General features: G+C 71.5%; 37 protein-coding genes (1 of these 37 running past the window's edge). 28 read left to right on the top strand and 9 right to left on the bottom strand.

The window, feature by feature from the left end; all coding sequences use genetic code 11:
• Positions 1-1,237 precede the first annotated feature (1,237 nt).
• Positions 1,238-2,317, bottom strand: coding sequence for a hypothetical protein (locus tag A3G1_RS0117675; RefSeq protein WP_018350806.1), 1,080 nt, complete (start codon positions 2,315-2,317; stop codon positions 1,238-1,240).
• 54 nt (positions 2,318-2,371) lie between these two features.
• Here A3G1_RS0117675 and A3G1_RS0117680 point away from each other — a divergent pair, with 54 nt between their 5' ends.
• The 6 genes from A3G1_RS0117680 (at position 2,372) to trpA (ending at position 7,247) form a co-directional block, all read left to right on the top strand.
• Complete coding sequence (locus A3G1_RS0117680; protein WP_018350807.1) at positions 2,372-3,115, top strand: hypothetical protein; 744 nt, start codon at positions 2,372-2,374, stop codon at positions 3,113-3,115.
• Position 3,116: 1 nt separating this feature from the next.
• The gene (hisI, locus tag A3G1_RS0117685; RefSeq protein ID WP_018350808.1) at positions 3,117-3,584 is read left to right on the top strand and encodes a phosphoribosyl-AMP cyclohydrolase; all 468 of its coding nucleotides are present in this window, start codon (positions 3,117-3,119) and stop codon (positions 3,582-3,584) included.
• Complete coding sequence (locus tag A3G1_RS35365) at positions 3,581-4,141, top strand: Trp biosynthesis-associated membrane protein (protein WP_018350809.1); 561 nt, start codon at positions 3,581-3,583, stop codon at positions 4,139-4,141. Before hisI ends, A3G1_RS35365 begins: the two co-directional genes overlap by 4 nt.
• A 187-nt stretch (positions 4,142-4,328) precedes the next feature.
• Positions 4,329-5,132: an indole-3-glycerol phosphate synthase TrpC gene (trpC, locus tag A3G1_RS0117695; RefSeq protein ID WP_026212240.1), complete on the top strand. Its 804-nt coding sequence runs from the start codon at positions 4,329-4,331 to the stop codon at positions 5,130-5,132.
• A 146-nt stretch (positions 5,133-5,278) separates the two neighbouring features.
• Positions 5,279-6,493 carry a tryptophan synthase subunit beta gene (trpB, locus tag A3G1_RS0117700; protein WP_026212241.1) on the top strand — a complete coding sequence of 405 codons (1,215 nt, stop codon included), beginning with the start codon at positions 5,279-5,281 and terminating at the stop codon, positions 6,491-6,493.
• Entirely contained in the window at positions 6,483-7,247 is a 765-nt protein-coding gene (gene trpA / locus A3G1_RS0117705; protein WP_018350812.1) for a tryptophan synthase subunit alpha, read from the top strand. Before trpB ends, trpA begins: the two co-directional genes overlap by 11 nt.
• Positions 7,248-7,265: 18 nt before the next feature.
• On the opposite strand, the gene A3G1_RS0117710 is transcribed toward trpA, so the two are convergent.
• Positions 7,266-8,063, bottom strand: coding sequence for a DUF4352 domain-containing protein (locus A3G1_RS0117710; RefSeq protein ID WP_018350813.1), 798 nt, complete (start codon positions 8,061-8,063; stop codon positions 7,266-7,268).
• A gap of 219 nt (positions 8,064-8,282) precedes the next feature.
• On the opposite strand from A3G1_RS0117710, the gene lgt reads away from it, so the two are divergent.
• Positions 8,283-9,236 carry a prolipoprotein diacylglyceryl transferase gene (gene lgt, locus A3G1_RS35370; protein WP_157641240.1) on the top strand — a complete coding sequence of 318 codons (954 nt, stop codon included), beginning with the start codon at positions 8,283-8,285 and terminating at the stop codon, positions 9,234-9,236.
• Positions 9,237-9,304: 68 nt separating this feature from the next.
• Here lgt and gmd read toward each other — a convergent pair whose 3' ends face one another.
• Entirely contained in the window at positions 9,305-10,327 is a 1,023-nt protein-coding gene (gene gmd, locus A3G1_RS0117720) for a GDP-mannose 4,6-dehydratase (protein ID WP_018350815.1), read from the bottom strand.
• A 66-nt stretch (positions 10,328-10,393) separates the two neighbouring features.
• Here gmd and A3G1_RS0117725 point away from each other — a divergent pair, with 66 nt between their 5' ends.
• Entirely contained in the window at positions 10,394-11,359 is a 966-nt protein-coding gene (locus A3G1_RS0117725) for a GDP-L-fucose synthase family protein (protein WP_018350816.1), read from the top strand.
• A gap of 4 nt (positions 11,360-11,363) precedes the next feature.
• On the opposite strand, the gene A3G1_RS0117730 is transcribed toward A3G1_RS0117725, so the two are convergent.
• The 4 genes from A3G1_RS0117730 to A3G1_RS35375 form a co-directional block, all read right to left on the bottom strand.
• A complete protein-coding gene (locus tag A3G1_RS0117730) occupies positions 11,364-11,807 on the bottom strand; it encodes a cytidine deaminase (RefSeq protein WP_026212244.1) in 444 nt (147 codons plus the stop codon).
• 49 nt (positions 11,808-11,856) lie between these two features.
• Positions 11,857-12,864 (bottom strand): glycosyltransferase family 2 protein, encoded by a 1,008-nt coding sequence (locus A3G1_RS0117735; RefSeq protein ID WP_018350818.1) that lies wholly within the window; start codon positions 12,862-12,864, stop codon positions 11,857-11,859.
• 49 nt (positions 12,865-12,913) lie between these two features.
• Positions 12,914-16,060, bottom strand: coding sequence for an arabinosyltransferase domain-containing protein (locus A3G1_RS0117740; RefSeq protein WP_169437586.1), 3,147 nt, complete (start codon positions 16,058-16,060; stop codon positions 12,914-12,916).
• Positions 16,061-16,223: 163 nt separating this feature from the next.
• Positions 16,224-16,979 carry a WecB/TagA/CpsF family glycosyltransferase gene (locus A3G1_RS35375; protein WP_040478788.1) on the bottom strand — a complete coding sequence of 252 codons (756 nt, stop codon included), beginning with the start codon at positions 16,977-16,979 and terminating at the stop codon, positions 16,224-16,226.
• 222 nt (positions 16,980-17,201) lie between these two features.
• On the opposite strand from A3G1_RS35375, the gene gltB reads away from it, so the two are divergent.
• The 9 genes from gltB to A3G1_RS0117790 all read left to right on the top strand — a co-directional run bounded on the left by gltB (position 17,202) and on the right by A3G1_RS0117790 (position 30,162).
• Entirely contained in the window at positions 17,202-21,590 is a 4,389-nt protein-coding gene (gltB, locus tag A3G1_RS35380; protein WP_018350821.1) for a glutamate synthase large subunit, read from the top strand.
• Positions 21,583-22,983, top strand: a complete 1,401-nt coding sequence (locus A3G1_RS0117755; RefSeq protein ID WP_018350822.1) for a glutamate synthase subunit beta — start codon at positions 21,583-21,585, stop codon at positions 22,981-22,983. The genes gltB and A3G1_RS0117755 overlap by 8 nt, the downstream gene beginning before the upstream one ends.
• 135 nt (positions 22,984-23,118) lie before the next feature.
• On the top strand, positions 23,119-24,099 hold the full coding sequence (locus tag A3G1_RS0117760; RefSeq protein ID WP_018350823.1) for an NAD-dependent epimerase/dehydratase family protein: 981 nt from the start codon (positions 23,119-23,121) through the stop codon (positions 24,097-24,099).
• A 65-nt stretch (positions 24,100-24,164) separates the two neighbouring features.
• A complete protein-coding gene (aroA, locus tag A3G1_RS0117765) occupies positions 24,165-25,394 on the top strand; it encodes a 3-phosphoshikimate 1-carboxyvinyltransferase (protein WP_026212245.1) in 1,230 nt (409 codons plus the stop codon).
• Positions 25,395-25,498: 104 nt separating this feature from the next.
• A complete protein-coding gene (locus A3G1_RS0117770) occupies positions 25,499-26,404 on the top strand; it encodes a hypothetical protein (RefSeq protein ID WP_018350825.1) in 906 nt (301 codons plus the stop codon).
• Positions 26,405-26,467: 63 nt separating this feature from the next.
• Positions 26,468-27,223, top strand: coding sequence for an alpha/beta hydrolase (locus tag A3G1_RS0117775; protein ID WP_018350826.1), 756 nt, complete (start codon positions 26,468-26,470; stop codon positions 27,221-27,223).
• Positions 27,224-27,397: 174 nt separating this feature from the next.
• Complete coding sequence (pyk, locus tag A3G1_RS0117780) at positions 27,398-28,825, top strand: pyruvate kinase (protein WP_018350827.1); 1,428 nt, start codon at positions 27,398-27,400, stop codon at positions 28,823-28,825.
• Complete coding sequence (locus tag A3G1_RS0117785) at positions 28,822-29,691, top strand: acyl-CoA thioesterase (protein WP_018350828.1); 870 nt, start codon at positions 28,822-28,824, stop codon at positions 29,689-29,691. Before pyk ends, A3G1_RS0117785 begins: the two co-directional genes overlap by 4 nt.
• A gap of 21 nt (positions 29,692-29,712) precedes the next feature.
• The gene (locus tag A3G1_RS0117790) at positions 29,713-30,162 is read left to right on the top strand and encodes an RrF2 family transcriptional regulator (RefSeq protein WP_026212247.1); all 450 of its coding nucleotides are present in this window, start codon (positions 29,713-29,715) and stop codon (positions 30,160-30,162) included.
• Positions 30,163-30,334: 172 nt separating this feature from the next.
• On the opposite strand, the gene A3G1_RS0117795 is transcribed toward A3G1_RS0117790, so the two are convergent.
• A complete protein-coding gene (locus A3G1_RS0117795; protein WP_026212248.1) occupies positions 30,335-30,730 on the bottom strand; it encodes a RidA family protein in 396 nt (131 codons plus the stop codon).
• Positions 30,731-31,423: 693 nt separating this feature from the next.
• On the opposite strand from A3G1_RS0117795, the gene A3G1_RS35385 reads away from it, so the two are divergent.
• From A3G1_RS35385 to fabG, 3 genes are read left to right on the top strand one after another with little or no spacing between them, the layout of a single operon-like run.
• Positions 31,424-36,613: a non-ribosomal peptide synthetase gene (locus A3G1_RS35385; protein WP_018350831.1), complete on the top strand. Its 5,190-nt coding sequence runs from the start codon at positions 31,424-31,426 to the stop codon at positions 36,611-36,613.
• Positions 36,610-37,053 (top strand): 3-hydroxyacyl-ACP dehydratase FabZ family protein, encoded by a 444-nt coding sequence (locus A3G1_RS0117805; protein WP_018350832.1) that lies wholly within the window; start codon positions 36,610-36,612, stop codon positions 37,051-37,053. Before A3G1_RS35385 ends, A3G1_RS0117805 begins: the two co-directional genes overlap by 4 nt.
• Positions 37,050-37,796 (top strand): 3-oxoacyl-ACP reductase FabG, encoded by a 747-nt coding sequence (gene fabG, locus A3G1_RS0117810; protein WP_018350833.1) that lies wholly within the window; start codon positions 37,050-37,052, stop codon positions 37,794-37,796. Before A3G1_RS0117805 ends, fabG begins: the two co-directional genes overlap by 4 nt.
• A gap of 86 nt (positions 37,797-37,882) precedes the next feature.
• Here fabG and A3G1_RS0117815 read toward each other — a convergent pair whose 3' ends face one another.
• Positions 37,883-38,233 carry a hypothetical protein gene (locus A3G1_RS0117815; RefSeq protein WP_018350834.1) on the bottom strand — a complete coding sequence of 117 codons (351 nt, stop codon included), beginning with the start codon at positions 38,231-38,233 and terminating at the stop codon, positions 37,883-37,885.
• Between the two features lie 250 nt (positions 38,234-38,483).
• On the opposite strand from A3G1_RS0117815, the gene A3G1_RS0117820 reads away from it, so the two are divergent.
• The 8 genes from A3G1_RS0117820 to A3G1_RS0117855 all read left to right on the top strand — a co-directional run.
• Positions 38,484-39,440, top strand: coding sequence for a beta-ketoacyl-ACP synthase III (locus tag A3G1_RS0117820; protein WP_018350835.1), 957 nt, complete (start codon positions 38,484-38,486; stop codon positions 39,438-39,440).
• Positions 39,441-39,464: 24 nt separating this feature from the next.
• Positions 39,465-39,710: an acyl carrier protein gene (locus tag A3G1_RS35390; protein WP_018350836.1), complete on the top strand. Its 246-nt coding sequence runs from the start codon at positions 39,465-39,467 to the stop codon at positions 39,708-39,710.
• A 4-nt stretch (positions 39,711-39,714) separates the two neighbouring features.
• Positions 39,715-41,073, top strand: coding sequence for a condensation domain-containing protein (locus tag A3G1_RS0117830; protein ID WP_018350837.1), 1,359 nt, complete (start codon positions 39,715-39,717; stop codon positions 41,071-41,073).
• A 99-nt stretch (positions 41,074-41,172) separates the two neighbouring features.
• Positions 41,173-42,138 (top strand): 2,3-diaminopropionate biosynthesis protein SbnA, encoded by a 966-nt coding sequence (sbnA, locus tag A3G1_RS0117835; protein ID WP_211216350.1) that lies wholly within the window; start codon positions 41,173-41,175, stop codon positions 42,136-42,138.
• Positions 42,138-43,145 carry a 2,3-diaminopropionate biosynthesis protein SbnB gene (sbnB, locus tag A3G1_RS0117840; protein WP_018350839.1) on the top strand — a complete coding sequence of 336 codons (1,008 nt, stop codon included), beginning with the start codon at positions 42,138-42,140 and terminating at the stop codon, positions 43,143-43,145. Before sbnA ends, sbnB begins: the two co-directional genes overlap by 1 nt.
• Before the next feature lie 17 nt (positions 43,146-43,162).
• Positions 43,163-43,369 carry an MbtH family protein gene (locus A3G1_RS0117845; RefSeq protein WP_018350840.1) on the top strand — a complete coding sequence of 69 codons (207 nt, stop codon included), beginning with the start codon at positions 43,163-43,165 and terminating at the stop codon, positions 43,367-43,369.
• 52 nt (positions 43,370-43,421) lie between these two features.
• A complete protein-coding gene (locus A3G1_RS42110; RefSeq protein ID WP_018350841.1) occupies positions 43,422-44,033 on the top strand; it encodes an AMP-binding protein in 612 nt (203 codons plus the stop codon).
• Positions 44,030-57,671, top strand: the 5' portion of a protein-coding gene (locus A3G1_RS0117855) for a non-ribosomal peptide synthetase (RefSeq protein WP_018350842.1). 3,005 nt of this gene lie beyond the right edge of the window; the window shows 13,642 of its 16,647 coding nt (coding positions 1-13,642); the start codon lies at positions 44,030-44,032; its stop codon lies off the right edge, out of view. The genes A3G1_RS42110 and A3G1_RS0117855 overlap by 4 nt, the downstream gene beginning before the upstream one ends.

Genomic DNA, 57,671 nt, shown 5'->3' on the forward strand with positions numbered 1-57,671 from the left:
ACTCGTCGCGGAAGAGGGCAGCGTGTACGCGAAGCTCTTCGCTTCCTGGCTGGAGCAGACGAGGTAGGCAGGCGGGGCGAGAGCGGCAGCGGGCTGGGCTTGGTGAAGATCAAGAGCTTTGGGTGTACTGGAGTCGTGGCCGGACTGGCCGGGTGCTGTCGTCCGGTGTGGACCGAGGCCGGCGTCAGAACGCGGCGCTGTGGCTGCGGGGTTGATGGTTCTGTGAGAGCGGGGTCCGGCCGCCTGCCGGCGGCTGGTGCCCTGCGGGCCGCCTGCCGGCGGTCCTCGGGGCACTCCCCCCCCTGCGGGGTTGATGGTTCTGTGAGAGCGGGGTCCGGCCGCCTGCCGGCGGCTGGTGCCCTGCGGGCCGCCTGCCGGCGGTCCTCGGGGCACTCCCCCGCCCTCCCGCCCCCAGCCCACCCCGCTGGCCTCCCAGCGGTGCTACCGCCCCGCCCGGCCAGCTCCCGCCATCCCGGCCACCGTCGGCACCGGCCCGGGTGCTGAATGTCCAACCCGGGCAACCGGCCCAGGGGCGCCTGGGCGTCCAGCGCCGGCGCCTCTCAGTGCCGTCCCGGGGCGTCCACCGCCGGCCAGCTGAGCCGCTGAGCCCAGCGGCCCGGGTGGGCCCGGCTTCACCGCGTGCGGTCCCGGCCTCACCGGCCCGTGTGGCCCGGCCCCCATGTGCCCCGTCCAAGCCCCTGCGGGCAACCGCCCCAGCCGCGGGACCTGGGCTGGGACGGTTGCCCTGCTGTGAGGGGTGGGTGGGAGGCGTACTGGCGGCTCCGGGCTCCGGGCTCCGGGCTCCGGCTAGGGCTCCGGTGGCGTGTCGTGCGGAAGGGGCTGGCTGCCGTCCTGCGGGGTGGGATCAGCTAGCCGGTGCGGGGACGGGATCGGCTCGCTGGTAGCGGGGAGCGGATCAGCTGGCTGGTGTGGGGAAGGGCCGGCCGGGCGGGGCGGTAGCACCGCTGGAGGGCGGGGCGTGGTGGTGGGGGCGGGCGGCGGGGGAAGTGCCCGGAGGACCGCCGGCAGGCGGCCCGCAGGGCACCAGCCGCCGGCAGGCGGCCGGACCCCGCTCTCACAGAACCATCAACCCCGCAGCCACAGCGCCGCGTTCTGACGCCGGCCTCGGTCCACACCGGACGACAGCACCCGGCCAGCCCAGCCACGACTCCAGTACAAAGAAAGCTCTTTCCTCACAAGACTGTCCCCGCGACGCGCACCCAGCCACCACACCCACTCACCGGACCTTCGCCAGCACCTCCAGCCCGAACCCCTGCACGTCCCGTACGACATCCTCCGGCGTTCCCGCCCGCTCGTAGCTGATCTCGATGACCACGTTCCGTTCCCGGATCAGCAGGTACGCGTACGCGGGCTGGTAGTTGTCCGCCCAGGCCCGCGAGATGCCCGAACTCTGCCAGGCTTCCTCCCCGAACCCGGGCACCTTCGTGAGCCCTTGCTGCGCCTCCGAGCCTTCCGGCCGGCCCTCCTGCGCGTTCCCGCCGGGCTCGGCCGTGCTGTCGAAGCGGAGTTCCTCGACGAGCTGTCTCGGCTGGACCATGCGTTCCCGGGCCGCGCGGATCCCGCTGCCGTGCAGGGTCCGGGGCTCCGCGTAGATCTTGATGTGCAGGGCGTACGCCTCCGGCAGGATCCCGCCCTGCCACAGGCACCAGGTCTGCGTCGTCCCGATTCCGTACTGGTGCCGGGTGCGTTCGCCGGGCGGCAGGCGACCGGCGTCCACCGAGTCGCAGGCATGGGGCCATGCCGCTGCCAGCTGCTCCCACGGCCGGCTGGTCGCGGCCTGGCTGCCGACCACCGCCAGTACCACGATCACAACGGCCATCACCTGAAGATCAAGCCGGGTAACGCCACCCGCACGCTCCGCCCCGGCCCTTCCGGAGCGCCCGTCCCTCCCTGCCGCAAGGTTCTGGAAAACCCCCACATCCACCACGCCAAACACCCCGACAGGCGCAGGCAGCCGCATCCGCCGCCCATCCACCGCCCGGACTTCCACCACCCGGAACGCCCCGAGCCAGCGCACCTGCGCCACCTCATCCACTTCGGACCAGGTCATGAACTTCCGCCCGGCCCGGACGCCGTCGTCCGTCACCACCGCGCTCCGTGCCGCCCAGGCAGCGATCGCCATCGACCCGGCCGCCAGCAGGACTCCGGCCACCGCTGTCACGCCCGACGCCCGCCAGCCCTCCGAGGGCCGCACAGCCGCCAGCCACAAGGCCGACAAACCGATCACCACGAGCAGGTACCCGGCCACGGCAGCGAGCAGCTCCTGCCAGCCCGGCCGGTACCGGAGGGGAATCATGGCCGTCACTATAGGCGGATCGGGCGGCCGGGGCGGCCAGTACGATCTGGGGTCATGGTCCTCTACCGGCTCGCGGGCACCGTGAGCTGCGTCGGCGCTGGTGCGCTGCTGGCCGCTCTATGCGCGGCGGGCACCAGGGGCGGCGTCCACGCGCTCCTCACGCTCGCCGGCGCCTTCCTCGGGTATGCCTTCGCGCACACGCTCGGCTGGCTCACCGACCGCCTCACGGGCCACACCCGGACGGCCGGCACGCCGCACCAGGCCGCCAACCGGTACACGATGAGGACCACCACGCTCTCCGGTGCCCTGTCCACCGGTATCGCCCTGGGCCTGATCGCGATGATCGTCGTTCCCAGCCTCCTCGCCAAGAACAAGCTGTTCGGGCTGGCAGCCGCGCTCCTGGCCGTCGTGGCCGTCCTCTGGCTCCGCCGGGCTGTCCTGTCCGATGTGGAGGTCACGGTCGGCGCGGAGACCCTGGTGATCCGCGCCCGTAACCGCCGCCGGGCCCGCCTGGTCCGCGACGACCACCCCTGGGAGGAACTGCGCCTCCCGCTGCACGCCATCGTCCGCGTCGACCGGTTCGCCGACCCCTTCGGCCTGGGCCGCTGGCTGCTGGTCGACGCTGGCGAGCGCGGCAGGTTCGAGCTGCGCGCCACCGGAGTCCTGTCCGGCAGGCGAGCCTCGGCGGCGATCGGCAGGCTCGGGTCCGACCTCCTCGACCGGCTCGGCGCGACCCGGGGGACCAGGCCGTATCTGACCCGGTGGGGCACCTGGCGCTATGTCAGGAACAATCGGTGACGTGGACCAGCCCAGCAACCCCGCAGCCCCCCAGGGCGCCCCTGTGCCCTCCCCGCCCCCCTCAAACCCCCCTGGCCACTCCACCCCCTCGGGCACCTCGGCAGGCCAGCCGGCCCACCCGGCTCACCCAGACCTCTCCGCCCTCGTCTTCGACGCCGCCGGCCTGATCCCTGCCATCGCCCAGCAGCACGACACCGGCGAGGTGCTCATGCTGGCCTGGATGGACGCCGAGGCGGTCCGCCGTACCCTCGCGACCGGCCGGGCCACGTACTGGTCCCGCAGCCGCCAGGAGTACTGGGTCAAGGGCGAGACCTCCGGCCACGCCCAGCGCGTGGTCTCCGTGGCGCTCGACTGTGACGGCGACGCGCTCCTGCTCCAGGTCGACCAGACCGGCCCGGCCTGCCACACCGGCGCCCGCACGTGTTTCCACACCCCGCTGACAGCCACCAGCGGCGAGGACCGGGCATGACCGGCCGCCGGGGCCTCCTCACTGCCCTCCTCCTGGCGGTGGCCGCCGCCGGTACGGGGCTCTTCCTCGCCACCCGGGAGTGGATGACCGAGACCGTCGCCCGCCCGGCCCCCCTGCCGCCCGAGACGGTGACGCGCTCCGCTGCCGACCTGATGCCGTGGCTGCCGGCCGCCTGCGCGGTCGCCCTGGCCGGCGCGGGTGCCCTGATCGCGACCCGGGGTATCGCCCGGCGCGTTGTCGGCGTCCTGATCGCGCTCTCCGGCCTGGCGATCGTCGCGGGCAGCAACTACGGCGAGCTGCCGCTCTCGGCCGCCAACGCCGTCTGCGGTGCCCTGGTCGCGGCAGCGGGTACCCTGGCGGCCCTGAGAAGCTCGGCGTGGCCCGTCATGGGCGCACGGTACGAACGGAAACCAGACCGCCCAGGCGATCTCTGGGACGCCCTGGACCGCGGCGAGGACCCCACACAGAACAACCGGAACGACCCCCGGCCGGGCCAGAACCCGGCCGCGCACAACCCCGAGCACCCCTCAGCCGATCATCCGGACGGCAGCCGATGACCCAGCACCCATCACGGTCGATGACCCAATACCCATTAGGTGGGGAAATGTCCGCACCCCGGGCGCGCGAAGACGCATTATCCACGATTCCGCAGCGTGAGGTGGGACATACCCCAGGTCCCGCTGGTTCGGTTCCTGGCCCTACGATCGCAGGCATGGCACCCGGAGAGGGGAGTCCGCGGTGAGTGTGCTGGACGAAATTTTGGCTGGGGTCCGCGAAGATGTCGCGGCCCGCCAGCAGCAGGTCCCGTTAGAGCTGGTCAAGGAGCGCGCAGCCGCTGCCAGGCCACCGCTCGACGCTTATGCTGCGCTGCGCGCGCCGGGCGTCGGGGTGATCGCCGAGGTGAAGCGCTCTTCGCCGTCGAAGGGCGCCCTGGCGGAGATCCCGGACCCGGCGGAGCTGGCCGTGCAGTACGCGGCTGGCGGCGCGCGGGTGATCAGCGTGCTGACCGAGGGCAGGTGGTTCGGCGGCAGCCTGGACGACCTGACGGCGGTCCGCGCGGCTGTGAAGGTACCGATTCTCCGCAAGGACTTCGTCGTGTCGAGCTACCAGGTGCACGAGGCCCGGGCCTACGGCGCTGACCTGGTTCTGCTGATCGTGGCGGCCCTGGAGAAGAACGTGCTGACCGGGCTGCTCGAGCGGATCGAGTCGCTGGGCATGGCGGCGCTGGTCGAGGTGCACGACGAGGACGAGGCTGACATCGCCCTCGAGGCCGGTGCCAAGCTGATCGGCGTCAACGCGCGCAACCTGAAGACGCTGGAGGTCGACCGGTCCGTCTTCGAGCGGATCGCGCCCGGCCTGCCGAACAACGTCGTCAAGATCGCCGAGTCGGGGGTGCGTGGCCCGCACGACCTGATCCGGTACGCCTCGGCTGGTGCCGACGCCGTGCTGGTCGGCGAGGGCCTGGTCACCCAGAAGAGCCCGAAGGACGCGGTGGCGGAGCTGGTGAACGCCGGTAACCACCCCGCGACGCCGCGCCCGGCCCGATAATTGCCCTGAAACGTCCGCGACCCCGGCCGGCCGGCCACGAGTGTGAGGCAGCACGAGCGTGAGCTGCCCCGAGCACGCGCTGGCCGGGTTCGCCGCCGGAATGCTGGACTGGCCGCGACGTCTGGAATGGGGTTGGCGTGACAGCGGTGCACCCGTTCGCGTTCGAAGCACCGCTGCCGGACTCCAGCGGCCATTTCGGCAGGTACGGCGGACGGTTCGTCCCTGAGGCCCTCATCGCGGCCCTCGACGAGCTGACCGTCGCGTATCACGCGGCCAAGAAGGACCCTGACTTCCTCGCCGAGTACGACCGGCTCCTGCGCGACTACGCCGGCCGCCCCAGCCGCCTCTATCACGCCCGGCGGCTGTCCGAGCAGGCCGGAGCCGAGATCTGGCTCAAGCGCGAGGACCTGAACCACACCGGCGCGCACAAGATCTGCAACGTTCTCGGACAGGCCCTCCTCACCCGCCGGATGGGCAAGAAACGGGTGATCGCCGAGACCGGGGCCGGTCAGCACGGCGTCGCCACGGCCACGGCCGCCGCGCTCTTCGGCCTCGAGTGCGTGATCTACATGGGCGAGGTCGACACCGAGCGCCAGGCTCTCAACGTCGCCCGGATGGAACTGCTCGGCGCGAAGGTCGTCCCGGTCACCACCGGCTCCCGCACGCTCAAGGACGCGCTCAACGAGGCGTTCCGCGACTGGGTGGCCAATGTGGACAGCACGCACTACGTGATCGGCACGGCAGCTGGCCCGCACCCGTTCCCGGCTCTCGTCCGCGATCTGGCCCGCGTCATCGGTGCCGAGACCCGTGAGCAGTTCGACGGCCTGCCCGACGCCGTGGCGGCCTGCGTCGGGGGCGGTTCCAACGCGATCGGCATGTTCCACGCCTTCGTCCCTGACCCCACCGTCCGGCTGTTCGGCTTCGAGGCCGGCGGCGACGGCGCGGACACGCCGCGCCACGCGGCGACGCTGACCGGCGGCCGTCCCGGCGTCCTGCACGGCGCGCGGTCCTATCTCCTCCAGGACGCCGAGGGGCAGACGATCGAGTCGCATTCGATCTCGGCCGGGCTGGACTATCCCGGTGTCGGCCCCGAGCACGCCTGGCTCCGCGACACCGGCCGCGCCGAGTACCGTCCCGTGACGGACACGGCGGCGATGGAGGCGTTCAAGCTGCTCTGCGCCACCGAGGGCATCATTCCCGCCATCGAGAGCTCACACGCCGTCGCTGGCGCGCTGTCGATCGTCCCCGAGCTCACTGCCGCCCTGGGCCGCCCGCCGAGGATCGCCGTCTGCCTTTCCGGCCGGGGAGACAAGGACGTTTCCACCGCCGCTCACTGGTTCGGACTTCTCCATGATCAATAAAAGCCTCATCGGGTACCTGCCAGCAGGCTTCCCCACCGTCGACCGTGGCATCTCCGCGATGCTGGCGATGGCGGACGCCGGCGTGGACCTGATCGAGATCGGCTTCCCGTACTCCGACCCGGTCATGGACGGCCCCGTGATCCAGCGGGCCAGCGACATCGCCCTGGCCGGCGGGGTACGCGCCGCCGACGTGTTCCGCACCGTCGAGGCCGTCGCGGCCACCGGCACCCCGGCCGTCGTGATGCTGTACTGGAACCTCGTCGAGCAGTACGGCGTCGACGCCTTCGCCCGTGACCTGGCGAGCGCCGGCGGCTCGGGACTGATCACGCCCGACCTGATCCCGGAGGAGGCCGGCGAGTGGCTGGCGGCCTCCGACCGGTACAACCTGAACCGGATCTTCCTCGTCGCGCCCAGCTCGACCGGCGAGCGCCTGGCATGGACGGCTCAGCACTGCCGGGGCTTCGTCTACGCCACAGCGGTCATGGGCGTGACGGGCGCGCGGGCCGAGAGTTCCACGTCGGCTCCCACCCTCGTCGAACGCCTCCGGAAGGTCACAGACCTGCCGATCGGCGTCGGCCTCGGCGTGAGCACCGGCGAGCAGGCCGCTGAGGTGGCCTCCTACGCCGACGGCGTGATCGTCGGCAGTGCGCTGGTCCGCTGCCTGCTCGACGCCGACCAGCCTGCCGGCGAGGCCGCTCTCCGTGCCCTCGTCACCGAGCTGGCCACAGCCACCCACAGCGCCCGCGAGTCCTGAGCCCGTATCCCCTGACCCCTACTGCCACACAGCGCTGATCATGTAGTCGATCTTCGCGCCCGTGGCCGTGGCCACCGGTACGTCGTAGAAGAGCTTCCCGGTGCGGGTCTCCCCGGGCTTGATGGCGCCGGACGTCAGGCCCTGCTTCGAGCCGACCAGCCCGGGGAATCTGACGCTGTGCTTCCCGCCGCCCGCGTCGATCAGCCAGAAGAAGGTCGGGGCGACCGGCAGCCCCTCCGCGGGCCCGCTGAGCACGGTGAACTCCACATCAGCCGTCGTGAACCCGCTGCCGTTCTCGTCCTTCGAGTACTCGCTGGCCGGCGGCACCCCCGTCTTCAGCGGCCCGACCCTGACCCGGACCTGGTACCCGAGCTCCTCGAACTCCACCCGGGTCCCGAACGGCACGGCCTGCTTCGTCTTCGGCACGTACACCGGCTGCCTGCTCGGCGCGGGCGGCACGGCAGGCTTGCTCACCCCAGGCGTGGTCCTGCCAGGTACCGGCGTCGCCTCAGGCCCCGCTGACGGGGACACGGACGGCGAAGGGCGCGGTACCCGCGTCGGCCAGGCGAACGGCGAGACCTGCACCGGCTCAGCCTGCCCGCGCGTGAAACGCCCGTCATCGCCGAACGAGGGTCCCTGGATCCTCGGGAGCAGGAACACCGCCCCCGCGACCAGGCACAACGACAGGAAACCACCCAGCACGCCGAGCACGATCAGCCCGGTCGTCCGGTCACCCGGCTTCGAACCGTGCTCCCAGCGCTCCGGCGGTAACAAGTGGGTGTGCTGGTGCTCTGGCGGCGGCCCGGACATGGCCATGCTGTCGATCCCCGTTCGTGGCGCGCGGGCCCCGTGCTCCGCGCGCAGTCACGGTAAGGGGCAGGCGGCGGCCGGCCCAAGCGAATGTGCTCGCGATCTCGGCCCGGGCCAGCTCACGCCGGTTACGTGACCGATATCGCTTCTCTGACCTGCCCGCGATAAGGTGCGCGGGTGAATCTCGCTGCCATCCCGAGCCCCAGCCAGGGCGTCTGGCACCTCATGGGTGTGCCGATCCGGGCGTACGCACTGTGCATCGTGGCCGGCATCGTGCTGGCCTGCTGGATCACCGAGCGGCGGCTGCGCGCCCGCGGTGGCCCGCAGTACGCGGTGCTCGACATCGCCGTCTGGGCCGTGCCGGCCGGCATCATCGGCGCCCGGCTTTACCACGTGTTCACCTCGCCGGACGCCTACTTCGGCGCCAACGGCGACCCGGTCAAGGCCCTCTACATCTGGGAGGGCGGCCTCGGGATCTGGGGCGCGGTGGCCGGCGGCGCGGTCGGTGCCTGGATCGCCTGCCGCAAGCTCGGCATCCCGCTGCGCATGGTCGCCGACGCGCTCGCCGTCGGCCTCCCGCTGGCGCAGGCCGTTGGCCGGTTCGGCAACTGGTTCAACAACGAGCTGTACGGCGGGCCGACCACCCTGCCCTGGGGCCTGAAGGTCTACGAGTGGGACGCGCAGGCCGGCAAGGCCGCCGCCGGCCCCGACGGCAAGCCGATCCAGCTGGAGGGCCTGTTCCACCCCACGTTCCTCTACGAGGCGCTGTGGAACGTCGGCGTCGCCGGGCTGGTCCTGTGGGCGGAGAAGCGGTTCAAGCTGGGCTGGGGCCGTGGCTTCGCGCTGTACGTGATGGGCTACACGGCCGGCCGTGGCTGGATCGAGGCGATGCGCACCGACCCCGCGCAGGAGATCGCCGGCCTCCGGCTCAACGTGTGGACCTCGATCATCGTGTTCGCCGGCGCCCTCGCCTACTTCCTGATCAAGCGCGGCAAGCCGCAGGAGAAGCTGGTCACCATCGACGGCACGCTCACCCCGGTCCCGCTCGGCTGGGAAGAGCCCGAGCCCGGCACCGGTACCCCGGATTCCACTCCGGAGACGGACCCCGACCCGGACGCGGAAGCCGAACCGGACCCAGGCGGCACCCAGTCCCCGTCCACCGAGGACACCAAGAGCTAACCCCAGAAACCCCAAGCGAAAGCCCGCTCCCCGGTACCCGGGGAGCGGGCTTCTCACTTCTCGCCGGGTCAGCCCCGGTCGGCCCGGACGTGGCGTCCCGACAGCTCGTCGTCCAGCTGCTTGCGGTCGGCGTCGACCATCAGCTTGGCCAGGTCGCGCCAGTGGGTCTTCGCCACCCAGCCGAGCTTCTCCTTCGCCTTCGCCGGGTCGCCGATCAGGGCGTCCACCTCGGACGGCCGCTCGTACCGGGAGTCGTGCTCGACGTACTTCTCCCACTCCAGGCCCACGTGGCTGAAGGAAGCCTCCAGGAACTGCCGCACGGTGGCACCCTCACCGGTGGCCAGTACGTAGTCGTCCGGCTCGTCCTGCTGGGCCATGAGCCACATGCCCTCGACGTACTCCTTGGCGTAGCCCCAGTCACGCACCGCGTCGATGTTGCCCATGTACAGCTTGTCCTGCAGGCCGGCCACGATCCGGGCCACCGCCCGCGTGATCTTCCGGGTCACGAAGGTCTCACCCCGGCGCGGGCTCTCGTGGTTGAAAAGGATGCCGTTGGAGGCGTGCAGGCCGTAGGCCTCGCGGTAGTTCACCGTCGCCCAGTAGGAGTAGATCTTCGCGACGCCGTACGGGCTGCGCGGGTGGAACGGCGTGGTCTCGCTCTGCGGCGGCGGCGTCGAGCCGTACAGCTCGGAGGTCGAGGCCTGGTAGAACCGGGTGCTGATCCCGGCGGCCCTGATCGCCTCCAGCAGCCGGATCGTGCCGAGGCCGGTCACGTCACCGGTGTAGTCCGGGATCTCGAAGCTGACCTTGACGTGGCTCTGCGCCGCGAGGTTGTACACCTCGTCCGGCTGGGTCTCGCGGACGATGTTGGCCAGCATGCTCGCGTCGGTGGTGTCGCCGTAGTGCAGGAACAGCCGGCGGTGCGAGGCGTGCGGGTCCTGGTAGATGTCGTCGAGCCGGGAGGTGTTGATCGAAGAGGACCGCCGGATGATGCCGTGCACCTCGTAGCCCTTGCCGAGCAGCAGCTCAGCCAGGTAGGAGCCGTCCTGTCCGCTGATACCGGTGATCAGTGCGGTCTTCTGTCCCGACATGGGCCGATCCTCCAGGGGGGTACGACGATGAAGCCCCGAGCATATCGCCGTTGCTAAGCTCGCCTGATGGACACCGGCTACCAGCACGAGATCCCCGCGGACGCCAAGATCTACATCGCCGGGCACGCAGGCCTGGCCGGTTCGGCCATCTGGCGGGCCTTCTCCTCCGCCGGGTACGGCAACCTGGTCGGGCGGCGCAGCGCGGAGCTCGACCTGCGCGACCGGGCCCAGACCTTCGACTTCTTCGCCCAGGAGCGCCCGGACTACGTCATCGACGCGGCGGCCAAGGTCGGCGGCATCTTCGGCAACAACGCAGCCCCGGCGGACTTCCTCTCCGAGAACCTGCGGATCCAGGTGAACCTGCTCGACGCGGCCAAGGACTTCGGCGTCACCCGGGCGCTGTTCCTCGGCTCCAGCTGCATCTACCCGAAGTTCGCCGCCCAGCCGATCCGCGAGGACTCGCTGCTGACCGGGGAGCTGGAGGAGTCCAACTTCGGGTACGCGATCGCGAAGATCACCGGGGTCATGCAGATCAAGGCGCTCCGGCAGCAGTACGGCTGCTCGTTCATCTCGGCCATGCCGACGAACCTGTACGGGCCGGGCGACAACTTCACCATCCCCGGCGCGCACGTCATCCCGATGATCATGCACCGGATGCACCTGGCGAAGGCCGAGGGCGCACCCGAGTTCACCGTCTACGGCACGGGGACGCCGCTGCGCGAGTTCCTGCACGCCGAGGACCTGGGCCGGGCGTGCCTGACGCTGCTCCAGCGGTACGACGCCCCCGAGCCGATCAACGTGGGCTGCGGCGAGGACCTGAGCATCAACGAGCTGGCCCGCATGATCGCCGACGTCGTCGGGTACGAGGGAAAGCTCGTCAACGACCCCTCGAAGCTGGACGGCACCCCCCGCAAGGTGCTGGACGTGTCCCGGCTGCGTTCCCTCGGCTGGTCCCCGTCGATCGGCCTGGCCGACGGCCTCAAGGACACCTACGCCTGGTTCCTCGCGCACCAGGACACGGCCCGCCTCTAGAACACTACGGCTGGGCGTGCAGGCTGGACGGCGGCCACTCGCCGCCGGCGAAGACCTTGGCCCAGTAGTAGGGGTGCACCTCGGCCAGCGTCCGCACGCCCCACCCGGTCTCGCTGGCCGGGTCGGGCACGGCGACCTGCACGTCCGGCCCCCACATCGCGAGCCGTTCCTGGCAGATGCCGCACGGTGCCATGACGTACGGCTCGCCGCCGATCTCCCGGAACACGAAGACGGAGGCGGTCACCCGCAGCCCGAGGGTGTAGGCCTGGCAGATCGCGCCGGTCTCCCCGCACAGGCTGGCCCCGCCGTTGACGTTGTCGAAGCCGACGCTGGTGACGATCCGGCCGTCCTCCAGGTACATGGCGGCCGCCCCGCCGTGCTGGCCGGCCGGCCACCGGCGGTCGAGCTGCGCGACGGCGGCGTCCATCAGTTTCTGGTCAAGGTTCACGGCGGCAGCCTCGCAGCGGCCGCCCGCTCGCACAACGCGTTATCCCGGCTCAGGAACGCGGCACCTGCTCGTGGGAAGTCGACCGGGGTGCGGGGATCTGCCGGCGGCCGGTACTACTTCCGCTGTCCGGAGCCGCCGAGTCGTAGCCGATGAAGTACGCGGGCCTGGCCTGCAGCGTGCGGTAGATCTGCGCGACGTACTCGCCGAGCACGCCCAGGCACACGAGCTGGATCGCGCCGATGAACAGCACCACGAGGTAGGTCGAGGCCCAGCCCGGCACCACGGAACCCGTCGCGAACGCGATGACGGCGGCGGCGGCCAGCGCCACGCACAGCGCGACCACGGACAGGCCGAGCCAGGTGGCCAGCCGCAGTGGCGCCGCGGAGAAGCTGGTCACGCTGTCGACGGTCAGCTTCACCATCTTCGACAGCGGGTACTTGGTCTCGCCGGCCGCCCGGCGTTCCCTGGCGTAGCTGACCTCGCCGCTGGGCAGCCCCAGCCAGGGCACCACGAGCCGGTACACGGGCGCCTGCTCCGGCAGTTCGGACAGCGCGTCGACGGCTGCCCTGCTGAGCAGCCGGAAGTCGCCGGCCTGGTCCGGCATCTGGCGGCCGACGAGCCGGCGCATCAGCCGGTAGTACAGCCCGGCGGTGCCGCGCTTGAACGCGGTGTCCGTGGTCCGGTCCGACCGGATGCCGTAGACCACGTCCAGGCCGCCGGCCCGGGCCTTGGCCAGCATCTCCGGGATCACCTCCGGCGGGTCCTGGAGGTCGGCGTCGATGCTGACCAGGTAGTCACCGAAGGCGCTGCGGATGCCGGCGGCCAGCGCCGCCTGGTGGCCGCAGTTGCGCCGGAGCCGGATCACGCGCAGCTCTGGCCAGGACCGGCGCAGGCCCGCCAGCACGGCAGGGGTGGCGTCGGCGCTGCCGTCGTCGACCGCGACGACCTCGTAGGGTTCGCCGAGCCCGTCCAGCACGGGCCGCAGCCGCTGGGCGAGGAGCGGGAGGACCAGCTCCTCGTTGTACATCGGGATCACCACGGACAGCACGGGGTTCATGTCAGCCGCCTCAGGTCGTCAAGGGGTGTCGGGTCAGAAGGAGTGCTGGTCATGCGTCGCCCTGCCAGCCCCACTGGCGTACCCGCCGGGTGGTGGCCGTGTAACTGTCTTGTTCCATTTCGTACTTGAGCACGCTGACGCGTCCCCAGAGCAGCTGCATGGGCTCGTCACCGGCACCGAGCAGCCGGCTCGGGATCTCCTGCGCCTTCGCGACGGCCGGCAGCCCGGCCAGCGGCGGGTCCCAGACCTCGAACGGGAAGCCGTTCTCCTGCCAGGTGTACGGGAAGCCGAGGGTCAGCGTGACCGCCGGGCCCGACGCCAGCCCGCGCGCGGCGGCCGGCATCGTCACGCACGGCATGTACGCGGTCATCAGGGGACCCATCAGCACCGTACCGCCGGTCTCCCCCAGGAAGGTCGTCAGCGACGTCGCCCGCACCACCCGGGGGCCGGTCACCGCGATCCAGCCGCCCGCGTCGGTGGTGGCGTCGACGGCGCGGACCCGCACCCTGTCCGCCCCGGCGGGTACCTCTCCGGGCTCCACGAGCAGCGTGCGCCACGCGGGGTGGTTCTGGGGGAGCCGCCGCTGCTTGGTCGCCTGGCCGTAGTCGGGGGTACGGAGCGCGGCGTCGATGGCCGCGTCGTCGAGTACCCGCTCGCCGAGCGCCGTCACGCCGGTGGCGCTGTTGATCCCGAACTCGAGGGCGAGCCGGTTCCCGTCGCCGGTCCGCCCGGCCGTCCACAGGCCGATCCGCTGGTCACGGGCCAGGGCTGGCAGCCGGTACCACGGGCTCGTCAGGGTGCCCGTCGAGCCGGTGATCCCGCCGGCCAGGCTGCCCCAGACGGTCGTCACACCGTCCACAGTAGATGGTCCGGGTGGCTGGCTGGCCCAGCCTCCGGCCGCGACGAACCCGGTCTGGGTCGCGGCCTCCCGCCCGGCCGGCCGCAGGGAGCTGTCCGGGATGTCGGGGTACACCTCGACCTTGTCGGCCAGCCCGCAGGTCTCGTGGCCGATCAGGTTCCGGGCGTTGTCCAGGCCGGCCGAGTAGCCGCCGGCCGCCCGCTGTTTGAGGGGTGCCACGGCGAACATCGCCAGCAAAGCGAGCACCGAGGCGGACAGGGCGACCGTGGCCAGCACGGCTGGCGTGGCGACCAGAGCCGCCGGAGCCCTGCCGGGGGAGACCTTGCCGGCCCGGCCCAGCAGCCGCAGGCACCCGTACCCGGCGGCGACCAGGACCACCCAGAACAGCGGGCTGTCGAACGGCCGCAGCGGGCCGTCCTGCCAGGGGAGGCCGAACTGCGAGTACGACACCCAGGTGTTCTGCCCGGCGAACGCGAGGCTCGCGGCTATCGCCACCATGCCGCCACCGGCCAGCCCGATCGCCCTGGCGCGCCGGTCGTCCGGCCACCTCCGTGCGGCCTGGTGGATTGTGACGACCGAGCAGACGACGAGCGCCGCGCCGACCCCGGCCAGCGAGCCGAAATGGTGTGTCCACTTCGACGGCGTGAACGCGAGGGCTGCCGTCCCGCCCAGGAACACGGGTGCCATGACCAGCAGGCTGTTCCCGCCGGGTACCGCACGCGCCCCTCGTGCCAGCCACAGCGCCGCCACGGCCAGCAGAGCGAGGGTGATCAGGATCGGTACCCGGCGGCCGGTCGTCGCGCCGTAGTTGTAGGCCCCGAACAGATAGGTGTACCGGGTGGCCTCCGCGAACCATGGCAGGTTCGGCATCGAGCCGGTGTTGTGCTGCTCGACGGCGCGGAGCATGCCGTGCCAGGACTGCCCGGCGAAGGTGACCACGGCGAACACCGAGGCGAGCGCGGTCAGCGCGAACGTCCGCGCGACCAGGTCCGGCCACCGCCGCCAGCCCTGCCCGTCGGTGAGCCTGCGCCACACGCGGGCGCACAGCACCAGCCACACCGCGATGGCCGCCAGCAGCCCGCTGGGCGTGACGGCAGCGGCCAGGCCGGTCAGCACTGCGGCCAGGCCGAGCCAGACGAGCCCCCGGCGGGCCGGCTGTGCCGTGCCGCGCAGGACGAGGGCGAGCACACCGGTCACCAGCAGGGCGACGAAGGGCTCGAACCGCAGCGCCAGGCAGTACGGCATCCACCAGGCCAGCAGCGCCACAGCGGCGGTCAGCCGCACGGGCCACCGCCGCGCCGTACCGGGCAGCAGCGAGCCCAGGACACCCCGGCTCAGCACGAACCACAGGATCGCGGCCATCACGACGATGGGCAGCCGGAGCCACACGAGCGCCTGCGACACCTGGGCGAACGCCCACACCACCCACTGCGAGAGCACGAACATCTCTGACGTGTTCTGCTGCGTGTGGTAGTTGGTGATCGCTCCACTGTGGTCGGCGTTGGTCGCCGTGATCAGCGCCCAGCCGTCGTCCCACACCCCGGGGCCGATCACGCCCCAGGCGGCCAGCGCGGCCAGTACCCCGGCGTCGATCAGCCCGTTCACCCACCGCCGCTCACCCGGTACGCGGCGGGGAGCGCGCTCACGGGCCACGGCAGGGCCGGACCAGCCGAGCAGCACGAGGCAGCCGAGGGCCAGGAGCGCCCATGCGCCGATCAGCGCCAGTTTCGTGCTGTGCGGAGCGGTCTCGGCGTACACCCGGGCCCGTGCCGTGGCGGTCAGCCCGCGCGCCGCCGCCGGGGCCAGGCCCGTCGCGAACGTGCTCATCTCCGTCACGGGCTGGCCGGGCACGCTCCAGGTCTGGCCGCCGATCCGCACGGCGGTACCCGAGTCGGCGGCGTCGATCGTGACCCCGCAGCCCTCGCTGGCGTCGGCCGGGCCCTGCGCGACCAGCCTGCCGCCGAGCGTGACCTGTGCCTGGCCGTCGACCAGTGTCACCGTCGCGCCCGTGCTGGAGCTGGCGGGCGGCGTCGTGCTGAACACCAGCTGGCGGCCGGACTTCGGCGCGGCCCGCAGTACACCGCACGGCACCGTCACGTGCAGCTCGGCGGGCTGGTACGGGGAGAGGAAAGCGGTACTCGAAACGGGGTCCCTGCCAGCCACCGGCCAGGACACCGTCGTCTGGCTGGACCACACCGGGGCGAACGGCACAGCTGTCGCCGCGATCACCGCCACGACCGCGACCAGCGCCAGCAGCGCCCGGACGGCGCGGCCAGGCCGGACGGTGGCCACGTCGCTGGTGGGCACGTCCGCGTCCCGGGCTGCTGGTCCTGGCACTCGATCCCCACATCCCTCTCGAAGCGTGTCGTCGCAGCCGAGAGGGTGGCGTGCCGATGGCGTCCCAGTGTCGCGGTGATCCTGCTCAGCGGTCAGGAGCATACCTCGCACCCTGCGGGCGTTCAGGCCCCGCGACCCCGTGCGGACAGGCCCTGTTCACCGCTCAGACGGGACGGCGCCAGCGGTCGGTCAGCACGCCGTACACGAACAGCGGGTTACCGACGAGGTAGCGCTTCCAGAGCCGCTTGGGCTCGGTGGCCAGCCGGTACGCCCATTCGAGGCCGTGCTTGCGGACGAACTCCGGCGCCATCGGCTTGTTGCCGGACCAGAAGTCGAAGGCGGCGCCGACCGGCACGACGGTGCAGCCCAGCCGGGCCGTGTACTCCGCGACGAACTGGTCCTGCCTCGGCGTGCCCAGCCCGACCCAGAACACGTCCGGCCGCAGCTCGTGCACCCGGCGGACCAGGTCGTCGGCCTCCTCGCCGGTCAGCGGGCGGAACGGCGGCGACTCGGCCGCGACGATCTCCACGCCCGGCAGCCGCTCGCGCAGCGCCGTCTCCAGCGCGGCGACGGTCGACGGGGAGGCGCCGTAGAGGTAGTGCCGCAGGCCGGTGGCCCGGCCCTGGTCCAGCGTCCCCATCATGAGGTCGGGGCCGTACACCCGCTCGGTCATCATCGGCTGGCCACGGCGGCGGCCGGTCATGGCGACGTAGTGGCCGTCGGCGAAGTTGACGTCAGCCTCGTTGAGCAGCTTCTGGTACCCGCGGTCACGCAGGGCCAGCGAGAGGGTGTAGGCGTTGCACAGATGGGTTCGCCGTGACTCCCCGAACTGGGACTTGAGCAGCACGTCGACGGCACCCTGAGGGTTCAGCCCGTCGATCAGCACCCCGCAGCAGCGAAACCGTGAGGACTTGGACACCCGCCGAACAATACGCTGGCCGACCCGCCCGGCAAAACGCCGCCGCCGCCCCTTACCGGCCCCGGACTATGCGTATATCAGAGTCACCGCGCGCCGTGTCCACCCTGTCTCTCAGTGAATGAGATCACCGGACGGTTGTACTGCTGGGTAGCGTAGACTCAGCTCACTCCGCCGGGCCGACGCCGTCCCGCTTCCCCTAGCGATCCGCGTCGAGGAGGCCCGATGCAGCATTCTGCGGCCCAGCCCCCGTTCTCCCAGTACCCGGTGGCTCAGGGGCTGTACGATCCCGCGTTCGAGCACGATGCCTGCGGGGTGGCCCTCGTCGCCGATGTCAGGGGCCGCCGGAGCCACGACGTGCTCGGACAGGGCCTGGCCGCGCTGTGCCGGATGGAGCACCGTGGTGCTCAGGGCGCCGACCCCGGTACGGGTGACGGCGCCGGGGTGCTGTTCCAGATTCCCGACGCCTTCTACCGCGCAGTCGTGGACTTCGATCTCCCGCCGCCCGGTGAGTACATCACCGGCCTGGTTTTCGGCACGAACGACCGGGTCCTGGAGAAGTACGCGGTCGCAGAGCACGCCCACATCCTCGGCTGGCGCGACGTCCCAACTGATGAGACGGGGCTCGGCAGGGACGCCCGCGAGGCCATGCCGGTCATCCGCCAGGTCTTCCTCGCCTCCGACGAGGGCGCCACGGGCCTCGACCTCGAACGCGTCGCGTACTGCGTCCGCAAGCAGGCCGAGCGCGAGAGCCGCGAACGGGGCAATCCCCTCTACTTCCCCTCCCTGTCGGCGCGCACGATCGTCTACAAGGGCATGCTCACCCCGGCCCAGCTCTCCTCGTTCTTCCCCGACCTGTCCGACCCGCGCGCCACCACGGCGCTCGCGCTCGTGCACAGCCGGTTCTCCACGAACACGTTCCCGTCCTGGCCGCTGGCCCACCCGTACCGGTTCGTGGCCCACAACGGCGAGATCAACACGATCCGTGGCAACCGGAACTGGATGGCGGCCCGCGAGGCCCTGCTGGCCACGCCGGCCATCCCGGGCCGGATCAAGCGCCTGTTCCCGGTGTGTACGCCCGGTGCCAGCGACTCCGCGAGCTTCGACGAGGTCGTGGAGCTGCTGCACCTGTCGGGGCGGAGCCTGCCGCACGCGATGCTGATGATGGTGCCGGAGGCCTGGGAGAACGACCCGGGCATGGATCCGGCCAAGCGCGCCTTCTACCGGTTCCACGCGAGCCTGATGGAGCCGTGGGACGGCCCGGCCTGCGTGGCGTTCACCGACGGCACGGTGATCGGCGCGGTGCTGGACCGCAACGGGCTGCGCCCGGCCCGGTGGTGGCGGACGGCCGGCGACCTGGTGGTGCTGGCCAGCGAGGCCGGCGTGCTCGACATCCCCCAGGACCAGGTGGTCGCCAAGGGCCGCCTCCAGCCGGGCAAGATGTTCCTGATCGACACGGCGGCCGGGCGCATGATCACCGACGAGGAGGTCAAGGCCGGGCTGGCGGCCGCCGAGCCGTACGCCGACTGGCTGCACGCTGGCCTCATGCACCTGGAGACCCTGCCGGAGCGCGAGCACGTCGTCTACACCCACGCCTCGGTGCTCCGCCGCCAGCAGACCTTCGGGTACACCGCCGAGGAGCTGAAGATCCTGCTGGCCCCGATGGCGCTGACCGGGGCGGAGCCGCTGGGCTCGATGGGTACCGACACGCCGATCGCGGCGCTGTCGAAGCGGCCCCGGCTGCTCTACGACTACTTCTCCCAGCTCTTCGCCCAGGTCACGAACCCGCCGCTCGACGCGATCCGCGAGGAGCTCGTCACGAGTGTGGCCACCACGATCGGGCCGGAGCACAACCTGCTCGACCCGGGCCCGGCCAGCTGCCGCCAGATCGTCCTGCCGTACCCGGTGATCGACAACGACGAGCTGGCGAAGATCCTGTCGATCGACGAGGACGGCAACCTGCCCGGCTTCAAGGCCGTCCGGGTCTCCGGCCTGTACCGGGCGGCCGACGGCGCCACCGGCCTGCGGGCCCGGATCACCGAGATCTGCCGGCACGTCTCCGAGGCGATCGAGGACGGCGTCCGCATCCTCGTCCTCTCCGACCGCGACTCCACACCGGACCTGGCCCCGATCCCGAGCCTGCTCCTGACGGCGGCCGTCCACCAGCACCTGGTCCGCGAGCAGACCCGTACCCAGGTCTCGCTGGTCGTCGAGTCTGGCGACTGCCGGGCGGTGCACCACGTCGCGCTGCTGATCGGCTACGGTGCCGCCGCCGTCAACCCGTACCTGGCCTTCGAGTCCGTGGAGGACCTGATCGGCCAGGGCGCGCTGGACATCGCACCGGAGAAGGCCGTCCGCAACTACGTGAAGGCGCTCGGCAAGGGCGTCCTCAAGGTCATGTCGAAGATGGGCATCTCGACCGTCACCTCGTACTGCGGCGCGCAGGTCTTCGAGGCGACCGGCCTGTCGGCAGACCTGGTCGAGCGGTACTTCACGGGCACGACGGCCCGGCTGGGCGGCGCGGGCCTCGACAGGATCGCGGCCGACATCGCAGCCCGGCACACCACCAAGGGCCTCCCGGCCGGCGGCGAGTACCAGTGGCGGCGTGATGGCGAGGTGCACCTGTTCAACCCGGAGACGGTGTTCCTGCTCCAGCACGCCACGCGGTCGAAGCAGGAGGGCGTCTTCCGCCAGTACACGGAGAAGGTCGATGCCCTTGCCGCTGAAAGCGGCTCGCTCCGTGGCCTGCTGACCTTCGCCGAGGCCGAGCCCGTGCCCCTGGACGAGGTCGAGCCGGCCACCGAGATCGTCAGGCGGTTCTCGACCGGCGCGATGTCCTACGGTTCGATCTCCGCCGAGGCGCACACCGACCTGGCCATCGCCATGAACACCATCGGCGGCAAGTCCAACACCGGAGAGGGCGGCGAGGACCCGGCCCGGCTGCGTGACCCGCTGCGGCGCAGCGCCGTGAAGCAGGTCGCGAGCGGGCGGTTCGGCGTGACCAGCGAGTACCTGGTCAACGCGGACGACATCCAGATCAAGATGGCGCAGGGCGCGAAGCCCGGCGAAGGCGGGCAGCTCCCCGGCAACAAGGTGTGGCCGTGGATCGCGGAGACCCGGCACTCGACGCCCGGCGTCGGCCTGATCTCCCCGCCCCCGCACCACGACATCTACTCGATCGAGGACCTCGCCCAGCTCATCCACGACCTGAAGAACGCCAACGACGCCGCCCGCGTCCACGTGAAGCTGGTCTCGGAGACCGGCGTGGGCACGGTCGCGGCCGGCGTGGCGAAGGCCAAGGCCGATGTCATCCTGATCTCCGGCCACGACGGCGGCACGGGTGCCTCCCCGCTCAACTCGCTCAAGCACGCGGGCGCTCCGTGGGAGCTGGGCCTGGCCGAGACCCAGCAGACCCTCATGCTCAACGGGCTGCGCGACCGGGTGACGGTGCAGGTCGACGGCCAGCTCAAGACCGGCCGCGACGTGGTGATCGCCGCGCTGCTCGGCGCCGAGGAGTATGGCTTCGCCACCGCGCCGCTGATCGTCCAGGGCTGCGTCATGATGCGTGTCTGCCACCTCGACACCTGCCCGGTCGGCATCGCGACGCAGGACCCGGTCCTGCGGGCCCGCTATTCCGGCAAGCCGGAATTCGTCGAGAACTTCTTCTGGTACCTGGCGGAGGAGGTCCGCGAGTACCTCGCAGCCCTCGGCCTCCGCTCCCTCGACGAGGCGATCGGCCGGGCAGACCTGCTCCGCCAGCTCCCCTCGCACCTCGACCTGTCGCCGATCCTCCACCAGGTACCGGGCACGCGCCGCCGCACGTCCACCCAGGAGCACACGCTGTCCGCAGTGGACGGCCGCCTGCTGGAGCAGTGGATCCCCGGCCGGCAGCTCCGGGCCACGGCCGACGTGACCAACACCGACCGCTCCATCGGTACCCGGCTCGGCTCCGCCGTGACCCGCTTCTCGGCGGCGGGCCTGCCGGACGGCACGATCGACGTGACCCTGCGAGGCACGGCCGGCCAGTCGCTGGGCGCGTTCCTGCCGCGCGGCGTGACCCTGCGCCTGTACGGCGACACCAACGACTACGCGGCCAAGGGCCTGTCGGGTGGCCGGATCATCCTCCGGCCGGTCGCCTCGGCCCGCTTCTCCGCCTCGGACAACGTGGTCGCCGGCAACACGATCCTGTACGGGGCGACGTCCGGCGAGTTCTTCGCCAGCGGCCGGGCCGGGGAGCGCTTCGCCGTCCGCAACTCCGGGGCGACCGGGGTGGTGGAGGGCGTGGGTGACCACGGCTGCGAGTACATGACCGGCGGCACTGTCGTCGTCCTCGGCCCGACCGGGCGGAACTTCGCGGCCGGCATGTCCGGCGGCGTGGCCTACGTCCTCGACCTCGACCCGTTCCAGGTCAACCGGGAACTCGTCGACCTCGAACCGGTCGGCGACCCGGCCGGGCTGCGGGGCCTCGTCTCCGCCCACCTCGACCACACCGGTTCCACGATCGCGGCGATGCTGCTGGCCGACTGGGATCCGCGCCGGTTCACCGCTGTCATGCCACGCGAGTACAAGCTGGCTCTGGGTCTCGTCTCTCCGCTGGAGGCTGTCCATGCCTGATCCCAAGGGCTTTCTCGCCTGTGGCCGCCAGACAGCCGAGCGCCGCCCGGTGCCGGTCCGGATCACCGACTGGCGCGAGGTCTACCTGCCGGCCAGCACGGACCTCGTCGGCCCCCAGGCCGCGCGCTGCATGGACTGCGGCATCCCGTTCTGCCACGACGGCTGCCCGCTCGGCAACCGCATCCCGGAGTGGAACGACCTGGTCCGCACGGGCCGGTATGCCGCTGCCGCCGAGGAGCTGTACGCGACGAACAACTTCCCGGAGTTCACCGGCCGGCTCTGCCCCGCGCCGTGCGAGGCGGCGTGTGTCCTGGGCATCGGCTCCGACCCGGTCACGATCAAGCAGGTCGAGCAGTTCATCGCCGGCCAGGCCCCGCTCGATCCGGTGCTCGCCACCTCGCGCACCGGCAAGCGGATCGCCGTCGTCGGCTCCGGCCCGGCCGGCCTCGCCGCAGCCCAGCAGCTCGCCAGGGCCGGCCACGACGTGACCGTCTACGAGCGCGACGACGAGCCGGGCGGCCTGCTCCGGTACGGCATCCCCGACTTCAAGCTGGAGAAGTCCGCGCTGGACGCCCGGCTGGGGCAGCTCCGGCAGGAGGGCGTCAGGTTCGCCTGCGGAGTGAACGTCACGGACCTGGCGGCCCTGCGTGCCCGGTACGACGCGGTGCTGCTGGCCACCGGGGCGCTCACCGGCCGCGAGCCGGGAACGCCCGGCCGTGACCTGCCAGGCGTCCACCAGGCGATGGAGCACCTGGTGCAGGCCAACCGGTACGTCGCGCACGGCGAGACCCCGGCCATCGACGCGGCGGGCAAGCACGTCGTCATCATCGGCGGCGGTGACACGGCCGCCGACTGTCTCGGTGTCGCGCACCGGCAGGGTGCGGCTTCGGTCACGCAGCTCGACCGGTACCCGGTGCCGCCTGTCACCCGGGGCGAGGACCCCTGGCCGACGTGGCCGTGGATCCTGCGCAGCTACGCGGCCCACGAGGAGGGCGGCGTCCGCGAGTTCGGCGTGGCGGTCTCCGCGTTCCTCGGCGAGGATCGGGTGACCGGCGTGGCCATCGACGAGGTGACCGTCACGAACCGGGTCGCCACGCCCGTCCCCGGCACGTCCCGCGTCCTGCCTGCCGACCTCGTCCTGCTCGCGATCGGCTTCGCGGGCACGGACTCCGGCTTCGGCCTCGACACGGGCGGCACGATCCCGGCGACCCCGGACTGGCAGACCACTGTGGACGGTGTCTTCGTGGCGGGCGACGCCCACCGGGGTGCCTCGCTCATCGTGTGGGCGATCGCCGAGGGCCGCTCGGCCGCCGCCGCGATCCACTCCTACCTCGGCTACTCCGGCCTGCCGTCACCCGTCACGCCTTCCTCCCGGGCACTCGCGGCCCGCTGAGCCCCAACCCCAACCCCAACCCCAGAACCAAACCCAAGATCCTGATTTTGTACCGGCTGCCAGCAGCACCCCCGGCCACCCGTCAACATCCGGTGTCCACACCAGAGGGCCGAAGGCTCCTGTGAGAATGGACCCGTGAAAGTACTGGTCACAGGTGGCCTGGGGTTCGTCGGGCACGCGGTCGTGCGGGAGCTGGCCGCCCGGGGCGACACCGTCACGGTGCTCACGAGGCGGCAGGCGACGGGGCCCGGGCTGGTCACCGGCGACGTCCGGGACCGTGCGCGGCTCGCGGAGATCATGCTGGCCGGTCAGTTCGAGGGGATCGTGCACCTCGCGGCGCTCGGCCAGGTCCGCGAGCCGGCGGCCGGCCCGCTGGTCACCTTCGACGTGAACCTGGCCGGCACGCTCAACCTCCTGATGGCGCTGCCCGAGGCTCCGGTTCCGTTCGTGTTCGCGTCCACGAGCATCGTCTACGGCCCGGCCCGCACCGGAGCGCTGTCCGAGGATCTCGATCCGCACCCCGGTAACCCCTATGCCGAATCCAAGCTGGCGGCCGAGCGGCTGATCGGGGCGTACGCCGCCACCGGGCGCATCGCCGCCGTGAGCCTGCGCTGCTTCAACGTCGCCGGAGCCGTGGACGGCGTCCCCGACCGCGATCCGGCCCGGATCATCCCGAACGCGATCCGCGCCGCGACCGGGGAACTCCCGCACGTCACCCTCAACGGCGACGGCCGCGCGGTACGCGACTTCGTGCACGTGGCCGACGTCGCGAGGGCCTTCGCTGCCGGGCTCGATGCCGCCGTGCCGGGGGAGCACCTGGTGTGCAACGTGGGCAGCGGGCACGGTACGTCGATGGCCGAGGTCGTCGCAGCCGTCCAGCGGGTCAGCGGCGTGGACTTCCCGGTCGTGCACGCCCCGCCGAAGCCCGAACCACAATCCCTGACCGCCGACATCAGCCGGGCAGGCAACCTACTGGGCTGGCACCCCGCCAGCTCAACCCTGGCCCAGATCGTCGAAGACGCCTGGCACGCGGCCCGTTCACCAGGGACGGCGACAGCGCCCGGGCTTCCACATCCTGGCGGGGCCGGGAGCGATCCGCCTCGTACCGCCTGGTGATCTCTACACTCGGACCTGTCAGGGCCCCGGTGCTGCGGCCGTCTGTGACCCGCGAAGGGGACCCCGTGTCCGCTGTGCTGATTCCCGGCTCCAAGTCGATCACCAACCGCGCGCTGTTCCTGGCCGCCGCCGCCCGGGGCACGACGGTGCTGCGGGGCGGCCTGAGGTCGGACGACACCGAGGCGTTCCTGGCCGGGCTGTCCAGCCTCGGCTACTCCGCGGACACGGCAGGCCCGGAATGGCGGGTCACCGGCAGGCCAGAAGGCCCGGCGGTCCGCGAAGCCAGAGTGTTCTGCCGTGACGGGGCGACAGTGGCCCGCTTCCTGCCCGTACTGGCCGCGAGCGGGCACGGTACCTTCCGGTTCGACGCCTCCGAGCAGATGCGCCGCCGCCCGCTCGGGCCGCTGACCGCCGCGCTCCGTGACCTCGGCGTGGACGTGGTCCACCACGAAGCCGAGGGCCACCACCCGCTGACCGTGCACGCCGCCGGGATCAAGGGCGGGGCTGTACGCCTGGACGCCAGCCTCTCCTCCCAGTTCCTCACGGCTCTCCTGCTCGCCGGGCCGCTCATGGCCAACGGCCTCCGCGTGGAACTCACCGGGCTGGTGTCCGTGCCGTACGTGCACATCACCATCGCCATGATGCGAGCCTTCGGCACGCAGGTGACGTGGGACGGGGACATCCTCACGGCCGAACCGGGCGGGTACACCGCCACGGAGTACGACATCGAACCCGACGCCTCCACCGCCAGCTACTTCTTCGCGGCAGCCGCGCTCACCGGGAAGACAGTGACCGTCCCAGGCCTCGGGACGGACGCCCTCCAGGGTGACCTGCGGTTCGCGGAGATCCTCGGCCTGATGGGCGCGGACGTCGCGATCGGGCCGGACAGCACCACGGTCCGGGGCACGGGCCGGCTGGACGGGCTGACCGTCAACATGCGCGACATCTCCGACACCATGCCCACCCTCGCGGCCATCGCGCCGTTCGCCGACGGCCCGGTGCGGATCGTGGACGTCGCGAACACCCGGCTCAAGGAATGCGACCGGCTGGAGGCCTGCGCGGCGAACCTGCGCGCACTCGGCATCCGGGCCACGACCGGGCCGGACTGGATCGAGGTGCACCCGGGCGCGCCCAGCGCCGCTGAGATCCGCTGCCACGGCGACCACCGGATCGCGATGAGCTTCTCCGTCACCGGGCTGCGCGTTCCCGGCCTCACGCTCGACGAGCCCGCCGTCGTCGCGAAGACGTTCCCCGGCTTCCACGAGGAGTTCGCGGCCTTCACCCGGAACCCCTAGGGACCGTCCTCAGGGGAAGGATCGGGATCGTCCCCGATGATCTTGGGGCGCCCGGGCTGGTCTGATGTGGAGGTCCGCAGCTCAGCGCCACAGAAGGATTCCCGATGACCACGTCACGCCGCCGGGTGCTCGCCATCGCGGCCCTGGCTCTCGTACCCGTGCTCGCCTTCTCCCCGGAGTCGCCGGTCCACGCCGCACCCGCCGCCAGCACGGTGCCCCGGGACGCCGGCGCCGACGTGACAGGTGACGCGGCCGGGTTCACGGCCCCGGACGCCGTACCGGCCGGGATCAGCACCTTCCGCGTCTCCACCACGAACCAGCGCGGCATCCGCTTCGGCATCGTCCGGCTGAACGACGGCGTGGACCTCGGCGCGTTCCTCGGCCACCTGAAGCTCAGCATCAGCGGGCACGGTCCCGAGGCGCAGGCCGCAGCGGAGGCCGTCAGCCGGGAAGCCGTCATGACGGGCGGCGCGATCACCATGCCGGGCCGGACCGCCTCCGTCAGTGCCTGGCTGAACCCGGGCACGTACCACCTGGTCGACTACGTCAGCTTCGAGCGCGGTTCGGCCGGCCCCGTCGTCCGAGCGCTCACCGCCGGGCCGGTGACCAGGCTGGCCCTGCCGCCGGTACCCAGGGGCGCGATCGTCGTCCGTGACTCGGCGGCCGGGTCGAGGTTCTCCGCTCCGGCCCAGGTACCAGCCGGCAGCGCCCTGCTCGTCGCCAACCAGTCGAGCCGCCTCAACGAGGCCGTGCTGATGCGGCTCAGGCCCGAGGCGCAGGCCGCTGACATCCCGGCGTTCTTCGAGGCCGTCTCCAGTGGGCAGTGGCCGTCGGTGTCCCCGTTCGACGGGCTGCCGATGGGGGTGCCGCCGCTGTCTCCGGGGCAGGTGGTCGTCAGCGTGCCGGGGCTGGCCGCCGGACGGTACGCCGTCGTCACCTGGTTCACCGACCCGCAGACCGGGCGGATGTACGCCGCGCAGGGCTCCTACGCCCTGATCACCGTTTCCTGAAAACGCCGGGCTGTGGCCGCGTCTTGATCGAGTTGTGCCCGGCCGTCCGTACCCTCCCCGGACATGAAGCGTGTTCTGTCTCTGCTCGTCCTCGCCGGGCTGGGCCTGGTCGCGGCCGGTTGCGACCAGCCCAGCCCCGCACCGAAAGCCGCACAGGCGACCACCGCCGCCCCCAGCGCGGCCCCGAGCGTGCCGCCGGCGGCGCAGGACCCCATGCCCAAGTGCTACAAGAACGACCAGGGCGCGACAGCGGCCTTCGTACCCGACGAGAAGGGCACCCGCGTCGTGCTCCTCGGCTCCGGCCGCAAGGGCGTGATCCTCGCCCCGCAGTCCAACGGGAACGCCTGCCAGTGGGAGACCGAGGCGCGGCGCCTGGCGAAGAACGGGTACCACGTCGCCACGTTCTCCTACGCCAACACCGCCCTGAACTCGCTCCCGGCCGCAGCCGCCCACCTGACCAGGGCCGGCGCGACCTCGATCGTCGTGATCGGAGCCTCCCGGGGCGGCATGTACGCGCTCGGCCAGGCCGCCGAGCTCAAGGCTGCCGGGGTCGTCGCGCTGAGCCCGGTCACCAAGTTCATGGAGTACACGGCCGCGACCACCCTGGCGAACTACCACGGGCCGGTGCTGATCGTCGGGTCGGACAACGACGGGACGACGCCGGTGTCCATGCTCGACGAGCTGGCGGCCGCGCATCCGGGTACAGAGGAGAAGAAGGTCCTTCCCGGCCCCTCGCACGGGGTCTCGCTGCTCGAAGGCACTGAGGGTGAGCAGGTCAGGCCCATGATCGACGCCTTCCTGGCCAAGCACCTGCCCTGAGGGCACCCGAGGTTGGGCATTTGCCCCGAATGCCCGGCCGGAACCGGGGCCGTTCCCGGACCCCGATGAACAGTAAGGAAACTTGACTAAATCGCGGTGAATTGTCGTCCCCGCAGTTGGGACAGTGGGAGACCGGCGTCACCCGGAGGCCGCCACCGGGCTAGGCTCGGGTACGTGACCCGTCGCGCGAAGATCGTCTGTACCCTCGGCCCAGCCACCAGCACCCCGGAGCGGATCCGCGGCCTCGTCGAGGCCGGCATGGACGTCGCCCGCCTCAACTTCAGCCACGGCAGCCACGCCGACCACGAGCGGGTGTACCACCTGGTCCGTGAGGCGGCGGAGGCCACCGGCCGCGCCGTCGGCGTGCTGGCCGACCTCCAGGGCCCGAAGATCCGGCTCGGCAGGTTCGCCGCCGGCCCCGTCGAGTGGCGCACCGGCGACCAGGTCGTCATCACCAGCGAGGACGCCGAAGGCACCGCCACCCGGGTGAGCTGCACCTACAAGAAGCTCCCCGGCGAGGTGAAGGCCGGCGACCGGCTCCTGATCGACGACGGCCGCCTCGCGCTGGAGGTCCTCGGCGTCGACAACGGCACCGACATCAGGGCACTGGTCCTCGAAGGCGGCCCGGTCTCCGACAACAAGGGCGTCTCGCTGCCCAATGTGGCCGTCTCCGTCCCCGCGCTGAGCGACAAGGACGCCGCGGACCTCCGCTTCGCCCTCGGCCTCAAAGTGGACATGGTCGCGCTGTCCTTCGTCCGTTCCCCCGACGACATCAAGCTCGTCCACGAGGTGATGGACGCGGCCGGCGGCCGGGTGCCGGTCCTCGCGAAGATCGAGAAGCCGGAGGCCGTCGCGAGCCTCGACGAGATCGTCGACGCCTTCGACGGCATCATGGTCGCCCGGGGTGACCTCGGCGTCGAGCTGCCCCTCGAACAGGTGCCGCTCGTGCAGAAGCGCGCCGTGCAGCGCTGCCGCGAGGACGCCAAGCCGGTCATCGTCGCGACCCAGATGCTCGACTCGATGATCGAGAACTCCCGGCCGACCCGCGCCGAGGCCTCCGACGTGGCCAACGCCGTCCTCGACGGCGCCGACGCCGTGATGCTGTCGGGGGAGACCTCGGTCGGCAAGTACCCGATCCTGACCGTCTCCACGATGGCCCGGATCATCGAGACCACCGAGGGCGGCGAGCTCAAGGCCCCCAAGCTCCAGCACTCCCCGCGTACCCCAGGTGGCGCGATCACCGCCGCCGCGCTCCAGGTCGCCGAGGCCGTCGACGCCAAGGCGCTCGTCGCCTTCAGCCAGACCGGCGACACCGTCCGCCGCCTGGCCCGGCTGCACTGCCCCCTGCCGCTGCTGGCCTTCACCCCCGAGCCGTCCGTCCGCTCACAGCTCGCGCTGTCCTGGGGCGTGGAAACCTTCCTCGTACCCTTCGTGCAGCACACCGACGAGATGTTCCGCCAGGTGGACTCGGCGCTCCTCGGCCTCGGCGTCGCCAAGCAGGGCGATCTGGTGATCATCGTGGCCGGCTCCCCGCCCGGCACCCCCGGCTCCACCAACACCCTCCGCATGCACCGCCTCGGCGACCTCACGGAGAACCGGTGACCCTCGTGGGGCAGGCGGCCGTCGACGCCCTGCTCGGACTCCTCGACCTCGAGCAGATCGAGGTGAACATCTTCCGCGGCGTCAGCCCGCCGGTCGGCCCCCAGCGGGTGTACGGGGGCCAGGTCGCGGGCCAGGCCCTCGTCGCGGCGGGCCGCACGATGGGCACCGACCGGTACGTGCACTCCCTGCACGGGTACTTCGTCCGGCCGGGCGACGCCACCATCCCGATCGTCTACTCGGTCGAGAACATCCGGGACGGCCGGTCCTTCTCCGTCCGCCGGGTCACCGCGATCCAGCACGGCAAGCCGATCTTCTTCATGTCGGCCTCGTTCCAGCTCGCCGAGGAGGGCTTGGAACACGCCTCGCCGATGCCCCTCGACGTCCCCGGGCCCGGCGAGCTGCCCACCATGCTCGAACAGCTGGAGCAGTACCCGGAACGCGCCCAGCTCTGGTCGACGATCCCCCGCCCGCTCGACGTCCGCTACGTCGGCGAGTCCGGCTGGGTACGCAGCGGCGACCGCCAGACCGAACCCCGCCAGCGCGTCTGGATGCGGTTCGACGGCAAGCTCCCCGACGACCCGCTGCTGCACGCCTGCCTCCTCACGTACGCCTCGGACCTCACGCTGCTCGACTCGGTGCTGTCCACGCACGGCGAGGTGTGGGGGCCCGGCGGCGTGATCGGTGCCAGCCTCGACCACGCGCTGTGGTTCCACCGCCCGGTCCGCGTCGACGAATGGTTCCTGTACGACTGCTGGAGCCCCTCGGCCTCCGGCGGGCGGGGCCTGGCCAACGGCCGGATGTTCACGCCCGACGGCCGCCATGTGGCGAGTGCCGTACAAGAGGGCCTCCTCCGGCGGGCCGGCTAGCCAAGGCCGTACCCTGCGATCATGAGACTCTCCGCCCGAGTGGACTACGCCCTCCGCGCCTGCGCCGAGCTGGCCGCGGCCGGCGACAAGCTGGTGACGGCCGAAAAGCTCGCCAGGGCTCAGGACATTCCGCCGAAGTTCCTGGAGAGCATCCTGGTGCAGCTCCGCCGGGGCGGGATCGTCAACGCCCAGCGCGGCCCCGAAGGCGGATACTGGCTGGCCCGCCCGGCCGGCAGCATCCACCTCGCCGAGGTGATCCGCGTGATCGACGGGCCGCTGTCGCACGTGCGCGGCCACCGGCCGGAGGACCTTGGCTACACCGGCGCTGCCCGCGCCCTCCAGGAGGTCTGGATCGCGCTCCGGGCCGCCGAGCGCCAGATCCTCGAAGAGGTCACCGTCGCCGACGTGGCCGGCGGCAAACTCCCCGAACGCATCCGCGAACTAGCCTCCGACCCTGCAGCCTGGAGTTAGCTGGCCGCCAGCCCCGTCTGGTTCCCTTTGGCGCTCCGGCGCGGGGCGCCTCCGCACCAAAGCGAACCGCTGGCGGCCAGCTAACTCGTGCCCAGGCGCCGTTACCCGCACGACGACTGCCGGCGCTTCACGGTCAGCCCTGAGGTGGCTGGGCTGGAAAAACCTCTGTGGTCTACGCAGGTACTACGGCGAAGGCCTCGATCTCCAGCAGGAACTCCGGGCGGAACAGCGCTGCCACCTGCACTGCCGAGCTGGCCGGTGGGCGGGCGGTGTCGATCACCGCGTCCCGGGCCGCGCGGATGGCTGGCAGGTGGGCCACGTCCGTGACGAAGTACGTCAGTTTCACGACGTCGGCGAAGGTCGCGCCCGCCGCAGCCAGGCACAGCCGCAGGTTCTCGAAGACCTGCTCGGCCTGCGCCGCCGGGTCATCCAGCCCGACGACCTTCCCTTCCCCGTCGACGGAGATCTGTCCTGAGATGGCGACGAACCGCCCCGTGCCCCAGACGACGTGACTGTATCCGTTACCTGGTGCGACACCATCCGGCGCCGCGATATGCGTCAAGGTCATCCAGCAATTGTGCTAGCCAGCACCCCAAGCAACCACAGCAACCACAAGGGCTCTCACCGCAACCACATCAGGCTCTAATCCCAGCCACATCGGCCTCTAACCCCAGCCACTTCGGGTTCTAACTCCAGCTACTTCGGGCCCTAACCCCATCCACAACGTGCCCTAACCCCATCCACAACGTGCCCTAACCCCATCCACAACCGGGCTGACCGTGAAGCGCCGGCACCCACCGCTCGGGTAACGGCGCCCGGGCACGGGTTGGGCAGGCTGGCCGCGGTTCGCTTTGTGCGGAGGCCCCCTGGGGCCGGAGCACAAAGGGAACCTGCCGTAGCGGCCAGCCTGCCCAACCCCGGCTAGCAACCTTCCAGGGTGACCACGCTGGTCCAACCAGGAGAAGCACCCCGGCAGCAACCACAGAGGGTTGTTCCAGGGCGGACCAAACGCTCGTCTAACCGGGAGAAGACCGAGGGTTCTTCCAGGATGACCACAGACCGGGCTGACCGCGAGAAGTCCCTCGGCCAGCGACCACTCACCGGTGTAGCAGCCTCCAGCACAGCCCCTCTACCCAGCTCCAGCCCCGGGCTGCACGCAAATATAGGTGTCGTATAGCGGCCGTTCCTACCGTCCAGCCTGACAGAGGTGTGTCCCGACGAGGCTGGAGCTCGCGATGTCCGAAGACAGGATGGCTGGCCCATGAGTCTGCTGCACGAGCTCGTTGCCGAGCAGGCCGGGCGGAGTCCGCTGGCCACGGCCATCGCCTGGGAGCACGGCACGCTGGCCTATGCCGAGCTGGACCGCCGGGCCAACCATCTGGCCCGTGAGCTGATCGCCCGGGGCGCTGGCCCTGAGTCGCTGGTCGGCGTGCGGATGCGCCGTGGCCCGGAGCTGGTGGTGGCGCTGCTGGGCGTGTGGAAGGCCGGGGCGGCGTACGTGCCGCTCGATCCGGAGCACCCGGCTGACCGGCTGCGCTGGGTTCTGGAGGACACGGGTGCCGAGCTGGTCGTCACCGAGGCTGATCTGGTGGCTGACCTCAGCGAGGTGACGCCGATCCTGGTCACGCACGAGCAGGCTGACGCCGTGGCGAACACGGCCCGGGGCGGCAACGCGGCGTACGCGATCTACACCTCGGGTTCGACCGGCCGGCCCAAGGGCGTGGTCGTGCCGCACGACGCGATCGCCAACCGGGTGCTGTGGGCGGTGGAGCGGCACGGTCTGTCCGAGAAGGACAGTGTGCTCCAGAAGACGGCGCTGACGTTCGACGCCGCGTGCTGGGAGTTCTTCGGGCCGCTGATCAGCGGCGGTACGGTCGTCCTCGCGCCTGCCGGTGCCGAGCGCGACCCGGCGATGATGGTCGAGTCCGTGATCCGGCACGGTGTCACGGTGCTCCAGGGCGTGCCGTCGGTGTTCCGGCTGCTGGCCGAGGAGCCGGCCTGGCGGGACTGCGTCTCGCTCCGGCTGCTGTTCTCCGCTGGTGAGCCGCTGCACGCCGAGCTGGGCCGCAAGCTCACCGAGGGTTTGAAGGCCGAGCTGTGGAACACGTACGGGCCGACCGAGTGCGCGATCGACGTGACGGCCGGTGCCTTCGACCCGGTGCAGGAAGCGGGGCCGGTGCCGATCGGCAAGCCCATCACCAACGTGCGGATCCTGGTGCTCGACGCCGATGGCGAGCCCGTCCCGATCGGCGTGCCCGGTGAGCTGCACGCGGGCGGGCGCAACGTCGGCCGGGGGTACCTGGGCCGCCCGGACCTGACCGCCGAGAAGTTCGTGCCCGACCCGTACGGCGCGCCCGGTGCCCGGCTGTACCGCACGGGTGACCAGGTGCGCTGGCGCCCGGACGGCACGCTGGAGTACCTGGGCCGGATCGACCAGCAGGTGAAGATCAACGGGGTGCGGATCGAGCCGGGTGAGATCGAGGCTGCCCTGGTCGCCCACCCGGAGGTCAGCGCCGCTGTCGTCGTCCCGTTCGAGGTGAACGGCGTGAAGCGGCTCGCGGCGTACATTGTGGACAGTGTCCCGGCCGGCCTGCGTGAGTTCCTGGCTGACCGGCTGCCGGAGGCGCTGATCCCGTCGGCCTTCGTGGCGCTCGACGCCTTCCCGCTGACCACGAGCGGCAAGGTCGACCGGGCGGCTTTGCCGGCTCCGGAGATCGAGCAGGAGCGGGTGCTGCCCCGGACGCCGGCCGAGCGGCTGGTGGCCGGGATCTGGGCCGAGCTGCTCGGGGTGGCCGAGGTCGGCGTACACGATGATTTCTTTGCTCTTGGCGGGTCTTCGCTCGTCCTGACCCGGCTGGGCAGGCGGCTGCGTGAGGCGTCGGGCGGTGAGGTGCAGCTGCGCTCGCTGTTCACAGCGACCACTGTGGAGCGGCAGGCCGCGCTGCTGGCGGCGGCCACCGAGACGGCCCCCGCGATCGTGCCCGTGCCCAGGGACGGCGAGCTGCCGCTGTCGTTCACGCAGGAGCGGCTGTGGTTCCTGGACCGGATGGACCCGGGCAGCAAGGAATGGGTCACGCCCGTGCTGCTCAAGCTCGACGCGGCACTCGACCCGGGCACTGTCCGGCGCGGCCTGGAGGCGCTCGCCGCGCGGCACGAGTCGCTGCGCACGCGCTACCCGGTCCGCGACGGCGCCGCGGCGCAGGTCATCGAGGCGACTCCCCAGGTCGACCTGCGCGTCACCGACACGGCACCCGACGGCCTCGGTGAGGTCTTCGCCGCCCAGCTCGAACGCGGCTTCGACCTCGCAGGCGGCCCGGTGTGGCGCGCGCTGCTGGCCCGGGTACCCGGCGAGCAGCAGCACCTGCTGATCACGATCCACCACATCGCCTCGGACGGCTGGTCGACCGCCGTCCTCGAACGCGAGCTGCGCGCGCTGTGGGCAGGCGAGGACCTGGCCCCGATGCCCGTGCAGTTCGCCGACTTCGCGGCCTGGGAGCGTGGCTGGCTCACCGAGGAACGCCTCGCCGCCGGGCTCACGTACTGGCGGGACACCCTCGCGGGGTTCCGCCCGCTGGAACTGAGCGCCGACCGGCCCCGCCCGGCCGAGCGCGACCCGTCGGGCGCGACGGCCGCGGTGGTGATCCCGGCCGAGCTGGCGGCGCGGCTCGGTGAGCTGGGCCGGCAGCACGGTACGACGCCGTTCATGACGCTGCTGGCCGGGTACGCGGCGCTGCTGGCCCGGTACACGGGGCAGTGGGACACGGTGGTCGGCGCGCCGGTCGCGGGCCGGGACCGTCCCGAGACCCACGGCCTGATCGGCTGCCTGCTGAACACGCTCGCGCTGCGTACCGACCTCCAGGGCCTGACCTTCACCGGCGCGCTGGCCAAGGTGCGCGAGGTCTGCACGGGTGCGTTCGCGCACGCCGACGTGCCGTTCGAGCGCCTCGTCGAAGCCGTGCAGCCCGAGCGGGACATGTCCCGCACCCCGATCTACCAGGTCGCCTTCGACCTGCTCGACGCCGGGGCGACCAGCACGGCGGCGAGTGAGGCCGAGAGCGCCGCGTTCCAGCAGGCCTGGCGGGTGGCGAAGACCGACCTGACCCTGTTCCTGTGGCGCGCGGAGGACGGGTCGCTGACCGGTGCCTTCGAGTACGCGACCTCGCTCTTCGACGCGGGCACGATCGAGGCGCTGTCGGCGCACTTCACGCAGTTCCTCGCGGCGGTCGCCGCCCAGCCCGACGCGCTGCTGGCCACTGTGGACTATCTCGCGGACGAGGAGAAGGCGCTGCTCCGGCCGGAGATCGCCGACCTCGGCCCGGGTGTGTCCCTGCCACAGCTCTTCGAGGAGCAGGTCGCCGAGTCGCCCGAAGCCCCGGCTGTCGTCTTCGACGAGGACATCCTGTCCTACGCGGAACTGAACGAGCAGGCCAACCGCCTCGCGCACCTGCTGAGGGCCCGGGGCGCGGCGCCGGAACAGCTCGTCGGCGTCTGCCTCGAACGCGGCCCCGACCTGGTGCCGGCCCTGCTCGGCATCCTCAAGTCCGGCGCTGGCTACCTGCCGATCGAGCCGGGCCTGCCCGACGACCGGATCGCCTTCATGCTCTCCGACGCCCAGGCCCGGCTCCTGGTCACCGACGAGGCGATGGCCACCCGGCTCGGCACGCTCTTCGAGGGCGAGCTGATCGTCCTGGGCGCGGAGGAAGGACAGAGCACAGCCAATCCGGTACCGGTCACGCTGCCCGGCCACCTCGCCTACGCCGTCTACACCTCGGGCTCGACCGGCCGGCCGAAGGGCGTCGTGGCCACGCACGGCAACGTGTCGCGGTTCATGGCGGCGGCCGACGCCCGGTACGGGTTCACGGCCGAGGACGTGTGGACGATGTTCCACTCCTTCGCCTTCGACGTGTCGGTGTGGGAGATGTTCGGCGCGCTGCTCTACGGCGGCACGCTCGTCGTGGTGCCCCGCGCGGCCACGCAGTCCCCGGAGGACCTGCTGGAGCTGCTGTACGACCACCAGGTCACCATCCTGCACCAGACCCCGTCCGGTTTCCGTGGCGTGACCGGCCTGGCCCGCGACGGACATCCCAAGGCCGCCCACCTCGCCCTCCGCAAGGTGATCCTCGCCGGAGAGAAGCCGGAGCTGACCGAGCTGGCGCAGTGGGCTTCGCAGCGCGGGCTCGACCGGCCGGAGCTGTTCAACATGTACGGCATCACCGAGACCACAGTGGAGAGCACGACGCACCGGCTCACCGAGGCCGACCTGGCCCCGGGCCGCAACCCGGTCGGGTACCCCTTCACCGGCGTCTCCGTCGTGCTGCTCGACGCCGAGGGCCAGCTCGTGCCGCACGGCGTGCCCGGCGAGGTGTACCTGGGCGGGCACGGTGTCGCGCGCGGCTACCTCAACCGGCCCGACCTGACGGCCGAGCGGTTCGTGCCCGGCCCGGACGGCACGCGGCTGTACCGCAGCGGTGACCTCGCCAAACGCAACGCCGACGGCTCGCTGGAGTTCCTGGGCCGGATCGACGAGCAGGTGAAGTTCCGCGGGTACCGGATCGAGCTGGGCGAGGTCACAGCCGTCCTCGCCGAGCATCCAGCCGTCCGCGAAGCCGTCGTCGTGATCCGTGACGAGGCCCTGGTCGCGTACTACGTCGCCGCCGAGCCGATTCCCGTCGCCGAGCTGGCCGACCTGTGCACCCGGCACCTCGCCGAGTACATGGTGCCGTCGGCGTTCGTCGCGCTCGACCGGATGCCACTGGCCGCGACCGGCAAGCTCGACCGCAAGGCGCTGCCGGCCCCAGGCCGGTCGGCCCAGCTCGCTGGGGAGTTCGTCGCGCCCCGCAACGTCGTCGAGGAACGGGTCGCGGAGATCTGGCAGGAGCTGCTCGGTACCGCCCCCGGCGTGTTCGACAACTTCTTCCGGGTCGGCGGGCACTCGCTGCTCGCCGTGCGGCTGTCCAGCGCGCTCGGCGAGGAGTTCGACCTGGAGGTGAGCGTGCGCGACGTGTTCGACCACGCCACGGTCGCCGCCCAGGCCGCGCTCGTCGAGGACCGCATCCGCGCCGAGTACGCCGAGGAGGAAGCAGCCCCGGAGCCGGAGTCGCTCGCCTCGGCGGCCATCCCGGTCGAGATCGTCCGGTCCTCGGCGTCCGGCGCGCTCGCCAGGGCCTCCGTGCCGGCCACCGATCCCGTGTTCGCCGGGCACTACCCGGGCTTCCCCCTGCTGCCCGGCGTGTACGTCCTCGAACTCGCGCACCGCGCGGCCGTCGCGGCCGGCCACGGGACGACGCTCGCCGAGATCGTCTCCTGCCGGTTCCTCGGGCCGGTCTCACCGGGTGACGAGCTGCTGATCGACGTGTCCCTCGTGGACGGCCAGCACTCCGTGAGCGTGACAGCCAGCGACAAGCCCGTGGCCGAGATGCTGCTGCGGTACGAGAAGGAGAACCCCGCATGATGCTCGGCGCTGAGGAGATCCAGCGGATCATCCCGCACCGGCCGCCGATGCTGCTGGTCGACGCGGTCACGGCCTGCGAGCCGGGCAAGTGGCTCACAGCCGAGCTGACCGTGCGCGGCGAGGCCCCGCTCCCCGGCTCGCTGCTCATCGAGTCCTGGGCGCAGGCCGCGCTGCTCCTCATCATGCGCGACGCCCCCAGCCCGGACGTGCTGGCGGGAATGGTCCCGGTGGCCGGGGCGCTCGAAGGGATCCGCTTCGGCCGGCCGGTCCGGCCCGGCGAGACGGTGGAGCACCGGATCAACCTGCTGCGGCTGCGCGGCGGCACAGCTTTCATCCAGGGCGGCAGCCGGGTAGGCGGCGACACCGTCCTGGACATCGACCGGATCGTCGCCGGGCTCCGGCCAGCGTCGGTCCTGCGTACCGTGGAGGAGAACCAGTGACAAGCGAGCAGCGCCCGGTGGCCATGATCACCGGCGGTTCCCGTGGCATCGGCCGCGCCGTCGTGACCCGGCTGGCCAGGGACGGCTACGACATCAGCTTCTGCTACGCCTCCAACGCCGAGGCGGGGGAGAAGGCGGCGGCCGAGGCGCGGGCCTTCGGCGGCCGGGTGCTCGCCCGGCAGGTCGACGTCGCGAACATGGCCGCTGTGCAGGAGTACGTGAAGGAGACCGAGACCGAGCTGGGCCGGATCGACGCGGTCGTCACGGTCGCCGGGATCATCCGGGACAAGCCGCTGGCGATGATGTCCGACGAGGACTGGGACTCGGTCATCCGGGTCAACCTCGACGGCACGTACAACGTGGTCCGGGCCGCGATCCGGCGGCTGATGAAGCGGCGGGCCGGCTCGATCGTCACGGTGTCCTCTGTGGCCGGGGTGTCGGGCAACGCGATGCAGACCAACTACTCGGCGTCCAAGGCCGGCATCATCGGCTTCACGAAGGCGCTGTCCAAGGAGGTCGGCCGGTACGGCATCCGGGCCAACGTCGTCGCACCCGGCTTCGTCGAGACCGACATGATCAACGGGCTGACCGACGAGTACGTCAAGGAGATGCTGGCCAGGGTCGCGCTCGGCCGGTTCGGCCGGTCCGACGAGATCGCCTCCGCCGTGGCGTTCCTGCTGTCGGCCGAGTCCTCGTACCTGACCGGCCAGGTGCTCACCGTCGACGGCGGCACCGCGATCTGACGCCTGTACCCAGAGGTACCCAGAAACGAGCCCCGGTCAGCCACATCTGACCGGGGCTCCCTGGCTTGTTCAGGGGTTCCTGAGTGTTACGCGGGCACCGAGATCACGGTGATCGAGGCGACGCCGTGGGTGGAACTGGAGACGCCCACGTACTGCGGCCACCAGACGCCCTCACAGGACGGTCCGCTGACCTTGGTGCCGTCGCTGACGAACGTCACCTGGATGGCCACGCAGCGGCCGTCCCTCTTCGTGTCGTACAGACGGCCGCCGATCGCGGTGCCGTCGGAGTTCTCGCACTGGTTGCCAACGAACTTGCCGTCGGCGGTCGTCACGGTCACGGGCACGCAGGTACCGGCCGCCTGGGCCGGGGTGGCGAGCATGAGGGTGCTGGCCGCAGCAGCAGCGATGGCGAGGGGAAGTGCGAGGATCTTTCGCATAGCGATAACTGTCCTCTCATGAGTGATCCAGGGCGGTTTTTCACCCTGGCGCATCCATGAACATCACGCCGATCTATGCGATTTCTATTTTCCCGGGTATCCGGCAGTTCCCTGCACCACCGAGGGTGTACCTGACTTCCACGGAAGGTGTACCTGGCTGCATGGCGGGTAGAGCAAAAATATAGTTCGCATCTTGACACTCCTCTTCAGTGGGCGGCGTGGGCCGCCGCCCAGTGAAGAGGGAGAGAAGATGCCCGAGGTATACGGCTCGACCGTCACAGGGCTGGGTGCCTACCGCCCCACGCGGCTGGTCACCAACGAGGAGATCGCCCAGCAGACCGACGCCAGCCCGGAATGGATCGAGGAGCGGACCGGGATCCGTACCCGGCACCACGCCTCGGCTGACGAGGACATGGTCACCATGTCGGCGGAGGCCGGCAAGAAGGCCATCGCCGCGGCCAACGTCGACCCGGACGAGATCGACCTGGTGATCCTGTCGACCGCCACCAGGCGCCAGCGGATGCCCGGGGCCGCCCCCCAGGTCGCGACGCGGATCGGCCTGCCCAACGCCGGAGCGTTCGACCTCAACGCCGTGTGCGCCGGCTTCACGTACGCGATGGCGATGGCCTCCAACGCCGTCCGGCTCGGCGAAGCCCGCAACGTGCTGATCGTCGGCGTGGAGCGCACCTCCGACTGGATCAACCCGGAGGACCCCGACACGTACGTCATCTTCGGTGACGGCGCGGGCGCTGCTGTCGTGTCGCGGTCGGAGAACAACGACATCGGCCCGGTGGCGTGGGGCAGCGACGGCGGACGGGCCAGGGTGCTCGGCACCGAGGAGTTCCCCGGCGGCAGGGAGTTCGTCACCATGGACGGCCCGCTGGTCTACAAGTGGTCCACGGCCAACATGCCGCGCGTGGCGAAGAAGGCCTGCGCGCTGTCCGGCGTCGAACTCTCCGATGTGGACTGGTTCGTGCCGCACCAGGCCAACCGGCGCATCATCGACACCCTGTCCCGGGTGCTGAAGTTCCCCGACGACCGGGTCGCCCGGGACGTCATCGACACCGGCAACACCTCGGCGGCCTCGGTGCCGCTCGCGCTGAGCCGGCTGCAGGAGAGCGGGCGGACCAAGCCCGGCGACCTGGTGCTCATCCTCGGCTTCGGCGCGGGCCTGACCTACGCCGGCCAGACCATCCGCATGCCATAACCACCACCCACGGAAGGAACCACCATGAACCACTCCGACGTTGCCGCAGAGGTCGAGCGGATGATCCGCGATCTGATGCCGAAGCTCGAGGGCCAGGAGATCAGCGAGGACTCGACGTTCGAGGACCTGGGCATGGACTCGCTCAACCGGGTCGACCTGCTGGCCGCGGCCGAGGGCCACTTCGACATCGAGGTGCCGGACGAGGAGGTCGCCAACTTCGTCCGGGTCTCCGACCTCACCGCGTTCATCGCCTCACTGCGCGTCGGCTGAGCCGGTGACTGGGGAGGTCCGCGCACTGTCGGCCGGGCAGCAGTCGCTGTGGCTGCTGTACAAGCTCGCGCCGGGCAGCGCCGCGTACAACGAGGCCAACGCCGTGCGGTTCACCCCGGCCCCGCGCACCGGTGAGCTGGCCAGGGCCGTGGCGGCCGTCGCGGAGCGGCACGACCTGCTCCGCTCGGTGTTCACGGACTCCGATGACGGTGCTGTCCGGGTGATCGGCGGCACGGAGCTGGTCACGCTGGAGATCAGCGATGTGCCGGAGGCCGCGGACGAGGAGCTGGCCGAGCTGGCCCGGCAGGCCGGTGCCCGGCCGCTGAGGCTGGAGGAGACCGGCCCCTTCCGTGCCGTGCTGTTCCGCCGGGCCGCCGACGCCGTGCTGGTGATCGCCACGCACCACATCGCGACCGACGCGCTGTCCCAGCGGCTGATCTGGCGGGACGTGATCGAGGCGTACCGCGCGTTCACGGCCGGAGAGCTTCCGCAGTGGCCGGACCTGCCCGCCACCTACGACGACTACGTCCGCAAGGAGCAGGAGCTGCTGGCCTCGGAGCGGCGGCTGCCGCTGGAGGAGTACTGGCAGCGGATCTGCTCCGGTGCCGTCGCCGCGGAGCTCCCGCCCGACCGGCCGCGCCCGGCCAGCCCGGCCTTCGCCGGCGCGACGGTCAGCCGGCAGGTACCGGCGGAGCTGGCAGCCCGGGTGGAGGCGACGGCGAAGGCGCTCGGTGTCACGCCGTTCACGGTGATGCTCGGCGCGTTCCAGGGCCTGCTGCACCGCTACACCGGCGGCGCGGACCTCACGATCGGCTGCCCGACGGCGCTGCGCCGGGGCCACAAGCTCCGCGACGTGGTCGGGCTGCTGGTCAACTCGATGGTGCTGCGCTCGCGCTACGAGCCGGGTACCACGTTCGCCGAGCTGATCACGGCGGCCGGCACGCAGCTCGCGGAGGGCGTGCCGCGCATCGGGTACCCGTACAGCCTGCTCAACGCGGCTCGCGGCTCCCGTGACCCGCTGTTCCGGATCGGTATCACGATGGTCAAGCCGCAGCACGGCGACACCCTGCCGTACCTGGGCGAGTCCGCTGAGCTGGCCGGCCACCACCTCTACGTGCTGGACCTCCCGCACATGGAGGGCCAGGCCGACCTGACCGTCGAGATCGCGCACATGCCGCGGTCGATGACGGTCATCTTCCGGTACGACACGGAACTGTTCGACCGGCCGGGCATCGAGCGGCTGCTCGGCCACTTCCTGCGGATGGTCTCGGCGGCCTGCGCCGACCTGACCGCGCGGGTCTCGCGAGTGTCCATGATGGACGACGCCGAGCGGGAACGCCTGCTCGCGCTGGGCGCTGGCTGACCGGTACCTCGATATAGAAGCCCTATAGCACGCCAGAACACCCTGCATCCGTTGGGTCTCCTAGAAAGGGAAGCCGTGGCCAATCGCAGCCTCAGTGGCATCCTCGCGACGGTCGGCAACACCCCGCTGGTGCGCCTGGAGAAGCTGTACCCGCGCTTCGACGTCCAGCTGCACGCGAAGCTGGAGCGGTTCAACCCGGGCGGCAGCATCAAGGACCGTTCGGCGCTGAGCATGCTGCTGGAGAAGATCCAGGCAGGCGAGCTGGTGCCGGGCCGGTCGGTCGTCGTGGAGTCCAGCTCCGGCAACCTGGCGATCGGCCTGGCGCAGATCTGCGGCTACTTCGGGATCCGGTTCATCTGCGTGGTGGACGCGAAGACCACGGCGCAGAACATCGCGATCCTCCGGGCGTACCAGGCGGAGATCGAGCTGGTCGATCACGGTGACCCGGTCACCGGCGAGTACCTGCCGGTCCGGCTCCAGCGGGTCAGGGACCTGGTGGCGAGCATCCCGCACGCCTACTCGCCGAACCAGTACGCGAACCCGCTCAACCCGAAGGCGCACCACCGCACCATGAGCGAGATCGCGGCGGCGCTGGACGGCAAGGTGGACTACCTGCTCGCCTCGACCAGTACCTTCGGCACGCTGCGCGGCTGCGCGGAGTACATCCGGGCCGAGGGCCTGGCCACGAAGGTGATCGCCGTCGACGCGGTCGGCAGCGCGATCTTCGGCCAGGAACCGGCCACCCGGCTGATCCCCGGCCACGGCGCCTCCGTCGTGCCGGCCCTGGCCGACCCGAGCCTCGCCGACGAGGTCGTGCACGTGACCGACCTGGAGTGCGTCGTCGCCTGCCGCCGCCTGGTGGTCCGGGAGGCGATCCTGGCCGGCGGCTCGACCGGTGCGGCCGTCGCCGCGCTGGAGAAGGTGATCGGCGGCTTCCCCGCCGGGTCCACCGTGGCGATGATCTGCGCCGACGGCGGGGACCGGTACCTGAACACCATCTACAACGACGAATGGGTCACCCGGCACTTCGGTGAGGTGTCCCACCTGTGGAAGGACCACGCGTAATGCTGATCGTCAACCAGGCGGCCGTGACCGCGATCCTGTCCGGCCGGGAGGCCGAGGTGATCGACCTGGTCCGTGACGCCTACCGGCTGCACGACGAGGGCCGGACCAGCGTGCCGCACTCGATCTTCCTCCGTTTCCCGGACAACGCCCGCAACCGGATCATCGGCCTGCCGGCCTACCTGGACGGCGAGGGCGGCACCGACCCGGTCGCCGGGATGAAGTGGATCTCGTCCTTCCCGGCGAACATCGACGCCGGCATCCAGCGGGCCAGCGCGGCGATCCTGCTGAACTCGCTGGCCACCGGCCACCCCGAGGCGCTGATCGAGGGCTCGGTCATCTCGGCGAAGCGCACCGCGGCCTCCGCTGCCCTGGCCGCGGCGCTGCTCACCGAGGACGACCGGCCGTCGGGCGTGACCCTGATCGGCTGCGGCGTGATCAACCAGGAGGTGCTCCGCTTCCTGGCCGTCGCGGTGCCGGGCCTGACCGAGATCACCGTGTACGACCACGACAGCGGCCGCGCGGGCACCTTCGCGATCAAGGCCGCCGAGCTGGTACCGGGCGCGAAGGTGACCGTGGCCGCCGAGGCCAAGGACGCCCTCGCCTCCCACCGGCTGGTCTCCATCGCGACCACGGCGGCCGAGCCGCACATGGACCTGTCGGCCCTGCCCGCCGAGAGCGTCGTGCTGCACGTGTCGCTGCGTGACCTCGACGTGGCGTCCATCGTGGACAGCGTCAACGTCGTGGACGACACCGACCACGCGGTCCGCGAGCGGACGTCGCTGCACCTCGCGGAGCAGCAGACCGGCGGCCGGGCCTTCGTGCACGCCACGATCGGCGCGCTGATCCGTGGTACGGCGGCCCTGCCGCCCCGCGACGGCCGGCACATCGTGTTCTCCCCGTTCGGGCTGGGCTGCCTGGACCTGGCGCTGGCCCGCGACGTGCGGACCGAGGCGGCTGGCCGTGGCCTGGGCGTCCGGGTGGACGACTTCCTCACCGCAGCGATCTGAGAAGGGACACAAGAGCCATGAGCGACGACCGTACCTACCGCGTGGTGCTCAACGACGAGGAGCAGTACTCGGTCTGGTGGACCGACCGTGACCTGCCGTCGGGCTGGCGCAACGAGGGCACCGAGGGCACCCGTGAGGCGTGCCTGGCCCGGATCAGCGAGATCTGGACCGACATGCGCCCGCTCAGCCTGCGCCAGCGGATGGCGGAGAACGCGAACGCGTGAGAAGGCACTGATCCGCTCGCCCGGCCGGCCAGCACCCCCTGAGGAGCCTCCCGTGACGCACGCCGATGTGATGACCCACCCCGGCCTGCTGATCGTCACCGATCTGCTCGGTGCGGTGCCGGGAGCCTGGCCGGCCGACGGCAAGTCCATAGTGGACGTGTTCGCCGAGGTGGTGGCCCGGGCACCGGGTGCCCCGCTGCTGCTGGGCGGGGAGCACTGCACCCCGGCCATGCTGGACGCGCGGGCCAACCAGTACGCGCACCAGCTCCGCAGCGCAGGGGCCCGCCAGGGCAACCCGGTCGGTGTCCTGCTGGACGGCAGCCCGGCCCGGCTCGCCGCCGTCGTCCTGGGCGTCTGGAAGACCGGGGCCGCGTACGTGCCCCTCGACCCGGCAGCCCCGCCCGGCGCGACCACAGAGCTGTTCGCCACGGCGGGAGCCGGGCTCGCGGTCACCGAGATGGCCCTCGCCGCCCGCTGCCCCGTACCGGCCCTGCTGGTCGACAAGCACGCCCTGATGGTGGCGGCCGGCCCGGCGCACGGCGCGCCCGGCGGCCCGGCCCCGCACGAGACAGCCTGCCTGCTGTGTACGCCTCACCGCCCCGAAGCCGTGGCCGTGAGCCATGAAGACCTGCTGTACCAGTTGACGAAGGAGCGCCAGGGATGACCACCGCCGCACAGCAGCCCGGACCCACCCGGGAGGAGCTGATCCAGCGCCGGCTGGCCGGGAAGGGCGGCGTGCGGCGTACCCGCATTCCCGCCGCCGACCGCGCTACCCCGCTCGTGCTGTCCTCGGGGCAGCAGCAGATGTGGTTCCTCAACCGGCTGGAGACGGCCAGCGCCGAGTACCTGGTGCCGGTCGTCCTGCGGATCACCGGCCAGCTCGACGCCGCCCGGCTCGACGCCGCGTGGAACGGCGTCCTCGCCCGGCACGAGATCCTGCGCACCCGGTACGAGCTGCTCGACGGCGCGCCGGTCCAGGTGATCGACGAGCCCGCCAGCCGTCCGCTGCGGACGGTCGACCTGTCGGACGCGTCGCTGGAGCGGGCCGCTGAGCTGGTCGCCGAGGAGTCGGCTTCCGGCTTCGACCTGGAGCGCGAGTGGCCGGCCCGTGCCACGCTGCTCCGTACCGCCGAGCACGAGCACACCCTCGTGCTCGTCTTCCACCACATCGCCTCCGACGCCTGGTCGACCGGAGTGCTGCTCGGCGAGCTGTCCGCCCTCTACAGCGGCGGGACGCTGCCCCCGCTGCCCGTGCAGTACGCGGACTTCGCGGCCTGGCAGCGTGCCCAGCCGGAGGACAAGCACCTCGCGTACTGGAAGGCGCAGCTCGCGGGCCTGGCCCCGCTGGAGCTGCCCGCCGACCGGCCCCGTCCGCTCGTGCGCGACTGGCATGGTGCCGTCGTGCCGTTCGAGCTGCCGAAGGACCTCGCCGCCGGGGTGCGCAAGCTCGCGGCCGCCGAGGGCGTGACGCTGTTCGCGGCGCTGCTGACGGCGTTCCAGGTGCTGATGGCCCGGTACACCGGCCAGTCCGACATCCCGGTCGGCACGGTGATCTCCGGCCGGGGCCGGTCCGAGCTGGACGGCATGATCGGCTACGGCATCAACAGCCTGGTACTGCGCGGCCTGTGGGACGGCGATCCGGCCTTCACGAGCCTGCTCGCCGGTACGCGTTCCACCGTCCTGGACGCCTTCGAGCACCAGGACATCCCGTTCGCCCGGCTGGTCGACGAGCTCCAGCCCGAGCGTGACATGTCGCGTACCCCGCTCTACCAGGTCGCGTTCAACATCCACGAGGACCTGTCGGCCGCTCCGGCCCTGGGGGACTGCGCCGTCGAGGTGCTGGACTCCGGCTCGCTGGTGTCCAAGGTGGACCTGAGCCTGCACGTCGTGGACGGGGCTGACGGCGGGCTGCGCGGCCACTTCGAGTACGCGACCTCGCTGTTCGACGCCGCGACCGTCGAGCGGATGGCCGGGCACTTCCACCGGCTGCTGGCCTCGGCCGTCGCCATGCCCACCGCCCGGCTGTCCGCGCTGGAGCTGCTGGACGAGGCGGAGCTGGCCGTGCTCATCACGCAGGGCGAGGACAACGGGCCGGTCGCCCGGCGCGTGCACGAGGCCTTCGAGCTCCAGGTCGAGCGGACTCCGGACGCGACGGCGATCGTCTACGGTACCGAGGCGCTGACCTACGCCGAGCTGAACGCCCGCGCCAACCAGCTCGCCCACAAGCTCCGTGACCTCGGGGCCGGCCCGGAGACCGTGGTCGGCGTACACCTCGAACGTGGTCTTGATCTTGTTCCGGCGCTCCTCGGCGTCCTGAAGTCCGGAGCGGCGTATCTCCCGCTGGACCCGGCGCAGCCCGCCGACCGGCTGGAGTTCATGCTGGCCGACGCCGGCGCCCCGATCCTGATCGCCGACAACGAGAACCTGTCGTTCTCCGGCACCACGATCACGCCTGCTGCGGACGGCCCTGCGCACAACCCAGCCGTCGCAGGCTCTCCCGGCAACCTGATCTACGTCATCTACACGTCCGGCTCGACCGGCAAGCCCAAGGGCGTCTGCCTCACCCACGCCAACGTCCTGCGGCTGCTCCAGATCGCCGAGCGCCACTACGCATTCGGTACCGAGGACGTCTGGCCGCTCTTCCACTCCTACGCCTTCGACGTGTCGGTGTGGGAGCTGTGGGGCGCGCTGCTCTACGGCGGCAAGCTCGTCGTCCCGTCGCGTGACGTCACCCGTTCTCCGGAGGACTTCCTCGACCTCCTGGTCGAGCACCAGGTGACCGTGCTCAACCAGACCCCTTCGGCGTTCCGTGGCCTGGTGAACCTGGCCGGTGCCGGAGACCCGCGCATCGACCGGCTCGCCCTGCGTGCCGTCGTCTTCGCTGGCGAGAAGCTGGAGTTCGGCGAGCTGGCCCCGTGGGTGAGCCGCCGGGGCCTGGCCGCCCCGCGCCTGCTCAACATGTACGGCATCACCGAGACCACCGTGCACTCCACGTTCTACGAGGTCACGGATGCCGACATCACCAGCCACGGCAACCCCGTCGGCTACCCCCTCGCCGACCTCCGCATCCACCTGCTCGACCAGGCCGGCCGTCCCGTGCCGATCGGTGTCCCCGGCGAGATCCACGTCGGCGGCCCCGGCGTGGCCCGCGGCTACCTCAACCGGCCGGAGCTGACGGCCGAGCGCTTCGTGCCCGACCCGTTCGGCGCGCCCGGTGAGCGGCTGTACAAGAGCGGTGACCTGGCCAAGCGCAACCCGGACGGCAGCCTGGAGTTCTGCGGCCGCATCGACCACCAGGTGAAGATCCGCGGGTACCGGATCGAACTCGGTGAGATCGAGGCCGCGATGGGCACGATCCCCGGCATCCGCGACGCGGTCGTGATCGTCCGTGAGGACACGCCGGGGGACAAGCGCCTGGTCGGCTACAGCGTGCCGGTCGACGGCGCGGTGCTGGCCTCCAGTGAGATCCGCGCGCACCTGCTGCGCACGCTGCCCGAGTACATGGTCCCCGGTGTGTTCATCCCGCTGGGCAAGCTGCCGCTCACCCCGAACGGCAAGCTCGACCGGCGCGCGCTGCCCTCGCCGGATCGCTCTGCTCTGGACACCCAGCGCGAGTACACCGCGCCGCGTACCACCGAAGAGGAGCAGCTCGCCGCGATCTGGCGCGAGACGCTCGGCATCGACCAGGTCGGCGTGCACGACGGCTTCTTCGACCTCGGCGGCGACTCGATCCGGGCCGTGGGCCTGGCCGGAGCGCTCCGGGCCGCCTCGTACGACGTGGCTGTCCGCGACATCTTCGAGCACCGTACCGTCGCGGCCCTCGCCGAGTTCCTGACCGGCCGCTCGGCCCCGGCTGAGCAGCTCCCGCCGGTCGAGCCGTTCGCGCTGGTCGCGGAGCCGGACCGGGCCAAGCTGCCGGCCGGCGTCACCGACGCGTACCCGTGCTCGCAGGTCCAGCTCGGCATGCTCGTGGAGATGATGGCCGACGACGGCCGCAACCACTACCACAACACCACGTCGTTCCGGATCGTCGACGACCAGCCGTTCTCCCTCGAAGCGCTGCGGGAGGCCGGCCGGCTCGTCACCGCACGGCACGAGATGCTGCGCACCTCCTTCGACCTCACCACGTACTCGGCTCCGCTCCAGCTCGTGCACGCGGCCGCAGAGCTGTCGATCGAGGCCAGTGACCTGATCGGGCTCGGCGGCGAGGACCTCAGGAACGCGCTGCGTGCCCACATGGCCACCGAGCGGGCCGACGTGTTCGACCTGGCCACCGCGCCGCTGGTCCGCTTCCACGCGCACGCCACGAGCGACGGGAGCTGGTGGCTCACCATCACCGAGTGCCACGCGATCCTGGAGGGCTGGAGCCACCACTCCCTGATCATGGAGCTGGTCTCGGCGTACCACCGGATCCGCGACGGGCTCGCGCCGGAGCCGTTCGACGCGCCTTCCGTCCGGTACGCGGACTTCATCGCGGCCGAGCTGCGCGCGCTGGAGTCCGGAGAGGACATCGCGTACTGGAAGGACATCGTCAGCCGGTACCCGAAGTTCAGCCTGCCCTCGGCGTGGGCCGACCCGCAGGCCGAGCCGGGTGACCCGTACGAGGTGTGGATCCCGGTGCACGACCTCGAACCGGCGCTCCGGGCCGCCGCGACGCGGGCGAAGGTGCCGCTGAAGGCTGTGCTGCACGCCGCGTACCTGAAAGTCATGAGCCAGCTCACCGACGAGCAGGTGTTCTTCAGCGGCCTGGTGTGCAACGCACGCCCGGAGGCTCCCGGTGCCGACCGCGTCTACGGCCTCTACCTGAACCCGCTGCCCTTCGCCTACGACCGCAGCGCCCGCACGTGGCGCGACCTGGTGCAGCAGGTCTTCGACCGCGAGATCGAGCTGTGGCCGCACCGCCGCTTCCCGCTGCCGATCATCCAGCGCGACCTGGGCGACGGCGGCCGGCTGCTCGACGCGCGGTTCAGCTACCAGGACTTCCACCAGGTCGACTCGTCGGTCGTCGACTACGAGGCCACGCTCGACGACAGCCCGAACGAGTTCCCGCTCGGCGTGGCCACCCCGGCCGGGTTCATGATCCTCACGGCGAACCGGCGGTTCGTCCAGCCGGAGTACGTGGACGCGATGGCCGCCATGTTCCGTGGCGTGCTGGAGGCGATGGCCGCGGACCTCGACGGCGACGCCCGCGAGGTGTTCCTGGGCGAGGCGGAGCGCTCGCTGCTGCTCGGCCAGTGGCCGGGCCCGGTCGCGCCGCTGATCCCGGACACCGTGCTGACCCGGTTCGAGGCGCAGGCCGCCCTGACCCCGGCCCATGTCGCGATCACGGCTGGCGGCTCGGACCTGACCTACGCCGCGCTCGACCAGCGCGCCAACCAGATCGCCACGTACCTGCGCTCGCGGGGCGTCACCGCTGGCTCCGTCGTCGCGGTCCTCCTGGAGCGCAGCGCCGACCTGCTCGCGAGCATGCTGGGCACCTGGAAGGCCGGCGGCGCGTACGTGCCGATCGACCCGTCATACCCGGCCGACCGGGTCGGTTCGATGCTGGCCGACGCCGGAGCCGTCCTCGCGATCACGTCCGCCGAGTACGCGGACCGGTTCACTGTGGACACTGTCCTCGCCGGGTCGATCGACGGCCCGGCGGATACCGTCTCCCGTACGACCGACCCGGACGAGCTGGCCTACGTCATCTTCACCTCCGGCTCGACCGGCCGGCCCAAGGGCGTGCAGGTCACCCACCGGGGCCTGGCCAACCACGTGATCTGGGCCGCCGAGGAGCTGGCGTCGAAGGGTACGGGCGGAGCGCCGCTCTTCTCCTCCGTGGCTTTCGACCTGGTCGTCCCGAACCTGTGGGGCCCGCTCGTCACCGGCCAGCGCGTGTTCGTCGTCGACCACCACCTCGACATGGCCGAACTGGGCGCGACGCTGGCCGAGGCCGGCCCGTTCAGCTTCATCAAGCTCACCCCGGGTCACCTGGAGATCCTGGGTCACCAGCTCGGCGACGAGGCGGCCGCAGCGCTGGCCCCGATCATCGTCGTCGCCGGTGAGGGCCTGCCCGGCGCGCTCGCCAACCGCTGGCTGGCGCTGCTCGGGCCGGGTGGGCTGGTCAACGAGTACGGCCCGACCGAGGCCTCCGTCGGTACGTGCATCTTCCCGGTCCTCACCGAGCAGGGCGCGGAGATCGTCCCCATTGGACGGTCGCTGCCGAACCTCACGATGTACGTGCTCGACGCCCAGATGCGTCCCGCCCCGATCGGCGTGACCGGCGAACTCTACGTCGGCGGCACCGGCGTGGCCCGTGGCTACGCCAACCGGCCGGACCTCACGGCCGACAAGTTCGTCCCTGACCCCTACGGCGCGCCCGGCTCCCGCCTCTACCGGACCGGTGACCTGGTCCGCCGCCTCGCCGACGGCAACGTGGACTTCCTCGGCCGCGTCGACGACCAGGTGAAGATCCGCGGCTACCGGATCGAGCTGGGTGAGATCCAGGCGGTCATCGCCGCGCACCCCGCGATCCGCGAGGCCGCCGTGATCGTCCGCGACCAGCAGATCCTCGCGTACTACACGCTCGCGGGCTCCCAGACGGCCGATGACCTGCTCGCGCACTGCGCGCAGACCCTCCCCGACTACATGCTGCCCGGCTCGCTCGTTCACCTGGACCGGATCCCGCTGAACGCGAACGGCAAGGTGGACAGGCGCGCGCTGCCCGATCCGGAGGCCGCAGCCGAGGACACCGCGTCGTTCGTCGCTCCGCGCACCCAGCTCGAAGCGGAGATCGCAGCGATCTGGCAGGCCGTGCTGGCCCTGCCGCAGGTCAGCGTCGAGGACAGCTTCTTCGACATCGGCGGCCACTCGATCCGGGCCATCGCCCTGGTCGGCGCGCTGCGCACGGCCGGGCACAAGGTCGCCGTCCGCGACGTGTTCGAGCACCGCACCGTCGCGGCCCTCGCCCTGCACCTGGGCGGCCCGGTCGCCGACGTCAGGGAACTCACCGCCGTCGCGCCGTTCGCCCTGCTGTCCGAGGAGGACAAGGCGCTCCTTCCGCAGGGCCTCGCCGACGCGTACCCGGTGTCACAGGTCCAGCTCGGCATGCTCGTCCTGGGCCTCACCGACGAGCAGGCCGCCTACCACAACTTCTCGGCCTTCCGGATCAGCGACGCCCAGCCGCTTGACGCCGGTGCGCTGACCGAGGCGGTGCAGATCGTGGTCGCGCGCCACGAGACGCTGCGGACCTCCTTCGCGCTTTCCGGTTACTCGGTACCGGTGCAGCTCGTCCACTCCTCAGCCAGCGCCGAGGTGACCGTCCGCGACCTGCGCGGGCTCGACACCCAGGCGGAGCTGCGGGCCTTCACGGCGGCCGAGCGGGCGCGCCGCTTCGAGGTGGACGAGTTCCCGCAGGTGCGCGCGGCCGGCCTCATCGACTCGGACACCAGCTGGTGGCTCGCGCTCACCATGTCCCACGCGATCATCGAGGGCTACAGCCACGCCTCGCTCCTGATGGAGATCATCGGCACGTACCACCAGGTACGCGACGGCCAGCCGGTCACCTTCGAGGCGCCGGCCGTCCGGTACGCGGACTTCATCGCGGGCGAGCTCGAAGCCCTGGAGTCCGCGGAGGACGAGACGTACTGGAGGAACATCACCTCCCAGTACGAGAAGTTCGAGTTCCCGCCGGGCTGGGGCGAGGCGGCCCAGTTCGAGCTGCGCGGCACCGTCGTGGACCTCAAGGACCTGATGCCGCAGCTCCGGGCCCTCGCCACGAGCACGAAGACCTCGCTGAAGAGCGTGCTGCTCGCCGCGCACCTCAAGGTACTCAGCCAGCTGACCACCGCCGACGCCTTCCACGCCGGCCTGGTCTGCCACGGCCGCCCCGAGCTCGAAGGCGCCGACCGGGTGTACGGCATGCACCTCAACACCCTCCCGTTCGGCTACGACCGCACCGCGCGGACGTGGACCGCGCTCATCCAGGCCGTCTTCGACCGTGAGGTCGCCCTGTGGCCGCACCGCAGGTACCCGCTGCCAGCAGTGCAGCGCATGGCCGGCGGCGGCCGCCTCCTGGAGTCCCTGTTCAACTACCTGGAGTTCGACCAGGTCGACCAGGGCCAGGTGGACGTCGGCGCGGCGATCGAGGAAGCGCCGAACGAGTTCGGGCTCAACGTGTCCGTGCTCGACGGCGGCCTGTCCGTCACCGCGCACAGCCACGTACTGAGCCAGGACAACGTGCTCCGTATCGCCGAGATGCACCGGCTCGTCCTCGCCGCGATGGCGGGCGACGCGCACGGCGACGCCCAGGCCACGTACCTTCCTTCCGCCGATCTGTCCATCCTGGACACCGTCCCGGCCACACGGGAGCAGCAGAGCACCCTGCACGAGCTGTTCGAGGCCCAGGTGGCCCGGACCCCGGAGGCCATCGCGCTCACCTGTGGCCCGGCCAGCCTGACCTACGCCGAGCTGAACGAGCAGGCCAACCAGCTCGCCCACCTGCTGCGCGAGCGCGGGGCAGGGCCCGACCAGCTCGTCGGCGTGTGCCTCGACCGTGGCCTCGACCTGGTCGTCTCGCTGCTCGCTGTGCTCAAGTCGGGCGCTGCGTACCTGCCGCTCGACCCCCAGTACCCGGCCGACCGCCGCGCCTACATGCTCGAAGACGGCGGCGCGCGCCTGGTCATCACACGCGACGAGGGTCTCACCATCGAGACGGTGGCCCCGGACGCCGGCCACGGGTACCCGATCAGCAACCCGGAGCCACTGTCCACTCCGGACAACCTGATCTACGTCATCTACACCTCCGGCTCGACCGGCAAGCCGAAGGGCGTGGCGCTCAGCCACGCGAACGTGCACCGGCTCTTCACCGTCACCGAGGAGCAGTTCGCCTTCGGGGCGGCCGACGTGTGGACGCTGTTCCACTCCTACGCCTTCGACTTCTCAGTGTGGGAGCTGTGGGGCCCGCTGCTCTACGGCGGCAGGCTGGTCGTGGTCCCGTTCGACGTGGCCCGCAGCCCGGAGGACTTCCTGACGCTGCTCGTCACCGAGCAGGTGACGATCCTGAACCAGACCCCGTCGGCGTTCCGCTCCCTGGTCACGGCCGCCGGCTCCGGCGACGAGCGGATCGGGAACCTCGCCCTGCGCGCGGTCGTCTTCGGCGGCGAGAAGCTCGAACTGGCCGAGCTGTCCCCGTGGGTGACCCGCCTCGGCCTGGACAACCCGGCCCTGATCAACATGTACGGCATCACCGAGACCACGGTCCACGTCACCTACCACCGGATCACCACCCTCAACGGCCAGGTCAGCCCGGTCGGCGGCCCGCTCGGTGACCTCCGGGTCCACCTGCTCGACCAGCACGGCCACCGGGTGCCGGTCGGTGTGCCCGGCGAGATCCACGTCGGTGGCCCCGGCGTGGCCCGTGGCTACCTCAACCGGCCGCAGCTGACGGCGGAGCGCTTCGTGCCGGCGGCTGACGGCGAGCGCTGGTACCGCAGTGGTGACCTGGCCCGCCGCAACCCGGACGGCAGCCTGGAGTTCCTGGGCCGGATCGACGACCAGGTGAAGATCCGTGGCTACCGGATCGAGCTGGGCGAGATCAGCGCGGCCCTCACGGCCCAGCCCGGCATCCGGGACGCCGTCGTCATCGTCCGCGACGAGTCCCTGGTCGCGTACGTGATCGGCGAAATCTCCGACGTGACCGAGCTGCGTACAGCCCTCGGCGAGACCCTGCCCGCCTACATGATCCCGGCGGCCTTCGTCCCGATCGAGTCCATCCCGCTCACCGCCACCGGCAAGCTCGACAAGTTGGCGCTGCCCGACGCCGGTGACCTGATGGCGCACCGCGAGATCGTGGCCCCGCGCACGGACACCGAGGCCAGGATGGCAGCCGTCTGGGCCGGGGTCCTCGGCCTGGAGCAGGTCGGTGTCACGGACGGCTTCTTCGACATCGGCGGCGACTCGCTGCGCGCGGTGTCCCTGGCAGGCGCGATGCGCTCGGCCGGGCTGGAGGCCGGGGTCCGCGAGATCTTCGTCCACCAGACCATCGAGAAGCTGGCTGCCGCGCTGGGCGGCGAGCCGGTGGAAGCCTTCGAGCCGGTGGCGCCGTTCGCGCTGATCAGCGAGGCCGACCGGGCGTTGCTGCCCGCCGGCGTCAGCGACGCCTACCCGGCGACGCAGGCGCAGATCGGCATGGCAGTGGAGATCGCCAACGCCGACCGGCCGCTCTACCACATCGTGTCGTCGTTCAAGGTCACCGCCGATGGCCCGTTCCGCGCCGACGCGCTGCGCGCCGCTGTGCAGGAGGTGGCCGGGCGCCACGACACGCTGCGGACCGGCATCTCCCTGGCTGACTATTCGGTACCGATGCAGGTGGTCCACGCCTCCGCCCACGTCCCGGTGAATGTCTACATCGGAGCTTCGCGGCACGCCGAGTACGTGGCTGCCGAGCAGGCGACCCCGTTCGACCTGGCGACCCCGCCGCTGCTGCGGGTCGGCGTGCACGTCGAGGAGTCCGGCGACTGGTGGCTGACGCTGACCGTGAGCCACCTCGTCACGGGCGGCTGGGACTTCAACAGCCTCCTGATGGAGATCATCGACGGGTACCGGGGCTCCGTCCCGGCCGAGGCACCCGCCGTCCGGTACGCCGACTTCGTCGCCGCCGAGCTGGCCTCCCTCGCCTCGGAGGCCGACCGGGACTACTGGCGCGGCATCGTCACCGGCCACGCCCGCTTCGCCCTCCCCGCCGCGTGGGCCGGGCTGGACGAGCCCCGGGAGAATTACGAGATCCGCGTCGCGTACCACGACCTCGACGCCGCGCTCCGCTCGATCGCCGCGGAGAACTCGGTCTCGATCAAGGCAGTGCTGCACGCCGCGCACCTCAAGGTACTCAGCCAGCTCACCGAGGAAGAGGCCTTCTACTCCGGCCTGATCACCGACGCCCGGCCCGAGGTGCAGGGCGCCGACCGGGTGCACGGCATGTACATCAACACGCTGCCGTTCGCGTACGACCGCTCGGCCGGCACGTGGCGCGAGCTGATCCGGGCCGCCTTCGACCGCGAGGTCGAGCTGTGGCCGCACCGCAGGTACCCGCTGCCCGCCATCCAGCGCGAGACCGGCACCGGCAGGCACCCGATCGAGGTGGTCTTCGACTTCACCGACTACCACCAGGTCGACCAGGGCGCTGTCGACGCGGCCGGCGAGGTGACGGCCGGTGAGGGCGGCGGTACGGAGTTCGGCCTGCTCGTCGCCACGATGGCCGGTTTCGTCAGCCTCACCAGCAACACGCACGTGATCAGCCGGGCCAGCGCTGACCGCCTCGGAGCCATGTACCGGGCGGTCCTCGAAGCCATCGCGGCCGGCCAGGACGGCGACGCCCGCCTGGCGATCGTCCCGGCTCCGGTCAGCGAGACCGCACCGTTCACTGTGGACTCCACCGTCACGGCGCTGTTCGAGGCCCAGGTGGCCCGCACGCCCGACGCCGAGGCCGTCACGTGCGGCGGGCTCACCCTCACGTACCGGGAGCTCAACGAGCGGGCCAACCGCCTCGCCCACCGCCTCCGCGACCTCGGGGCCCGCCCGGAGACCCTGGTCGGCGTGTGCCTGGACCGTGGCCCCGAGATGCTGCCCGCGTTGCTGGGCGTCCTCAAGTCCGGTGCCGGGTACCTGCCGGTCGAGCCGGGCCTGCCCGAGGACCGGGTCAGCTTCATGCTGGCCGACGCGGGCGTGAGCCTGATGGTGTCGAACGACATCACCCGGTTCAGCGTCACGACGATCACCCCGGCCGCCGAGGGCTCGACGGCGAACCCCGAGCCGGTGAACTCGCCCGGCGACCTGATGTACGTCATGTACACCTCGGGCTCGACGGGCCTGCCGAAGGGCGTCGTCGCCACGCACCGCAACGTCGCCAGCTTCCTCGCCGCCTCGCACGAGCGGTTCGGCTTCCAGCCGGACGACGTGTGGCCGCTGTTCCACTCGTACGCCTTCGACGTGTCGGTCTGGGAGGCCTTCGGCGCGCTGCTGCACGGCGGCCGGGTCGTGATCGTGCCGCAGACAGCGCTGCGCTCGCCCGAGGAGTACCTGGACCTGCTGGTCGCCGAGCAGGTCACCGTGCTCAACCAGACGCCCTCGGCCTTCCGTGGCCTGGTGAACCTGGCCGTCGACGGCGACGAGCGGATCGATCAGCTGAGCCTGCGCACGGTGATCCTGGCCGGCGAGAAGCCCGAGCTGGCCGAGCTGAAGCCGTGGGCCGAGCGCTTCGGCCTCGCGAGCCCGGCGATCTACAACATGTACGGCATCACCGAGACCACGGTGGAGAGCCTGACCCACCGGATCACCGAGGCGGACCTGCGGCCGGGCGCCAACCCGGTCGGCTACCCCTTCGCGGGTATCAGCGTCCACGTCCTCGACCGCGAACTCCAGCCGGTGCCGGCCGGGGTCCCCGGGCAGGTGTACCTGGGCGGTCACGGCATCGCCCGTGGCTACCTCAACCGGCCCGACCTGACGGCGGAGCGGTTCGTGCCCGCCGAGGGCGGCGAGCGCTGGTACGCCAGCGGTGACCTGGCGCGGTTCAACGCCGACGGCTCGCTGGAGTTCCTCGGCCGCATCGACGACCAGGTCAAGCTGCGCGGGTTCCGCGTCGAGCTGGGCGAGATCACGGCCGTGCTGTCCGGGCATCCGGCCCTCCGCGACGTCGTCACCATCGTCCGCGACGAGACCCTGATCTCGTACTACGTGCCGATGTCCGAAGTGGACACGGCTGAACTCGCCGCCCTGTGTGCCGAGAAGCTGCCGGACTACATGGTCCCGGCCGCGTTCGTCGCGCTGGAGAAGCTGCCGCTGGCCGCGACCGGCAAGCTCGACCGCAAGGCCCTCCCGGCCCCGGACCGGTCGGCGCTCGGCTCGCAGCACGAGTACGTCGAGCCCCGGACGGTCACCGAGGAGCGGGTCGCCGCCGTGTGGCGGGACGTGCTCGGGCTGGCCGAGGTCGGCGTGCACGACAGCTTCTTCGACCTCGGTGGTGACTCGATCCGCGCGGTGAGCCTGGTCGGCGCGCTGCGGGCCGCCGGGTACGCCACGACGGTGCGGGACGTCTTCGCCCTGCGTACCGTCGAAAAGCTCGCGGCAGCGGTGACAGTCACCGAGGCGGGGCAGCCCGCCGGAGTGGCACCCTTCGCCCTGCTGTCCGAAGTGGACAGCGGCAGGCTCCCGGCCGGGCTCGCCGACGCCTACCCGGCGTCGCAGGTCCAGCTGGGCATGCTCCTGGAGCTGATGGCCAGCGAGGAACACGGCGCGTACCACAGCGTCGAGGCGCACCGCGTGACCGGAAGCTTCGACGAGGCACTGTTCCGGGCGCGGGCCGCCGAGGTTCTCGACCGGCACGAGGTGCTGCGGACATCGTTCGCGCTCGCGGGCTTCTCCGTCCCGATGCAGCTCGTCCACGCCGCGGCCGAGTCGCCTGCGGCAGCGAAGCAAGGCGGGCGGCGAGGCCCTGGAGTATCAGTCCAGCCGGTGATCTCGATCGCCGACCTGCGGGGCCAGGCGCGCGAGGACCAGGCCAAGGCCCTCCAGGGTTACGTCGCCAGCGAGCGCGCCACCCCGTTCGATCTCGAAGCCGCCCCGCTGCTGCGCCTCGGCGTGCACGTGGAGAGCGACGAGGCCTACTGGGTCACGTTCACCCTCTGCCACGCGATCACGGAAGGCTGGAGCATCCTCCAGCTGCTCCGCGAGCTGACGACCGGCGAGGTCCCGGCCCCGGCGGCCGTCCGGTACGCGGACTTCATCGCCGGCGAGCTGGAGTCGCTGGCCTCCGCCGAGGACCAGGCGTACTGGGCGGGCATCGCCGCCGGCTACAGCCCGTTCGGCCTCCCGGCCGGCTGGGGCGAGACCGGGAACGGCCCGCGCGAGCCCCGGCACGCGACCGTGCCCTTCACGGATCTCATGCCGGGCCTGCGCGCGCTGGCGACGGAGAGCCAGGCCTCGCTCAAGGCCGTACTGCACGCCGCGCACCTCAAGGTCATGACCCAGCTGACCGGCGAGCCCAGGTTCCACACGGGACTCGTCGCTGACGCCAGGCCCGAGGCGGCGGGTGCCGACCGGGTACACGGCATGTTCCTGAACACGGTGCCCTTCGCCCACGACCGGGGCGCGCGGACCTGGCGTGACCTGGTGACCCAGGTCTTCGACCGGGAAGTGGAGCTGTGGCCGCACCGCCGGTACCCGCTGCCGGTCATCCAGCGCGAGGCCGGCCGCCGATTGATCGACGTGTACTTCAACTACCAGAACTTCGGCGAGCCAGCGGAGGGCACGCAGGACGAGGTCACCA

The organism is Longispora albida DSM 44784 (assembly GCF_000379825.1).
Lineage (GTDB): Bacteria > Actinomycetota > Actinomycetes > Mycobacteriales > Micromonosporaceae > Longispora > Longispora albida.

Excerpts from the sequence above, each read along its gene's own strand:
- A3G1_RS0117790 (WP_026212247.1), top strand. The coding sequence starts at position 29,713 with ATGAGACTCTCCGCCCGAGTGGACTACGCCCTCCGCGCCTGCGCCGAG.
- A3G1_RS0117845 (WP_018350840.1), top strand. The coding sequence starts at position 43,163 with ATGAGCGACGACCGTACCTACCGCGTGGTGCTCAACGACGAGGAGCAG.
- trpA (WP_018350812.1), top strand. The coding sequence starts at position 6,483 with ATGATCAATAAAAGCCTCATCGGGTACCTGCCAGCAGGCTTCCCCACC.
- A3G1_RS0117675 (WP_018350806.1), bottom strand. The coding sequence starts at position 2,317 with ATGATTCCCCTCCGGTACCGGCCGGGCTGGCAGGAGCTGCTCGCTGCC.
- A3G1_RS0117795 (WP_026212248.1), bottom strand. The coding sequence starts at position 30,730 with ATGACCTTGACGCATATCGCGGCGCCGGATGGTGTCGCACCAGGTAAC.
- A3G1_RS0117735 (WP_018350818.1), bottom strand. The coding sequence starts at position 12,864 with ATGAACCCCGTGCTGTCCGTGGTGATCCCGATGTACAACGAGGAGCTG.
- A3G1_RS0117820 (WP_018350835.1), top strand. The coding sequence starts at position 38,484 with ATGCCCGAGGTATACGGCTCGACCGTCACAGGGCTGGGTGCCTACCGC.
- A3G1_RS35385 (WP_018350831.1), top strand. The coding sequence starts at position 31,424 with ATGAGTCTGCTGCACGAGCTCGTTGCCGAGCAGGCCGGGCGGAGTCCG.
- gltB (WP_018350821.1), top strand. The coding sequence starts at position 17,202 with ATGCAGCATTCTGCGGCCCAGCCCCCGTTCTCCCAGTACCCGGTGGCT.
- A3G1_RS35365 (WP_018350809.1), top strand. The coding sequence starts at position 3,581 with ATGACCGGCCGCCGGGGCCTCCTCACTGCCCTCCTCCTGGCGGTGGCC.
- A3G1_RS0117710 (WP_018350813.1), bottom strand. The coding sequence starts at position 8,063 with ATGGCCATGTCCGGGCCGCCGCCAGAGCACCAGCACACCCACTTGTTA.
- A3G1_RS0117755 (WP_018350822.1), top strand. The coding sequence starts at position 21,583 with ATGCCTGATCCCAAGGGCTTTCTCGCCTGTGGCCGCCAGACAGCCGAG.
- A3G1_RS0117725 (WP_018350816.1), top strand. The coding sequence starts at position 10,394 with ATGGACACCGGCTACCAGCACGAGATCCCCGCGGACGCCAAGATCTAC.
- gmd (WP_018350815.1), bottom strand. The coding sequence starts at position 10,327 with ATGTCGGGACAGAAGACCGCACTGATCACCGGTATCAGCGGACAGGAC.
- A3G1_RS0117805 (WP_018350832.1), top strand. The coding sequence starts at position 36,610 with ATGATGCTCGGCGCTGAGGAGATCCAGCGGATCATCCCGCACCGGCCG.
- A3G1_RS0117815 (WP_018350834.1), bottom strand. The coding sequence starts at position 38,233 with ATGCGAAAGATCCTCGCACTTCCCCTCGCCATCGCTGCTGCTGCGGCC.
- A3G1_RS0117775 (WP_018350826.1), top strand. The coding sequence starts at position 26,468 with ATGAAGCGTGTTCTGTCTCTGCTCGTCCTCGCCGGGCTGGGCCTGGTC.
- lgt (WP_157641240.1), top strand. The coding sequence starts at position 8,283 with ATGGGTGTGCCGATCCGGGCGTACGCACTGTGCATCGTGGCCGGCATC.
- A3G1_RS0117770 (WP_018350825.1), top strand. The coding sequence starts at position 25,499 with ATGACCACGTCACGCCGCCGGGTGCTCGCCATCGCGGCCCTGGCTCTC.
- sbnB (WP_018350839.1), top strand. The coding sequence starts at position 42,138 with ATGCTGATCGTCAACCAGGCGGCCGTGACCGCGATCCTGTCCGGCCGG.
- A3G1_RS35390 (WP_018350836.1), top strand. The coding sequence starts at position 39,465 with ATGAACCACTCCGACGTTGCCGCAGAGGTCGAGCGGATGATCCGCGAT.
- A3G1_RS0117680 (WP_018350807.1), top strand. The coding sequence starts at position 2,372 with ATGGTCCTCTACCGGCTCGCGGGCACCGTGAGCTGCGTCGGCGCTGGT.